This is a genomic window from Aquamicrobium terrae, from assembly GCF_040545735.1.
Classification (GTDB): Bacteria; Pseudomonadota; Alphaproteobacteria; order Rhizobiales; family Rhizobiaceae; genus Mesorhizobium; species Mesorhizobium terrae_A.
In genome coordinates, this window is sequence record NZ_JBEPML010000006.1 from 57,672 (window position 1) to 114,292 (window position 56,621).

At 65.7% G+C, this 56,621-nt stretch carries 49 protein-coding genes, 1 tRNA gene and 2 pseudogenes (1 of these 52 only partly in view); 28 read left to right on the forward strand and 24 right to left on the reverse strand.

Annotation, left to right across the window (positions count from 1 at the left end):
* Positions 1-504: 504 nt before the first annotated feature.
* From ABID37_RS10500 to ABID37_RS10535, 8 genes and pseudogenes are all read left to right on the forward strand, one after another.
* On the forward strand, positions 505-819 hold the full coding sequence (locus ABID37_RS10500) for a hypothetical protein (RefSeq protein WP_354194404.1): 315 nt from the start codon (positions 505-507) through the stop codon (positions 817-819).
* A 346-nt stretch (positions 820-1,165) separates the two neighbouring features.
* Positions 1,166-1,954: a hypothetical protein gene (locus ABID37_RS10505; RefSeq protein ID WP_354194406.1), complete on the forward strand. Its 789-nt coding sequence runs from the start codon at positions 1,166-1,168 to the stop codon at positions 1,952-1,954.
* 76 nt (positions 1,955-2,030) lie between these two features.
* Positions 2,031-2,540 (forward strand): hypothetical protein, encoded by a 510-nt coding sequence (locus tag ABID37_RS10510; protein WP_354194408.1) that lies wholly within the window; start codon positions 2,031-2,033, stop codon positions 2,538-2,540.
* Complete coding sequence (locus tag ABID37_RS10515; protein ID WP_354194410.1) at positions 2,540-4,405, forward strand: AAA family ATPase; 1,866 nt, start codon at positions 2,540-2,542, stop codon at positions 4,403-4,405. The genes ABID37_RS10510 and ABID37_RS10515 overlap by 1 nt, the downstream gene beginning before the upstream one ends.
* 17 nt (positions 4,406-4,422) lie before the next feature.
* The gene (locus ABID37_RS10520) at positions 4,423-4,764 is read left to right on the forward strand and encodes a DUF6634 family protein (RefSeq protein WP_354194412.1); all 342 of its coding nucleotides are present in this window, start codon (positions 4,423-4,425) and stop codon (positions 4,762-4,764) included.
* 14 nt (positions 4,765-4,778) lie between these two features.
* Positions 4,779-5,573: an ATP-dependent metallopeptidase FtsH/Yme1/Tma family protein gene (locus tag ABID37_RS10525; protein ID WP_354194414.1), complete on the forward strand. Its 795-nt coding sequence runs from the start codon at positions 4,779-4,781 to the stop codon at positions 5,571-5,573.
* A 419-nt stretch (positions 5,574-5,992) separates the two neighbouring features.
* A complete protein-coding gene (locus ABID37_RS10530) occupies positions 5,993-6,457 on the forward strand; it encodes a hypothetical protein (protein WP_354194416.1) in 465 nt (154 codons plus the stop codon).
* Positions 6,458-7,075: 618 nt separating this feature from the next.
* A pseudogene (locus ABID37_RS10535) lies at positions 7,076-7,993 on the forward strand (recombinase family protein); the annotation flags it as partial.
* A gap of 592 nt (positions 7,994-8,585) precedes the next feature.
* On the opposite strand, the gene ABID37_RS10540 reads toward ABID37_RS10535, so the two are convergent.
* The 8 genes from ABID37_RS10540 to ABID37_RS10575 all read right to left on the reverse strand — a co-directional run bounded on the left by ABID37_RS10540 (position 8,586) and on the right by ABID37_RS10575 (position 16,168).
* Positions 8,586-8,661, reverse strand: a tRNA-Phe gene (locus ABID37_RS10540).
* A gap of 603 nt (positions 8,662-9,264) precedes the next feature.
* Entirely contained in the window at positions 9,265-10,263 is a 999-nt protein-coding gene (gene gnd / locus ABID37_RS10545) for a phosphogluconate dehydrogenase (NAD(+)-dependent, decarboxylating) (protein WP_354194417.1), read from the reverse strand.
* A gap of 71 nt (positions 10,264-10,334) precedes the next feature.
* Positions 10,335-12,659, reverse strand: a complete 2,325-nt coding sequence (locus ABID37_RS10550; protein ID WP_354194419.1) for a Tex family protein — start codon at positions 12,657-12,659, stop codon at positions 10,335-10,337.
* A 73-nt stretch (positions 12,660-12,732) separates the two neighbouring features.
* Positions 12,733-13,185: a TspO/MBR family protein gene (locus ABID37_RS10555; protein WP_354194421.1), complete on the reverse strand. Its 453-nt coding sequence runs from the start codon at positions 13,183-13,185 to the stop codon at positions 12,733-12,735.
* A 54-nt stretch (positions 13,186-13,239) separates the two neighbouring features.
* Positions 13,240-14,520: an RsmB/NOP family class I SAM-dependent RNA methyltransferase gene (locus tag ABID37_RS10560; protein WP_354194423.1), complete on the reverse strand. Its 1,281-nt coding sequence runs from the start codon at positions 14,518-14,520 to the stop codon at positions 13,240-13,242.
* A gap of 162 nt (positions 14,521-14,682) precedes the next feature.
* Entirely contained in the window at positions 14,683-15,123 is a 441-nt protein-coding gene (locus ABID37_RS10565; RefSeq protein WP_354194425.1) for a pyridoxamine 5'-phosphate oxidase family protein, read from the reverse strand.
* Positions 15,124-15,166: 43 nt separating this feature from the next.
* Positions 15,167-15,616, reverse strand: a complete 450-nt coding sequence (locus ABID37_RS10570; protein ID WP_354194427.1) for a universal stress protein — start codon at positions 15,614-15,616, stop codon at positions 15,167-15,169.
* A gap of 87 nt (positions 15,617-15,703) precedes the next feature.
* Complete coding sequence (locus ABID37_RS10575) at positions 15,704-16,168, reverse strand: DUF6314 family protein (RefSeq protein ID WP_354194429.1); 465 nt, start codon at positions 16,166-16,168, stop codon at positions 15,704-15,706.
* Positions 16,169-16,337: 169 nt separating this feature from the next.
* Here ABID37_RS10575 and ABID37_RS10580 point away from each other — a divergent pair, with 169 nt between their 5' ends.
* Together ABID37_RS10580 and ABID37_RS10585 are read left to right on the forward strand one after the other, a co-directional pair.
* Positions 16,338-17,372 carry a YeiH family protein gene (locus tag ABID37_RS10580; protein ID WP_354194431.1) on the forward strand — a complete coding sequence of 345 codons (1,035 nt, stop codon included), beginning with the start codon at positions 16,338-16,340 and terminating at the stop codon, positions 17,370-17,372.
* Positions 17,373-17,381: 9 nt separating this feature from the next.
* On the forward strand, positions 17,382-18,263 hold the full coding sequence (locus tag ABID37_RS10585) for a LysR family transcriptional regulator (protein WP_354194433.1): 882 nt from the start codon (positions 17,382-17,384) through the stop codon (positions 18,261-18,263).
* Between the two features lie 9 nt (positions 18,264-18,272).
* Here the strand turns inward: ABID37_RS10585 and pmtA are convergent, their stop codons facing one another.
* From pmtA to dnaK, 3 genes are all read right to left on the reverse strand, one after another.
* Positions 18,273-18,878 (reverse strand): phospholipid N-methyltransferase PmtA, encoded by a 606-nt coding sequence (gene pmtA, locus ABID37_RS10590; protein WP_354194435.1) that lies wholly within the window; start codon positions 18,876-18,878, stop codon positions 18,273-18,275.
* A 128-nt stretch (positions 18,879-19,006) separates the two neighbouring features.
* Positions 19,007-20,137, reverse strand: coding sequence for a molecular chaperone DnaJ (dnaJ, locus tag ABID37_RS10595; RefSeq protein WP_354194437.1), 1,131 nt, complete (start codon positions 20,135-20,137; stop codon positions 19,007-19,009).
* A gap of 288 nt (positions 20,138-20,425) precedes the next feature.
* Positions 20,426-22,342, reverse strand: a complete 1,917-nt coding sequence (dnaK, locus tag ABID37_RS10600; protein ID WP_354194439.1) for a molecular chaperone DnaK — start codon at positions 22,340-22,342, stop codon at positions 20,426-20,428.
* 349 nt (positions 22,343-22,691) lie between these two features.
* Here dnaK and ABID37_RS10605 point away from each other — a divergent pair, with 349 nt between their 5' ends.
* Positions 22,692-24,344 carry a lysine--tRNA ligase gene (locus tag ABID37_RS10605; protein WP_354194441.1) on the forward strand — a complete coding sequence of 551 codons (1,653 nt, stop codon included), beginning with the start codon at positions 22,692-22,694 and terminating at the stop codon, positions 24,342-24,344.
* Here ABID37_RS10605 and ABID37_RS10610 read toward each other — a convergent pair.
* From ABID37_RS10610 to ABID37_RS10650, 9 genes are all read right to left on the reverse strand, one after another.
* The gene (locus tag ABID37_RS10610) at positions 24,307-25,170 is read right to left on the reverse strand and encodes a thermonuclease family protein (protein ID WP_354194443.1); all 864 of its coding nucleotides are present in this window, start codon (positions 25,168-25,170) and stop codon (positions 24,307-24,309) included. The two genes, ABID37_RS10605 and ABID37_RS10610, sit on opposite strands and share 38 nt — an antisense overlap.
* Before the next feature lie 2 nt (positions 25,171-25,172).
* Positions 25,173-25,823, reverse strand: a complete 651-nt coding sequence (locus ABID37_RS10615; protein ID WP_354194445.1) for a S24 family peptidase — start codon at positions 25,821-25,823, stop codon at positions 25,173-25,175.
* A gap of 85 nt (positions 25,824-25,908) precedes the next feature.
* Positions 25,909-26,454 (reverse strand): thioesterase family protein, encoded by a 546-nt coding sequence (locus tag ABID37_RS10620; protein ID WP_354194447.1) that lies wholly within the window; start codon positions 26,452-26,454, stop codon positions 25,909-25,911.
* Positions 26,455-26,578: 124 nt separating this feature from the next.
* The gene (locus ABID37_RS10625) at positions 26,579-28,792 is read right to left on the reverse strand and encodes a 3-hydroxyacyl-CoA dehydrogenase NAD-binding domain-containing protein (RefSeq protein WP_354194449.1); all 2,214 of its coding nucleotides are present in this window, start codon (positions 28,790-28,792) and stop codon (positions 26,579-26,581) included.
* 16 nt (positions 28,793-28,808) lie between these two features.
* Complete coding sequence (locus tag ABID37_RS10630; RefSeq protein WP_354194451.1) at positions 28,809-30,017, reverse strand: acetyl-CoA C-acetyltransferase; 1,209 nt, start codon at positions 30,015-30,017, stop codon at positions 28,809-28,811.
* Positions 30,010-30,495 (reverse strand): OsmC family protein, encoded by a 486-nt coding sequence (locus tag ABID37_RS10635; RefSeq protein WP_354194453.1) that lies wholly within the window; start codon positions 30,493-30,495, stop codon positions 30,010-30,012. Before ABID37_RS10635 ends, ABID37_RS10630 begins: the two co-directional genes overlap by 8 nt.
* An 8-nt stretch (positions 30,496-30,503) precedes the next feature.
* Positions 30,504-31,673, reverse strand: coding sequence for an acyl-CoA dehydrogenase family protein (locus ABID37_RS10640; protein WP_354194455.1), 1,170 nt, complete (start codon positions 31,671-31,673; stop codon positions 30,504-30,506).
* A gap of 39 nt (positions 31,674-31,712) precedes the next feature.
* Positions 31,713-33,509: an acyl-CoA dehydrogenase gene (locus ABID37_RS10645; protein ID WP_354194457.1), complete on the reverse strand. Its 1,797-nt coding sequence runs from the start codon at positions 33,507-33,509 to the stop codon at positions 31,713-31,715.
* A gap of 249 nt (positions 33,510-33,758) precedes the next feature.
* Positions 33,759-35,108: a putative bifunctional diguanylate cyclase/phosphodiesterase gene (locus ABID37_RS10650; protein ID WP_354194458.1), complete on the reverse strand. Its 1,350-nt coding sequence runs from the start codon at positions 35,106-35,108 to the stop codon at positions 33,759-33,761.
* 177 nt (positions 35,109-35,285) lie between these two features.
* On the opposite strand from ABID37_RS10650, the gene gshB reads away from it, so the two are divergent.
* The gene (gene gshB / locus ABID37_RS10655; protein WP_354194460.1) at positions 35,286-36,227 is read left to right on the forward strand and encodes a glutathione synthase; all 942 of its coding nucleotides are present in this window, start codon (positions 35,286-35,288) and stop codon (positions 36,225-36,227) included.
* Positions 36,224-36,442, forward strand: coding sequence for a hypothetical protein (locus tag ABID37_RS10660; protein WP_354194462.1), 219 nt, complete (start codon positions 36,224-36,226; stop codon positions 36,440-36,442). Before gshB ends, ABID37_RS10660 begins: the two co-directional genes overlap by 4 nt.
* Before the next feature lie 20 nt (positions 36,443-36,462).
* Here ABID37_RS10660 and ABID37_RS10665 read toward each other — a convergent pair whose 3' ends face one another.
* The 3 genes from ABID37_RS10665 to ABID37_RS10675 form a co-directional block, all read right to left on the reverse strand.
* Complete coding sequence (locus ABID37_RS10665) at positions 36,463-37,230, reverse strand: M48 family metallopeptidase (protein WP_354194463.1); 768 nt, start codon at positions 37,228-37,230, stop codon at positions 36,463-36,465.
* A 107-nt stretch (positions 37,231-37,337) separates the two neighbouring features.
* A complete protein-coding gene (locus ABID37_RS10670) occupies positions 37,338-37,799 on the reverse strand; it encodes a DUF2852 domain-containing protein (RefSeq protein WP_354194464.1) in 462 nt (153 codons plus the stop codon).
* A 165-nt stretch (positions 37,800-37,964) separates the two neighbouring features.
* Positions 37,965-38,747 carry an alpha/beta hydrolase gene (locus tag ABID37_RS10675; RefSeq protein ID WP_354194466.1) on the reverse strand — a complete coding sequence of 261 codons (783 nt, stop codon included), beginning with the start codon at positions 38,745-38,747 and terminating at the stop codon, positions 37,965-37,967.
* A gap of 238 nt (positions 38,748-38,985) precedes the next feature.
* On the opposite strand from ABID37_RS10675, the gene infC reads away from it, so the two are divergent.
* The 7 genes from infC (at position 38,986) to pheT (ending at position 45,586) form a co-directional block, all read left to right on the forward strand.
* Positions 38,986-39,522 carry a translation initiation factor IF-3 gene (gene infC, locus ABID37_RS10680; RefSeq protein WP_354194761.1) on the forward strand — a complete coding sequence of 179 codons (537 nt, stop codon included), beginning with the start codon at positions 38,986-38,988 and terminating at the stop codon, positions 39,520-39,522.
* A 126-nt stretch (positions 39,523-39,648) separates the two neighbouring features.
* Positions 39,649-40,293, forward strand: coding sequence for a methyltransferase family protein (locus ABID37_RS10685; RefSeq protein WP_354194468.1), 645 nt, complete (start codon positions 39,649-39,651; stop codon positions 40,291-40,293).
* A 178-nt stretch (positions 40,294-40,471) separates the two neighbouring features.
* Positions 40,472-40,681 (forward strand): 50S ribosomal protein L35, encoded by a 210-nt coding sequence (gene rpmI, locus ABID37_RS10690; RefSeq protein ID WP_354194470.1) that lies wholly within the window; start codon positions 40,472-40,474, stop codon positions 40,679-40,681.
* Between the two features lie 31 nt (positions 40,682-40,712).
* Positions 40,713-41,114: a 50S ribosomal protein L20 gene (gene rplT / locus ABID37_RS10695; protein ID WP_354194472.1), complete on the forward strand. Its 402-nt coding sequence runs from the start codon at positions 40,713-40,715 to the stop codon at positions 41,112-41,114.
* 92 nt (positions 41,115-41,206) lie between these two features.
* Complete coding sequence (locus ABID37_RS10700) at positions 41,207-42,076, forward strand: BUD32 family EKC/KEOPS complex subunit (RefSeq protein ID WP_354194474.1); 870 nt, start codon at positions 41,207-41,209, stop codon at positions 42,074-42,076.
* Positions 42,073-43,158, forward strand: coding sequence for a phenylalanine--tRNA ligase subunit alpha (gene pheS / locus ABID37_RS10705; protein ID WP_354194476.1), 1,086 nt, complete (start codon positions 42,073-42,075; stop codon positions 43,156-43,158). The genes ABID37_RS10700 and pheS overlap by 4 nt, the downstream gene beginning before the upstream one ends.
* A 22-nt stretch (positions 43,159-43,180) precedes the next feature.
* Complete coding sequence (pheT, locus tag ABID37_RS10710; protein WP_354194478.1) at positions 43,181-45,586, forward strand: phenylalanine--tRNA ligase subunit beta; 2,406 nt, start codon at positions 43,181-43,183, stop codon at positions 45,584-45,586.
* A 57-nt stretch (positions 45,587-45,643) separates the two neighbouring features.
* On the opposite strand, the gene ABID37_RS10715 is transcribed toward pheT, so the two are convergent.
* On the reverse strand, positions 45,644-46,639 hold the full coding sequence (locus ABID37_RS10715; RefSeq protein WP_354194479.1) for an aldo/keto reductase: 996 nt from the start codon (positions 46,637-46,639) through the stop codon (positions 45,644-45,646).
* A 97-nt stretch (positions 46,640-46,736) separates the two neighbouring features.
* Between ABID37_RS10715 and ABID37_RS10720 the strand changes: the two genes are divergently transcribed.
* The 8 genes and pseudogenes from ABID37_RS10720 to ABID37_RS10755 form a co-directional block, all read left to right on the forward strand.
* Positions 46,737-47,627: a LysR family transcriptional regulator gene (locus ABID37_RS10720; RefSeq protein ID WP_354194481.1), complete on the forward strand. Its 891-nt coding sequence runs from the start codon at positions 46,737-46,739 to the stop codon at positions 47,625-47,627.
* 75 nt (positions 47,628-47,702) lie between these two features.
* The gene (locus ABID37_RS10725; protein WP_354194483.1) at positions 47,703-48,689 is read left to right on the forward strand and encodes a Gfo/Idh/MocA family protein; all 987 of its coding nucleotides are present in this window, start codon (positions 47,703-47,705) and stop codon (positions 48,687-48,689) included.
* A 7-nt stretch (positions 48,690-48,696) separates the two neighbouring features.
* On the forward strand, positions 48,697-51,162 hold the full coding sequence (hrpB, locus tag ABID37_RS10730) for an ATP-dependent helicase HrpB (protein ID WP_354194485.1): 2,466 nt from the start codon (positions 48,697-48,699) through the stop codon (positions 51,160-51,162).
* Positions 51,163-51,230: 68 nt separating this feature from the next.
* Entirely contained in the window at positions 51,231-52,181 is a 951-nt protein-coding gene (locus tag ABID37_RS10735) for a LysR substrate-binding domain-containing protein (protein ID WP_354194487.1), read from the forward strand.
* A 357-nt stretch (positions 52,182-52,538) separates the two neighbouring features.
* A complete protein-coding gene (locus ABID37_RS10740; RefSeq protein ID WP_354194489.1) occupies positions 52,539-53,651 on the forward strand; it encodes a quaternary amine ABC transporter ATP-binding protein in 1,113 nt (370 codons plus the stop codon).
* A gap of 2 nt (positions 53,652-53,653) precedes the next feature.
* A complete protein-coding gene (locus tag ABID37_RS10745) occupies positions 53,654-54,559 on the forward strand; it encodes an ABC transporter permease (protein ID WP_354194491.1) in 906 nt (301 codons plus the stop codon).
* Between the two features lie 107 nt (positions 54,560-54,666).
* The gene (proX, locus tag ABID37_RS10750) at positions 54,667-55,701 is read left to right on the forward strand and encodes a glycine betaine/L-proline ABC transporter substrate-binding protein ProX (protein WP_354194493.1); all 1,035 of its coding nucleotides are present in this window, start codon (positions 54,667-54,669) and stop codon (positions 55,699-55,701) included.
* A gap of 475 nt (positions 55,702-56,176) precedes the next feature.
* Positions 56,177-56,621 (forward strand): annotated as a pseudogene (locus ABID37_RS10755) (YifB family Mg chelatase-like AAA ATPase) (its annotated part continues 860 nt past the right edge of the window); the annotation flags it as partial.

A 56,621-nucleotide genomic window follows, 5' to 3' on the forward strand; every position in this document is an offset into this window, starting at 1 on the left:
CACAGGAATGAAATGTTAGATCAGCATACAACGCGAAAACTGGACCGGGACAGTTCTGTCGTCGCCTGAAGGTCCACCGCTTCCAAGCCTTAAGCCGCCGGTCCCTTCACGGCTCACGTTCATGCCCATAGTCGGAAGCGCTAAAGCGGCAGCTTCCGGGAAGCCGCCGCCCGTGATCTTGGAACGACAGAGATGGGGTTGCAGAACGGCAGCCATCCGCGTGACTGCCGCCAAGACCGGACAGTCAGCAGACGGCCCCGAATCGGCCTTCAATCATTCAGCTCGGGTCGCTCCTCATTTGGCGAAACACGACGACGGATGCTGGCAACAACCTCATCGAGACGCTATTTTCGTGACGTACGAAAATGACCTCTAAAACTTTGGCGAGACTCGCTAAGCGCAATGATTGCTAGGGCGGCTCCGCCTCGACAGGCAAGGTCCGACGGTGCCGGACGTCCATGATGATCAAGACGGATTCCGTCGACTGCAGGACGATGTGCAACCATGGCAGAGGATGAACAGAAGCGAAAACGCGGACGTCCGACGATCTACGGCCACGCCATGACGCCGGCCGAGCGCCAGCGGCGTTCGCGCGTCGAACAGAAGCTTCGGTCGCCCAGGCGATTTGTCGAAGATGCGCAGATCGCGGTGGGATCGTTGCGCTGGACGTTCGCACGCCTCGACGATCTCGCCAGGGATGGCGAGATGGACGATGCGACAAGGGATCGCCTGCTTGGCTATTGCAACGACCTGAGACGGACCGAAAAGAAGATCGTCCGGGCATTGAAGCTGGTGCTCAGACCCCCGAACGTAGGATAGTTGGCCAGGCCTTGATTTAACGTGGCGTCTTGGGCCGTTAACCATGCCGGCGCCTGGCGTCTTGAGATCTTTTCCGGATCCCGATCGATTGCGCGTGCTTCGTTGGCGGAGCAGCAGAAATCGGCCTCCGCAGGTGTTTGCACCACCGCACGGAGGCCTGACCCGCAACCTGATTGGAAGGTCTTGGGCTATGACAATTGATAGAAGGCATTTCCCCCGTCCGGAAGGGTACCGGTGGAATTCGGCGGCGAGGCTACGGATTTATCGACGCCTTTTTCAGCAGTCGACGGCACTGCGGTCTCCAACGGTCTCCGACGGCGACACCGACAGGCTGGTGGATGATGCCATGAAGGCGGTGCTCGCCGGGGAAGTCCGCGACGACAGCACCTTCGGCGAGTATGCGTCGCTGTTCGGTTTCTTCCGCTCGGCAGTGATGCAGGAAGGCCGTCTGCTGGAAACGGCCATCGAGCAGGCCACGCAGGAGAACCCGGACCTCAAGCTCCTGCCGACGAAGTCGATGCCGATCGTACCCGCCGCACAGGAAATGCTGAAGCGGACACCGTCCGACGAGATCAAGGGGGTGCGTTTTCCGTCGCGGGTGCACGCGACGGAATCCTACAAGCCGGATCTCTTCGTGGTGAACCGGCAAAGCCACAGCGGGCTGATCCTGGATATAAAGAGGAGCCTTGGTTCCTACCGGCCCCAGGAGGTGGACCGGCTGCGGTTCCGGATGCTGGCGGTGGCGGCGATCGCACCGGAGTGGGTGGCTGAGCATCAGGGGCCGCTGCTGGTGAAGATCGAGACCGCGATCGTCGACGGTGCCGATGAAATCTCCGATCCCGAGCGTGGCGTGTTCCGGCTTTCCGAGATCGATGATCTGCTCGAAACCGACTGTGCCGCCGAATTCGTCAGGGACGTCCGGGATGCGTTCTCCCGGCGGGTAAAGGACGAGCTTGCACGCCGCTGCCGGACGCTGGTGAATCCCGTCGAACCTGACAGGATTCCCGATGCAGAGAATCTTGCGGCGAATGACCATTCGTCGCCCCGCGCCGAGTCGGCCTCGGTCATTCCGTTGCAGACGCCCGTGACGGCGCAGCCTCGTTTCGGCTACGCCCGAAGGCCGAATCTGCACTGACGCCACGGGCGATCCCCACTCTCTATTGCCAAATTTACTGACCGTGGCCCGCCGCGGAACGGAGGAGCATGTCCTCATGAAAAAGCCCGTCATCTTGAAAGAGCCCGTGCGGCTCACGGTTGTGGCCCCGGAAACCCGGAAACAGCGAGAAATGACTCCTGCCGACGCATGCACCGTAACTGGAGCGGCCGCTGCCCGCTTGGAATCCCGATTGGCCGTGCCGGCAATCGGCAAACCGGGGCCGACGATCAGGCCCGGCAAGGCGACCGCATCGCTCCCACTTCTGATGCTCATCGGGCACAGCGAATCCTGCGCGACGCTGAGGCGTGCAGGCGCCATTGCGTCCTGCGACTGCCGGATAAAGCCGATGGAAGACCCCGCCGTCGCGGTGGGGCTGGCGGTTCATTTTGCCCGGATCAGCCTCAGCCAGCGCGTCGCCCTGCCGGATGTCATCATCGAGCTTCTGGCACGGCGCGTCGAAGAAGGCGATGCAGCCTGCATGATGGTCGCGGAGTGGCTGGAGACGGCGGGACTCGTGAACCTCAAACAGGTGTTCCGTTCAGACAAGAAGCGGAGGAACCGGTGATGGACTCCCGTCTCGCGAAGCATCTTTTGCGGCGTCTGCGTCATCAGGCGCAAGCCGACGCAGTCGCCCGTGCGGCCGGCGCCAAACTGCTGACGGAGCGACGCGTTCCCGTGGCCGGGCGATGGGTACACAGCTTCGTGCCGGGACCGCTTTCGGCGGGCAGATCGCAGGCCGAGATCGCCCGCATGCTCGATCGGCTCGGGCGCTCCGGATCGGTCTCGCGTGATGATAGCGCCCCTGAGGGCGAGGACATCGCCGCCGCCTCCGATGCGCCGGAAGCATCAGCCGATCACGGCGACAGCAAGCCCGATGCCGCCAGCCTGCTGCGCGCCGTTCGCCAGTCGGCGGAACCGCTGCGGGCAGCAGACGTCGCCACGATGCTGCTCCTCACTCGCTCGATCACCATGAGCGCGACACCGCTTGGCGAGATCCTGGAGGCGCTTCGCCTTCCCACTCCCATCATCACCCTCACCGGACGGGTGGCGGGATTCGAGGAGGTGTTCCTCGACCTGCTCGAACGGGGTCTCATCCTTCCTGGCAAGGTTGCGACATGCAATGGCAATACGTTCTCGCGGGATTATGGATTCCGCTTCTCCCATGTTCCGGATGCGCACTGGCGCATCGTCGTCTTCGCTGCGACGAATGTCGAGCCCGAAGACCGCGAGAGGATGGCGAGGAAAGTCGCATTCGTGGCGCGAAGCCACTATCCGATCCTTGGCATCTCGGAAGACGAGGACCGGCTTCCAGGCCCGCTGCGGCAGGCCGCCCGCATCAACCTCGTCTGCGGTCCGCTCGACATGGGTATCATCCGCGAGACCATGCGCGCCGTGCTGGGGGAGGTGCCGGAAGGCTGCCTGCCGCACGACCATGCTTCGGCGCTGACGCTTGCCGATCTGGCGCTGGCGATCCGGTCGGGAACGTCAGCCAAGCGGGCGCTCGCCATCCTGGACGGCCTTGCCCGCATGCGGCTGGCATCGGCGGCAGAGGAAGAGAACGACAGCGGCGTGTCGAACAGGAAAGAGTCCGGCCGCAAGGAAACCGGCGGCACGACCGCGACGAAGTCGAAACCCGGGCGCAGTTCTCCCGGGTCGGGCAGCGAGCGGATCGAGCCGACCGCGCCGACGGGGACAGACACCGACCGCTTCATCCCCCGCGTCGAGACGCTGTCGGGCTATGGCGAGGCGACGGCTTGGGCTTTTGATCTGAAGGAAGATATGGCGCTGTGGCGCGCGGGACAGCTTGGTTGGGCGGACATGAGCGCAAAGCTGCTCCTGTCCGGGCCACCCGGCACGGGCAAGACCACATTCGCCAGGGCGCTCTGCAACACGCTCCAGGTCCCGCTGATCGCGACGTCGGTCGCGACCTGGATGGAGCCTGGCTATCTCGGCGATGTGCTGATCCGCATGAATGCCACCTTTGCCGAGGCCGAGGCGGCGAAGCCCGCCATCCTGTTCGTCGACGAGATCGACGGCATCAACATGCGCGGCAGCGCAGGCGAATGGACGACCTATTGGGACCAGATCGTCAACCGCCTGCTCGAACTTCTCGATGGAGCCAGCCGATCCGACGGCGTCGTCGTCATCGGTGCCACCAACAATCCGGATCGGATCGACAAGGCGCTGCTGCGCTCCGGCAGGCTGGAAAGGCACATCGTCATTCCAAAGCCCGACACCGAGGCGCTGATCGGCATCCTGCGCCATCACCTGAAGGACGATCTCGACGCCGTCATCGCCAGCGCACCGAAGCGGGAGACAGGCCGGGCGGGCGCCGGAGCCACCGACGACAGTACCGCGACCGACGCTGCGACTATCGCCGCTGGCGACCCACCCGCAATCGCATCCCGCCGCAACCCGCCAGCAGAATAGTAAGGAGGCTATCCATCATGGTGATGTTTTACCCGCGCAAGGTCGAACAGGGCGCCGGCTTCGACTATCAACTGGCGCGTCTCATTGCCCTTGCCGACGACATGAAGGAAATCCGCGCGGGCGTGCCGCCCGAGCACCTTGTCGTCGACGCGCCGATCCTGGAGCGCTGGATGTTGGCCAACAGGCCCGCCCCGTGTCTCGCCGGGCTGTCGTTCGGGCATCCGCTGCTGCCGGGCGAGGCCCGGCCGGTCGCCACCTCCGACCTTTGCCTGATCGCCGACGACCATAGCTGGGCGCGCACGCTGTCGCGTTGGTACCGCCTCGGCCGCCCGGCCGACAGCCCGCTCGGCGATTCATGACCTGGTGGACGACCATGGAGGAACAGGAGGAACTCATGGCAGTGAGTGAGCAAGGCTGCCAGGCTGGAGCGCCTGGCGATGCCGTCCTGCGCGCCCTGGCGGTAAAAGCGCGCGGCATGAGCGGCGCCGATATCGAGCGGCTGGTCCGCGAGGCGCGCCAGAAGGCACGGCGGGCTCATCGGCAACTGGTCTTCTCCGACGTCTTTGACCTGTTGGCCGCCGCCCGACCTGAGCGATCGCAGGCGTTGCGCTGGTGCATGGCCATCCATGAGGCCGGACATGCGGTCGCCAGGCTGGTCCTCGACCTGGGGCGCATCACCTCGATCGGCATCGACGGTCCGGCCGGCGGCTACACTGAGGGGAAAACGGCAACCACGGAAACCGAGACGGAAGCCGTCTTCGACGGCCTGCTTGCCGTCAGTCTCGCCGGGCGCGCGGCCGAGGAGGAGCTTTTGGGCTCCGTCAGTGCAGGTGCTGGCGGCTCGCCGGACAGCGACATGGGAAAGGCGACCGCACTGGCGCTCGCCATGGAGACGGAACTCGGCTTTGGCGAGACATGGCCGCTGCTCTATCGACATGCCGACAACCAGACCACGATGCTCGCCTACAATCCCCCATTGGCAGAGCAGGTCAATGCCCGGCTTGAAGCCGCCTATGCCCAAGCCCGCGAGCTAATTCGCAGCAACGAGGATGCCGTCCGGTTCCTTGCGAACGCCCTGATGCAGCATGACACGCTTGAAGGGACGGCTCTCGTTATCGTTCTGAAAGAGGTGGGGAAGCGCGTGGCGTCAGCGGATTCCGATCAATGAAGCTGCCGTCGTTCGGAGGTTGGCAAGGCACGAAGCGGCGTCGCGGGGGCAGTACTCGGCTGCAGATTGGCCTAGGGGAATATTTTTTTCGGCGTCTCATCGGACTTTATCCATCACTCACGCATGCAAGGATTCAAGGACACTCCTCGGGCGGCGCCGATCCAGAAGAATTCGACACTGACAAATGCTCGGAAATGTTGGTTCCGTCGAGGTTGTCAACAATTCGGCCAAAGAGGATTCGCGTATAGTTTCCGCGCTTCTCCTAGTTGTACATGTAATGTTGACAATTTCCCAAACGAATCCTTTTGGTATTAGCGGATGGTTTTTAAGAAATCTATTGACTGATGAAAATGGAAATCCTTATTCAATTGGTCCGGATCGCAAAAAAATAGAATGGCGTGGAGGAATAGGAGCGTTGCATGAAAAAGCGCAGGACGAATTTGACCGGTATCGGAGATGCCTTCCTGAACGAACGCGCAGCGCCGTCGCAGCGCACGCCAGCCAGTCCGATCCGGGCGATAACGAAATCCCTCGAGATATTGGCGAACGGACCGGGACCTGAGTTGATCCCGTCGCTGCTCGCTCGCAGCGATGGACCCAGTATCGCTCCCAGGATACTGGCGTTCGCCACCGGTGAAACGGCGAGTTGCTCAGGCGGACGCAGCTGCGCCAGGCTCTACTTGGCGCTCCAGGGGATGGCCGTTCCGCTTCGACACACCACCACGGGCCTCGACCTGACACGTCTCGAATGGTGGCTGCAGGCAATGGCCGAACATGCCACCGGCCGATGGGGAGGCAATGAAGATGGCGTGAACGCCATCGCCGCCGCGCAGCCAGAGATCTGGGAGCAGGCGCAGGCGGCTACCAAGGCTTGGGAACGCTAGCGATGCAGGTCGAGCGAAGGAGGACTTCCAACGGCAGGCGCTTCTTCCTGCCCTGCGGCAGAATCTGAACCGCAGTGAACCCGAAGGTAAGGCGATACCGTGCCCGAAAAAGCAGATCTGGTTGCACCGTGGAGGAGTGCGTGCAGTCGCCGCCGGAAGCCACGTCTCGATCCGCGAAAACGTCGGCAAACACCATCATGGCGCACGAAGCAGGATGCGGGTCTACTTTGCCGATCCTCATATTTTTCGTGCCGTCAATCGCGGATCCTAGAAGCACGTCGCCGGTGGATACAAGAATACTATAGGATAAAGTAGGATGAACGAAGAACACAATTCGTCAAATTACATAGGAATTGCCAATAGATTCGCCGGCAATTTAGGCGAAAGAGACGAATTCATCCGTGTTGTCTACTCCATTATGGAGAATTTTGTAGATCGTGCTTTCGGGGTGGATGCCGTGCAACAGGTTGCCAGTGAACCGGCCCGACCTTCTGTCGCAATCTCCAAGGTATTCAGGCCGCGTGCACATCAGAGGCGTAACCGCAACGATCGCAGAAGAGCACGTATCGGCGGTCGTAGAACGAGCCATAGGCGTACGATCAAAGGTGGAGAAACCAAATGCAGAAAGAGAGCATAATTGTCATCGGCTATGGCCGAGTTTCAGGCAAGAAGCAGGTAAAGGAAGGCGACGGCCTAGGCTCTCAGGAGGCTCGTATTCGAGAGCATGCCGAGCGAAACAGCTATCCGCCGCTCAGTGCCATGTTCACTGATGACCGATCTGGCAAATTCGCTGATCGTCCTGGCTTCAGGGAGATGTTGTCCTTCCTGAAGAAAAATCGTTCGAAGACCTGCATTGTCATTATCGATGACATTACGCGACTTGCCAGAGATGTTACCGTTCACCATAAGCTTAGGCAGGCAATCGCGGCCACCGGCGCGCGACTCGAGTGCCCTTCGTTCGAGTTCGGTGAGAGTTCGGATGAGGTGTTGGTGGAGAATCTTCTCGCCAGCGTATCGCAGCACCAGCGCCAGAAGAATGGCGAGCAGGTCAAGAATCGCATGCGAGGCCGACTCTTAAATGGATATTGGTGCCTCCACGCACCGATAGGATATACTCACGCGCGCGTTTCAGGCCAAACAATTTTGGTCCAGATAGACCCGATCGCCTCCATAGTTAAGGAAGCTCTGGAAGGCTTCGACAGCGGCCGGTTTCAGTCACAGGCGGAAATCCAGCGTTTCCTCGAGAACAGCCCTGACTTCCCCCGCTCGTCAGGGGGCGGCGTGAAATTTGACCGTGTGACCACCATGTTGAAGTGTGTCCTCTATGCCGGATACCTTGAATATCCGGAATGGGACGTCAGCCTGCGGAAAGCTCACCACGAACCGCTGATCTCGTTCGAGGCATACCAGAGGATTCAGGCCCGATTGAACGGTGCTGCCAAGACCCCGGCCCGGGCTGATATCAGCGAGCATTTCCCGCTGAGAGGCTTCATTCGGTGCGCTAGGTGCGGCAACTCGATCAGTGGTGCCTTCTCCAAAGGACGGCCCCGGGAGTACCCCTACTATTTCTGCATAGGCAAAGGATGCGAAGTATACCGCAAATCCCTTGGCAAGGAAACCGTCGAAACACAATTCGAAAGTCTTCTTCATTCGCTTGAGCCGACCACCGATCTCGTCGATCTGGCCGAAAGAATGTTCCGCGACATTTGGAAACAGCGTGGAGCGGGAGTTCAAGAGCGGAAGGCTGCACTACAACGGGAGCTCGACACCATCGAACGCTCGATAAACCAGATCATCGATCGCATTTCTGCTACCACCGAACCGGGACTAATTGCACTCTACGAAAAGCGGGCAAGTGAATTGCAACGCGACAAGGTCGCGCTTTCTGAAAAACTTGTGTCGAAGGACGATTCGCTACCGGATTTCGATAAAACGTTACGAACCGCTTTGCGATTCCTCGCAAGCCCTTGGAAACTATGGGAAACAGGTAAGCTTGAAGACCGCCGAGCGGTGCTGAAGCTGGTATTCTCGAAGCACCTTCGCTATGACGCAAACGAAGGGTTTCGAACCGCCGAAACCACATTGCCTTTCAAAGTCTTAGATACACTTCAAAATGATCCTGGCAATTTGGTGCCCAGGGGCGGAATCGAACCACCGACACTGCGATTTTCAGTCGCATGCTCTACCAACTGAGCTACCTGGGCCTGTCTCGAAGAAGCCGGGAGATTTCCCGGCCCAGCAGGACGCCGGAACGCCTGCGAGAGCGCGTGGGTTATAGCACGTGATTTTTGCCTGTCCAGCCGCCTTGACGGGATTTGCGGCCTCTTTTCTTCGCTTTGTCGCCCGGCACCATGGACCGCCCGCGATGCCTGTGATGCCGGACGGGCCAAGCCGTTGCAACAAAAGCGGAAATTCCCGGGCGGGTGATCCTGCGGCCCTTGAAAAGCCGCGATTGCCGTCCACCTTGCCGGCATGTGCATGGAAACCTTCATAAGGGTCTCGAGGCTCGCCGGCAAAGCACGCCATGCGGCCCGGGGCGAAGCGACTGAAACCTGACGGCCGCGCCCAGATTCGCTCCGGGAGAGACCTGAAAGCGGCTCATTCCGCGATGCCCGGCATCGCCCAGAAGGAGCGTTTCCATGATTTCCGATCCGTCCAGGCATGTCTGCAGGGGCTGCAAGCGCGAGCTGCCGCGCGCCGCGTCGCGCTGCCCGTGGTGCCAGGTGCCGGTGCCGCCCTTTGCCGGCGGTCCGCGCCGCCCGGCGCGGGTTCCGGCCCGGGTCTGAATTCGGCCTGAAGCCTTGCGGTCAGTCCTGCTTGTGGGGCTTTTCGATATGGCCGCCGAAGGCAAGGCGCATGGCCGACAGCAGCTTGTCCGCATAGGTCGAATTGCCCTGCGAGGAAAAACGGCTGTAGAGCGCCGACGACAGCACCGGCGTCGGCACGCCGGTGTCGATGGCGGCCTTTACCGTCCAGCGACCTTCGCCCGAATCCGAAACCCGGCCGCCGAACTGCTCCAGCGCCGGGTCGGCGGCCAGCGCATCGGCGGTGAGGTCGAGCAGCCATGAGCCGATGACGCTGCCGTGGCGCCACACCTCCGCCACTTGCGCCACGTCGATGTCGAACTGGTAGTATTGCGGCTCGGAAAGCGGGGTGGTCTCGGCGTCCGCCGTGCGCTCCTGCTTGCCGGCATTGGCGGCCTTCAGGATGTTGAAGCCCTCCGCATAGGCCGCCATCATGCCGTATTCGATGCCGTTGTGGACCATCTTGACGAAATGGCCGGCACCGCTCGGGCCGCAATGCAGGTAGCCGCGCGCGGCCGTGCCGGGCGCTTTCTTATCGCCGCCGGGGGCCAGCGAGGCGAACACCGGATCCAACTGGCGCACCGCCTCGTCCGGCCCGCCGATCATCAGGCAATAGCCGCGCTCCAGCCCGTGCACGCCGCCGCTGGTGCCGACATCGACGAAATTGACGCCCTTGGCCGAAAGCCGCGCGGCAAGGTCCACGGCGTCGCGATAATTGGAGTTGCCGCCGTCGACGATGGTGTCGCCGGCCTCCATCAGTCCGGCCAGTTGCTCGACCACCGCGCCGGTGATCGCCGCCGGCAGCATCAGCCAGGCGTGACGGGGTTTTGCCAGCTTGCCGACGAACTCTTCCATGGATGCGGTGCCGACGGCCCCTTCCGCCACGAGGGCCGCGACGCTTTTCGGATCGATGTCGTAGACGACGCATTCATGTCCGGCATTCGAGAGACGCCGAACCATGTTGGCGCCCATCCTGCCCAAGCCCATCATTCCGATCTGCATGACCTGATATCCTGTGGTGATGCCGCCGGCGAAACCGTGCCGGGGGTATGGTTGCCTCCCGTCCCCCTTGCTTATTTGCGTCGCAGCGCCTCGGCAAGGGCGGCGCCCAAGGCGCCCTGCTGGGGGGTGCGCTGTTGCGGCCTGTTCTCCTCCTGCGGCTTCTTGAACGGGCGCGAATCACGCCGGCCGGCGCCGTCGTTCTGCGGGCGCCGCTCCTGCTGCGGCGCGCCGCCGTCCTTGCGCATGGAAAGGCCGATGCGCTTGCGCTTCACGTCCACCTCGACCACGCGCACCTTCACCACGTCGCCGGCCTTCACCACCTCATGCGCGTCCTTCACGAAGCGGTCGGCAAGCTGCGAGACATGCACCAGCCCGTCCTGGTGCACGCCGATGTCGACGAAGGCGCCGAAGGCCGCCACATTGGTGACGGTGCCCTCCAGAAGCATGCCGGGCTTGAGATCCTTGATGTCGTCCACGCCCTCGGCGAAGGTCGCGGTGCGGAAGCTCGGGCGCGGATCGCGGCCGGGTTTTTCAAGTTCGGAGATGATGTCGCGCACCGTGGGCAGGCCGAAGCGCTCGTCGGCGAAGACGCGCGGATCAAGCGCCTTCAGCGCCGCACTGTCGCCCATCAGCGCGCGCACGTCGCGGCCGCAGGCGGAAACGATCTTCTTGGCCACCGCATAGGCTTCCGGGTGCACGGCCGAGGCATCGAGCGGTTCGGTGCCGTCGGGGATGCGCAGGAAGCCGGCGCATTGCTCGAAGGCGCGGGGCCCGAGGCGCGACACCTTGAGCAGGTCCTGCCGCGTGGCAAACGGGCCGTTGACGTTGCGGTGCAGCACGATGGCTTCCGCCAGCGAGGTGCCGAGGCCCGACACCCGCGACAGCAGCGGGGCGGAAGCGGTGTTGAGGTCCACGCCGACGGCGTTCACCGCATCCTCCACCACCGCGTCCAGCGCCTTCGCCAGCCGGAACTGGTCGACATCGTGCTGGTACTGGCCGACGCCGATCGACTTCGGCTCGATCTTGACCAGTTCCGCCAGCGGGTCCTGCAAGCGGCGGGCGATGGAGACGGCGCCGCGCAGCGACACGTCGAGGTCCGGGAACTCGGCCGCGGCCGTCGACGAAGCCGAATAGACGGAGGCGCCGGCTTCCGAGACGATGACCTTGGTGGGTTTCGGCGGCTGCATGTCGGACAGCATGTCGGCCACCAGCCTTTCGGTCTCGCGGCTGGCGGTGCCGTTGCCGATGGCGATCAGCTCCACGCCATGCTTGCGGATCAGCGCCGACAGTTCCGCCTGCGCGCCGCGCAGGTCGTTGCGCGGCTGGAACGGATAGACCGTGCTGGTGGCGAGAAGCTTTCCGGTGCCGTCCACCACGGCGACCTTGACGCCGGTGCGAATGCCCGGATCGAGGCCCATGGTCGGGCGCGAGCCGGCGGGAGCGGCAAGCAGCAGGTCCTTCAGGTTGCGGCCGAAGACGTGGATCGCCGCCTCCTCGGCCCGTTCGCGCAGGTCCCGCATCAGGTCGAGCGACAGATGCAGCGACAGCTTCACCCGCCATGTCCAGCCGGCCACCTCGGAAAGCCACACGTCACCGGGAAGGGTGCGGCCGATGGCGTAGGCGTCGCAGATCATCCGCACGGTGGGGCGCATGGGCGAGGTATCGTCGGCATCGACCTCGATGTCGAGGGCGAGCACCTCCTCGTTGCGGCCGCGCAGCATGGCCAGCGCCCGGTGGCTCGGCACTCCGGCCCAGCGCTCGGCATGGTCGAAATAGTCGGAGAATTTTGCGCCTTCCTCCTGCTTGCCGTCCACCACGCGTGCGCGCAGCACGGCGCGCTCATGCATGTAGCAGCGCAGGCGGCCGACGAGATCGGCATTTTCCGAAAACTGTTCGGCGATGATGTCGCGCGCACCTTCCAGCGCCGCCTTCACATCCGCCACCTCGTCGGTGAGATAGGCGGCCGCCAGCTCGGCCGGCACGGCGGCGCGGTCGGACAGGATCGCCTCGGCCAGCGGCCCGAGCCCCCGCTCGCGGGCGATCTCGGCCTTGGTGCGGCGCTTCGGCTTGTAGGGCAGGTAGATGTCCTCAAGCTCGGCCTTGGTGGCGGCGGCGGCGATCCTGGCTTCCAGCTCCGGCGTCAGCTTGCCCTGCTCGCGGATGGAGGACAGGATGGTGTCGCGGCGCGCATCCATCTCGCGCAGATAGGCGAGGCGTTCGGACAGCGTGCGCAATTGCGTGTCGTCCAGCCCGCCGGTCGCCTCCTTGCGATAGCGGGCGACGAACGGCACCGTGGCCCCGTCGTCCAGCAGCGTGATCGCGGCGGCCGCCTGGTCGGGCCGGGCGTTGATCTCGGCGGAAATGATCGCTGCGATGCGCTTGATGTCGGTGCTCATGCCTGTCCCGGATTCGTTGATGGGCAGCGACCATAGAGCAAGACCGGCGAAAGTGGGAACCGGTTTCGGACGGTCAGTTCAGATAAAGGATGGAGGCATTGAGCAGCGTGGCGAACGCGACCCACAGCGCATAGGGCGCGAACATGAGGGCCGAGGGCCTGTCGCTGCTGGCGGTTCGGGCAATGAACCACAGGATCGTCACCAGCAGCAGCAGGATGACGATGAGCGCAGCCGCCGTGGCATGCGCGGCGAAGAAGATCGGCGACCATGCGAAGTTGAGTGCCATCTGGACGAACCAGAGCTTCATGGCGATGCCGGACGGATCGCGCCGCCATGTGCGCCAGCCGACGATGGCGATCAGGATGTAGAGGATCGTCCAGACCGGGGCGAACAGCCAGTTCGGTGGATTGAAAGCCGGCTTGACGAGTCCCGCATACCATTCGCCGGGCGGCGTCGCGATGCCGATCGCCATGCCCGCGCCCACGACGGCCAGCAGAAAGACGCCAAGCGATGCATATCTGTTCAAGGTAGACCCCTGTGGTGGCGGCACCGGTGCAAACTGGGGCGCGAGCCGGACAGGTCAAGTGCGGCGAAGCGCGCAGAAATAGAAGCCGTCGGTGCCCGTGCGTGCGGGCGAAAGGGAAACGCCCATGCCGATGCGCGCGCGGTCCTCGTGGCTCGGGAAATGGTGTTTCCACAGCGCCGCATGGTCTTCCGGTGCGAAGGCGGGGTTGCGTTCGGTGAAGGCTTTCGCCTGACCGTCATTTTCTTCCTGAAACACCGAGCAGGTGACATAGGCGAGCAACCCGCCGGGCTTCACGTAGGCGGCGGCCATATCGAGGATTTGCGCCTGTTCGGCGAGGCGGGCGTCGAGCTGCTGGCGCGTCAGCCGCCATTTGGTGTCGGGACGCCGCCGCCATGTGCCGGAGCCGGTGCAGGGGGCGTCGACCAGCACCACGTCCATGCGGCCTTCCAGCGGGGTGAGGTCGTCCGGTCCGGCGGCCACCTGAATGTTGCGGCTGCCCGCACGTTTGATGCGCTCGACGATCGGCGCGAGGCGGGGCTTCAGCGCGTCATGGGCGAAGATCTGGCCCTGGTTGCGCATCGCGGCCGAAAGCGCCAGCGACTTGCCGCCGGCCCCGGCGCAATAGTCCAGCACCTGCATGCCGGGCTGGACGCCGGCCAGTTCGGAAACGATCTGCGAGCCCTCGTCCTGCACCTCGAACCGACCCTCGGCGAAAGCCTCGCCGGTCTGGACATTGGGATGGCGGCCGCTGCCCTCGATGGGCGCGATGCGGATGCCGTGCGGGGCGATCGCGGTCGCCTGGGCGCCGGTGGCGGCGAGGTCGGCCAGCACCGCATCGCGGCCGCCTTTCAGCAGATTGGCGCGCAGGTCGAGAGGCGGACGGCGGGCGAGCGCGGCCGCCTCGGCCGCCCAGTCCTCGCCGAAGGCGGCCTTGAGCAGCGGCGCGCACCAGTCCGGACAGTCGGCGCGGGCGTCCTCGGGCATCTCCTCAGCAAGACGCTGGCGCACGGCCTGCAATTCGTCGTCGGAAAGCGGCGGCGGGGCGAACCTGTCGTCGGACAGCAGGGCGTTGACGCCATCGGCCGTCTCCTCCCATTCGAGCAGGACCGCGCCGAAGGCGAGTGCTCTCGGGCTGTCGGCGTCGAACAGCCATGCGGCCGAGCGGCGGCGGCGCAGGGCGTCGTAGACGATGTTGCCGATGGCCGCGCGGTCGCCGCCGCCGGCAAAGCGGTGGGCGGCGCCCCAGTCGCGCAGCGCCTCGGCGGCTGGCCGCTGCCGTCCATCGATATCGGCCAGCACTTCCATGGCTGCGGCCAGCCTTCCGCCCATGCGCATGTATTCTATCCGGTTTCAGGTTCAGAAAGGCTCTAAGCCGCCGGCTGCGGCTGCACAACCCCGGCTGCTCAAAGAACATGGCTGCAAAAGAAAAGAGCCGCAGGGAGGGTTCCCCGCGGCCCGGATCGAAAGGCCGGTTGCGGCTTGCGGCTGCGTGAAAGCCTACTCGGCCACGGCGCGGCGGCCGGTCATGGTCTCGATGATGACGCGGTAGAACAGATGCGGCGTCGGGCCTTCCGGCGCCGGCTTCAGCCCGCCCGGCTCCCACCAGTTGGCATGGGTGCTGAGCAGCGACCAGGCATGGTCGCGGGCATGTTTCCAGCCGATCCGGTCCGGCAGTTCCTCGAACGTGCCGTTGACGACGACGCTGCGCCATTCGCCATGCTGGCCGAACTCGTCGGCCTGCACGCACACCAGCGGATTGGCCCGCATCCAGTCGATCTTCTGGCCGGTGAGCGAGAAGCTGTAGAGATGGTTGCCCTCCAGCGCGAAGGTGATCGGCACGACATAGGGCTGGCCGTTCCGGCTGCAGCCCAGTCTGCCGACGCGTTGCGCCGACAGCAGCGCCATGCACTCGACCCGGCTCATTTCGGTGATGATCATGCCGCCTTCTCCCTCGTTGCCAATCCTGAAGACCCGATGCCTTTCAGCGCACCACCAGCACCGGAACCTTGGCGCTGGCCACCACTTCGGCTGTCTGGCTGCCCAGCATAACCCGGTTGATGCCGGTGCGGCCATGGGAAGACATCACGATCAGGCTGCAGCCGCATTCCTGCGCCGCCTCGACCAGCGCGCCGGCCACCAGCCGCCACGGCACGTGCACGGTCTCGATGGGGATACCGAGCGCCTCGGCCTTGCGGCGGATCGGCTCCAGTATGCGCTGGGCGATGCGGGCCTGCGCTTCGTCGAAGGCGGCCACCTCCGTTTCGCTGGGCGACCACAGGTCGGAGGCGAAGGCGAACTGGCCGCCGAGCGGTTCGGTCACCGTCACGGCGGTGACCTTGCTGCCGTGCTTCTTGGCCAGTTCCAGCCCGTGATCGACACCCGCCTGCGCGGCTTCGGACCCGTCGCTGGACACAAGAATATGCTCGTACATCGCCATTCACCCCCAGGGGCTGCATCGCCTCGCACGGCCAGCGAACCATTGCCCGCGCCCGCATACAAGCCGCATCTTGTCGCGGGCTCAGCCGGTGGCGGGAATCCGTTCGTAGCGGGTGAGGCTGGCGTAGCGCTTGCGTGGTCCCGACACCCGCCAGAACTCGATCCAGCAATCGCGGCTGCGGAAGACGAAACGGCCTTCATAGAGGTCGTCGCCGCAGTGATGGCGTACGCTCTGGCTGGCCGACAGGCCAAGCCGCACGAATTCCGAGCCGTTGGGGAACAGGACGTCGACACCGTTGGCGTCCATTGACAGGCGGTAGAGACGCCTCGCCTCCGTCGTGCCATGATCGCTGCGCAACTCGCCGGTTTCGGTGATGGCGTCGGCCTCGATCCGTGCCTGCCCGGCAAAGCGCAGATGGGCGTGGCCGAGATGGTCGACCAGCCGGCGGCGCACCGTCCACAGGCCGATGAAATCGGCCGGGCCCGATGCCAGGGGCGCGGAGATCGAGGTGCGGTCGGAAGCTGACATGGCATGCACAGGCGTCATCCATCCACCATGGCCGGTCGTTTTGCCGCCCGCAAGCGCCGATTGCCGGGTCCGGCGGGATCGAATATCCGCGATCGTTCGGAGAAATCGAACATTACGACATAAATAATGCGTTGGATTGCATATAACGGAAATGGCATTCCCCATTCGACCTGAATTGGAGAATGTCGTGTCTGCAAGTGAAAGCTTCCTGTCGGCGCCGGTTGCCAGCAAGGCGACCGTCAAGCGTGCCGGTGGCGTCTGGCCCGGGCTGGTGCTGGTCGGCGTCATCACCGGCGCGGGCTATTCGCTGCGCGAAATGCCGGGCCTCGTCATCTTCAGCCCGATGATCCTGGCGGTGATCATCGGCATGCTGTTCGCCAACACGGTGGGGGTCGCGGCCAACACCAAGGAAGGCATCCGCTTCAGCCAGAAGACGCTGCTGCGCCTGGCCATCGTCCTGCTCGGCTTCCAGTTGACGGTCGACCAGGCGGCCTCCATCGGCCTCGGCGGCTTCGGCATCATCGCCGTGACGCTGGTGACGACGTTCCTGTTCACCCTGGGCGTCGCCCGCCTGCTCGGCGTCGAGCGGCGGCTTGCGCAACTGATCGCCGCCGGCACGTCGATCTGCGGCGCCTCGGCCATCGTGGCGGCCAATGCCGTCACCAATGCGCGCGACGAGGACGTCGCCTATGCGGTGGCCTCGATCACCCTGTTCGGCACCGTCGCCATGCTGGCCTATCCGCTGCTCGGCGCGCTTGCCGGCCTCGACCAGAACGCCTTCGGCCTGTGGGCCGGCGCCTCCATCCACGAGGTCGCGCAGGTCATCGGCGCCGCCTTCCAGTACGGGGCGCAGGCCGGCGAGGCGGGCACCGTCTCGAAGCTCACCCGCGTCGCCCTCCTCGCGCCGATGGTGTTCGCCATGGGCTTTGCCGCCCGCCGCTCCGGCGGCGGCGAAAGCGGCGCCCGCCCGCCGATGCCGTGGTTCGTGCTGGGCTTTGTCGCTGTCGTGTTGTGGAACAGCTTCGTCGGCCTGCCCGACACGGTGCGCCCGCTGGTCGTCTTCGTCACCACCCTGATGCTGACCATGGGGCTTGCCGCCATGGGGCTGAATGCCAATGTGTCGGAGATCAGGTCGCGCGGCCTGGCGCCGCTTCTGCTTGCGCTTTCCGCGTTTGTGTTTATCGCTGGCTTCAGTCTGCTGTTGGTGAAGCTGTTGGGTTGAACGCGGGAAATGACGCTTGAGCAGTTGCGCATCTTCGTCGCCGTCGCCGAGCGCGAGCATGTGACGCGGGCTGCCGCAGACCTCAATCTTACCCAATCGGCGACGAGCGCGGCAGTGTCCGCGCTCGAGGCGCGTTATGCGACCAAGCTGTTCGACCGGGTCGGGCGGCGCATCGCGCTGACCGACGCCGGCCGCACCTTTCTGGCCGAGGCCAAGGCCGTACTGGCCCGCGCCGCCGGCGCCGAACTGGTGCTGGCCGATCTCGCCGGCCTGAAGGTCGGCTCGCTCAGGCTGGCCGCCAGCCAGACCGTGGGGAACTACTGGCTGCCCGGCTTCGTCCACCGGTTCCGCTCCGCCTATCCCGGTCTTGCTGTGGAACTGACCATGGGCAACACCGAGACGGTGGCGGCGATGGTGCGCAAGGGCGAGGCCAATCTGGGCTTCGTCGAGGGCGATGTCGAGGACCAGGCCCTGAACGTCGCCGCGGTCGCCGACGACGACATGGTGCTGATCGTGGCGCCGGGCCATGCATGGGCCGGCAGCCTCGACGGAGCGGCCCTCGACCTGAGGTCCTCGCCCTGGGTGATGCGCGAGCATGGCTCCGGCACCCGCTCCATCCTGGAGGCGATGCTGAAGGCGCACGGTCACCGCCTGGCGGATGTCGAGATCAGCCTGGAATTCCCCTCCAACGAGGCGGTGCGGGTGGCCGTGGAGGCGGGCGCGGGGGCGACGGTGATGTCGCGGCTCGTGGTCGCCAACGCCCTGAAGGCCGGCCGTCTGGCGGCGGTGAACTATCCGGTGCCGCGCCGCAAGTTCTTCATGCTGCGCCACACCCAGCATCACGAGACGGCAGCCGAACGCGAATTCGTCCGGCTGGTGAGCGAAGGCTGAGTTTCCGCTTCAGTGCGTGCGGCGGCGGTAGATCCACAGCCGCGCCGGCGGGATGTTGCGCAGGATGAAGTCGAAATGCTCGACGGTATAGTCGCCGCGTCCCGGCGGGATGGGCGACATCGGGCCGTAGGTGATCTGCACCACCGGCCTGCCTTCCGGCATGCGTGACAAAAGCCCGTCGAGATATTCGACGCGGCGCGGGACCGGGAAATTGAGCAGCGGCACGCCCGAGATGATCGAATCGAAGGTCAGGTCGGCCGCCTTGCCGAGCGTGGTGTCGAGATTGAAGGCATCGCCCTCGATGACGTTCACGCCGGGGAAATTGGTTCGCAGGTGGCGGGCGAAATCGGCCGAATATTCGACCGCATAGAGGTTCTGCGGCCTCACGCCGTGCCTGAGGATGGCCTTGGTGATGACGCCGGTGCCGGGGCCGAGCTCCAGCACCGGCAGGCCGGAGCCGAGGTCGATGACGGAGGCCATGCGCCGCGCGGTGACCGAACTGGTGGGAACGATGGCGCCGACCGCTTTCGGCTTGTCGATCCAGCCCTTGAAGAATTTGAGCTCGTCGTCGAACTTTGCCGCCAGCGTCTTGCGCAGTCCGGTTCCTCTAGCCATGCAAATCTCCTGCGGCCCCCGTCGTCGTACTTAGCATCTGGCTGGCCCGGTTCAAGGAAAAATCTGGCCTAAGATGCTGATGCCGCGACGGAAGCGGACAGGGCCCCGTCTCGCTGTGCGGCGGCCCCTTACTTCTCGGCAAAGGAATCGAAGAAGTCCTTCATGCGGGTGAAGAAGCCGCTCGATTGCGGCGAGTTCTCCTGGCTGGAGATCTGTTCGAACTCCTCCAGCAATTCGCGCTGGCGCCGGGTCAGGTTCTGCGGCGTCTCGACCGCCGTCTGGATGTAGAGATCGCCGATCTGCGGCTGGCGCAGCACCGGCATGCCCTTGCCCTTGAGGCGGAACTGGCGGCCGTTCTGGGTGCCTTCCGGCACCTTCACGCGGGTCTGGCTGCCGTCCAGCGTCGTCACCTCGAAGGAGCCGCCGAGCGCCGCCGTGGTCATCGAGATCGGCACCTTGCAATAGAGGTCGGCGCCGTCGCGCTGGAAGAATTCGTGCGGCTTCACCGACAGGAAGATGTAGAGGTCGCCGGCAGGCCCGCCGCGCAGGCCCGCCTCGCCCTCGCCGGCCAGCCGGATGCGGGTGCCGTCCTCGATGCCGGCCGGGATGTTGACCGACAGCGAGCGCTCCTCGGTGGTGCGGCCCTGGCCATGGCACTTGCCGCACGGATCCTTGATGGTCTGGCCGCGCCCCTGGCATTGCGGGCAGGTGCGCTCGATGGAGAAGAAGCCCTGGCTGGCGCGCACCTTGCCGTGGCCGCCGCACATGGTGCAGGTGACCGGCTGGGTGCCGGGCTTGGCGCCGGAGCCGGCGCATTCGTCGCAGGAGACCGAGGCCGGCACATGGATCTGTGCCGTCTTGCCGGTGAAGGCTTCCTCCAGCGAAATTTCCATGTTGTAGCGCAGGTCGGCGCCGCGTTCGCGCCCGCCGGAGGAGCGGCGGCGCCCGCCGCCCATCATCTCGCCGAAGATGTCCTCGAAGATGTCGGCGAAGCCGCCGGCGGCAAAGCCGTGGGCGGCGCCGTTCATGCCGCCGTTCTCGAAGGCCGCATGGCCGAAGCGGTCGTAGGCGGCCCGCTTCTGCGGGTCCTTGAGGCACTCATAGGCCTCGTTGATTTCCTTGAACTTGTGCTCGCAGGCGTGGTCGCCCGGATTGCGGTCGGGATGGAACTGCATGGCGAGCTTGCGGAAGGCGCTCTTGAGTTCCTTGTCGTCCGCGCTTTTGCTCACACCGAGCGTTTCGTAGAAATCAGCCTTCATTTAAAGCCCGTCTTGGTTCTGCTGCCCGATGGCTCCAAATCGGCCGAAACGGCCATTCCTTGTCGATCGAAGCGTCTGGAACGATTTTCCGGTTACCGGCCTGTGTGCCGCATTGTCATGCGCCTGAAACGCACGGTTCCCGGAGCGTTCCGCTTTTCTTTCGTGGCCTTCGATTTAGGTGCTGCGCGGTCCCGATGCCAGAGCCGGCAAAGGTCCGGGCGCATTTTTCCGGCCGAAGTTGCAGAAAAGCCCGGCCTGGACCGGGCTTTTCACTGTTCGCGTCGAAGATCAGGCCGACTTCTTCTTGTCGTCGTCCTCGTTGATCTCCTCGAAGTCGGCGTCGACCACGTCGCCGTCCTTGGCGGCATCCGCCTTGGCGTCGGCTTCGGCCGCTTCCTTCTGCGAGGCCTCGTACATGGCCTGGCCGAGCTTCATCGAAACCTCGGCCAGCGTCTGGGTCTTGGCCTCGATGTCGGCCGGGTCGTCGCCCTCGGCGGCGGTCTTCAGCGCCGCAATGGCGTCGGAGATGGCCGTGCGGTCGGCTTCCGAAACCTTGTCGCCATAGTCCTTCAGCGACTTCTCGCTGGAATGGATCAGCGATTCGGCCTGGTTGCGGGCCTCGACCAGCGCCTTGCGCTTCTTGTCGGCCTCGGCATTGGCCTCGGCGTCCTTGACCATCTTCTCGATGTCGGCGTCGGACAGGCCGCCCGAAGCCTGGATGCGGATCTGGTGCTCCTTGCCGGTGCCCTTGTCCTTGGCCGAGACGTTGACGATGCCGTTGGCGTCGATGTCGAAGGTGACCTCGATCTGCGGCACGCCGCGCGGTGCGGGCGGGATGCCGACCAGATCGAACTGGCCGAGCAGCTTGTTGTCGGCCGCCATCTCGCGCTCGCCCTGGAAGACCCGGATCGTCACCGCGTTCTGGTTGTCCTCGGCGGTGGAGAAGGTCTGGCTCTTCTTGGTCGGGATGGTGGTGTTGCGCTCGATGAGGCGAGTGAACACGCCGCCCAGCGTCTCGATGCCCAGCGACAGCGGGGTCACGTCGAGCAAGAGCACGTCCTTGACGTCGCCCTGCAGCACGCCGGCCTGGATCGCCGCGCCCATCGCCACCACCTCGTCGGGGTTGACGCCCTTGTGCGGCTCCTTGCCGAAGAACTGCTTCACCACTTCCTGGATCTTGGGCATGCGGGTCATGCCGCCGACCAGGACTACCTCGTCGATCTCGCCCGCCTTGATGCCGGCATCCTTGAGCGCCGCCTTGCACGGCTCGATGGTGCGCTGGACGAGGTCGTCGACCAGGCTCTCGAACTTGGCGCGGGTCAGCTTCAGCGTCAGGTGCTTCGGCCCGCTGGCGTCGGCGGTGATGAAGGGCAGGTTGATCTCGGTCTGGGTGGTGGACGACAGCTCGATCTTGGCCTTCTCGGCGGCTTCCTTCAGGCGCTGCAGGGCGAGCTTGTCGTTGCGCAGGTCGATGCCCTGGTCCTTCTTGAACTCGTCGGCCAGATACTCGACCAGACGCATGTCGAAGTCCTCGCCGCCGAGGAAGGTGTCGCCATTGGTCGACTTCACCTCGAACACGCCGTCGCCGATCTCCAGCACCGAGATGTCGAAGGTGCCGCCGCCAAGGTCGTAGACGGCGATGGTCTTGCCGTCCTTCTTGTCGAGGCCGTAGGCGAGTGCGGCCGCGGTCGGCTCGTTGATGATGCGCAGCACTTCCAGGCCGGCGATCTTGCCGGCGTCCTTGGTGGCCTGGCGCTGGGCGTCGTTGAAATAGGCGGGAACGGTGATGACGGCCTTCTCGACCTTCTCGCCGAGGTAGGCTTCCGCCGTCTCCTTCATCTTCTGCAGGATCATCGCCGAGATCTGCGAGGGCGACTGCTTCTTAGCCCCGGCCTCGACCCAGGCGTCGCCATTGTCGCCCTTGACGATCTTGTAGGGGACGAGCTTCTTGTCCTTTTCGGTGACCGGATCGTCATAGCGGCGGCCGATGAGGCGCTTGACCGCGAAGACGGTGTTTTCGGGATTGGTGACCGCCTGGCGCTTGGCCGGCTGGCCGACGAGGCGTTCGCCGTCGGAGGTGAAGGCGACGATCGAGGGGGTGGTGCGCGCGCCTTCCGCGTTTTCGATCACTTTCGCGTCCTTGCCGTCCATGACGGCGACGCAGGAATTCGTGGTTCCGAGGTCGATGCCGATTACTTTAGCCATTGGTTCAGTCTCTCCTTCAAGCAGGCTTTCAAGGACCCTGTCAGGCGTTCCGGCGAAAGCCCCTGTTCACAAGAATTTCCGTACGCGCCCGCTTGCATGGAACGGCCGGTACGGATCTGCGGCGTATATAAGAACAGGCTTCGCGGCGTGCAAGCGTTCTGCGCGCTGCTGACATGCTTGCAAGGCCCGGCGCGGCGAATCGGCGCAAAAAAGGCGTGAAATCGCGCTTTTTGGCTGTTTCTGGCCCCCGATCGCGGCTCCCGGGTGGGAAAAATTTGACCTTGGGCGGCGGCCCGCATAGAGCAGGCCGGCCGGCATCGAAGCCGGCTTCACCAACAGGACCAACGACATGGCCGGAAACGACGCCCTCGACCTCAACCCGGAACTTCTCGCCGCCGCCGGCGAGAACAAAGCCTGGCCGTTCGAGGAAGCGAAAAAAATCGTCGCCCGCTATGCAAAGACCGGGTTCCCGGAAACGATCCTGTTCGAGACCGGCTACGGCCCCTCGGGCCTGCCGCATATCGGCACCTTCGGCGAGGTGGCGCGCACCACCATGGTGCGCCATGCCTTCCGCATCCTCACGCAGGACAAGGTCAGGACGCGGCTTCTGGTGTTCTCCGACGACATGGACGGCATGCGCAAGATCCCGGACAACGTGCCCGACCGCGCCGCGCTGGAGCCTTACCTGCATATGCCGCTCACCGTCGTGCCGAACCCGTTCGGCGGCGACTACGCGAGCTTCGGCCATCACAACAACGCCATGCTGCGCCGCTTCCTCGACACCTTCGGCTTCGACTACGAGTTCGCCAGCGCGACCGACTACTACAAGGCGGGGCGCTTCGACGAGGTGCTGCTGCGCGCCGCAGAGCGCTATGACGACATCATGAAGGTGATGCTGCCGACGCTGGGCGAGGAGCGCCAGGCCACCTACAGCCCCTTCCTGCCGATCTCGCCCAAGAGCGGCCGCGTGCTCTACGTGCCGATGAAGCATGTCGACGCCGAGGCCGGCACCATCACCTTCGACGACGAGGACGGCACCGAGACCACGCTGCCGGTCACCGGCGGCGCGGTGAAGCTGCAATGGAAGCCGGATTTCGGCATGCGCTGGGCGGCGCTCGACGTCGATTTCGAGATGTTCGGCAAGGACCACCAGACCAACGCCGCGATCTACGACCGCATCTGCGAGATCCTCGGCGGGCGCGCGCCGGAACATTTCGTCTACGAACTGTTCCTCGACGAGAACGGCCAGAAGATCTCCAAGTCGAAGGGCAATGGCCTGACCATCGACGAGTGGCTGACCTATGCGCCGACCGAGAGCCTGGCGCTCTACATGTTCCAGAAGCCGCGCGTGGCCAAGAAGCTCTATTTCGACGTCATCCCGCGTGCCGTGGACGAATATTACCAGTTCCTGTCGGCCTATCCGAAGCAGGACTGGAAGAACCGTCTCGGCAATCCGGTCTGGCACATCCACAACGGCAATCCGCCTTCCATCGACCTGCCGGTGCCGTTCGCGCTGCTGCTCAATCTGGTCAGCGTCTCCAACGCCCAGAACAAGGATGTGCTGTGGGGCTTCATCTCGCGCTACGCGCCGGGCGTGACGCCTGCGACGCATCCCGAACTGGACAGGTTGACCGTCTATGCGATCCGCTATTTCGACGATTTCGTGAAGCCGTCGAAGGTCTACCGCGCGCCGGACGAGGTGGAGCGCGACGCGCTGGCGAAGCTGTCGCAGGCGCTGGCCGACCTGCCGCAGGGCGCCGACGGCGAGGCGATCCAGAACGCGGCGCTCAATGTGGCGCGCGCCATCGAGCGCTATCAGGACCACGCCAAGAAGAGCCCGGAGGGCGGACCGGGTGTCTCGGTCGCCTTCTTCCAGATGATCTATCAGGTGCTGATCGGTCAGGAGCGCGGTCCGCGCTTCGGCTCCTTCGCCGCGCTCTACGGCATCGCCGAGACCCGGGAGCTTATCGGGAAGGCGCTGGAAGGCCGTCTGGCGGCGTAGCCGGTACAAGTTCGGGAGGGCCGGGCAGCTCGATGATGCTGTCCGGCGCCGCCGGGGCTCCCGATCCCTGCGCCGGTGCCGGCGGCAGGCCCGAAAGGTCCGGCGCGTGGCCATAGATGCCTTTCCTGCCTTTTCGTGCCTTCTCCGCCGCCTGCGCATAGGGGCCGTCCTGCGGGGCGCGTGCCCAGCCGTTTTCCACCAGCCATTCGCCGATGTCCTGCCTGGCCAGCCGGCAGCGGGCGGTGAAATCGCCCTCGCTGTCATTTTCGGGTATGTCGCAGACCACGGCGCGGCCGCGCAGGAAGGCGCGGAAGGCGGTCGTGGCGCGGGTGCCGCACGGCCATTGCCGGCCGCTGTCCGTGCAGGTTTCGTCCGGCGCCACCGGGTCGATGCCGGCGACGGTCACGGTCCGGCCCTGCGCCTTGATGCGCCCGGCGCCGGTGGCGAGCGGGCGAAACAGCGTCGCGCCCTTCCATTCGGCATCGGGCTTCGGCTTGGGCGGAACGGCGAGGGAAAGCTCGCTCAGCGGCTCGCGCGGCGGCAGCCGTTCCAGTTCGGAGGGCTCCAGCGGCGGCGGGGCGATGACGTCCGGCTCGATCGGCCGCGAGGGGAGGGAAGATTGCGGCACGGCTTCGGAGGGCTCGGGTGCGGTGTCCTCCGGTTCCGCCTCCGGGAAGACATCGTTGATTTCCGTGTCGAAGACGATGCCGCTTTCGGATTGCGGTTCCGCATCCGCCCCCGGATTCAGCGCCCTTCCGCCGGCCACGACCAGAACGGTCATGATCAGCAGGCAAAGCGCCGCGAAGCCGGCATGCAGGGGTTTCATCGCTATTGGCTCGCCCACACGATCCGCGCCATCCACTCCACCTCATGGACGGGGAATTCGCGATCCGGATGTTCGGGATTGAGCGAGACCAGCGAGATCGTCCTGGCGCTCTGACGGCTGAGCACCTTGGCCATGACCTCGCCGGACGTGGTCTTGACCACCACGCGGTCGCCCTTGCGCACGCTGGCGCCCGGTTCGACGATCAGCACGTCGCCGTCGCGATAGAGCGGCAGCATGGAATCGCCCTGGACCTTCAGCGCATAGGCGGGGCCGCCGCCCGGTGCCGGCAGTTCGATCAGGTCCCAGCCATGGCCGACGGGGAAGCCGGCATCGTCGAAGAAGCCGCCGGCGCCCGCCTGCGCGAAGCCGACCAGCGGCACGGAGGGGCGCCGCGCCGGCAGGGCGTCGGGCGCGGCGGTGGCCCGGTCCTCGACCAGCGCGATAAATTCGTTCAGCGAGGAGCCGGTCGCCTCGATGATCTTGGCCAGCGATTCGGTCGACGGCCATCGCGGCCGCCCGTCGGCCGACAGCCGCTTGGACTTGTTGAAGGCGGTGGAATCGAGCCCCGCCCGCCGGGCAAGGCCCGATGCGGACAGCGAGTGGCGCTCGGCGAGCGCGTCGATGGCGGCCCATACGCGGTCATGCGAGAGCATGCGCCTGAGGTCTCCGAACAGGAAAAAATACCTTTCGATTTTTATCCCCGCCCGCCCGGCTTGTCCACCCGCGAGGCGGCAACCGTCAGCGCTGCGCCTTGGCGGCGGCGCGCATGGCCGTATGCGAGGCCATGAAGCTGCGTTCGTCGGCATCGAGCGGGCGCGGCGTGGCCTGCTTGCCGAGCGCGATGACGACCTCCTCCATGTCGAGGAAGCGTCGGGCGGCGCGGTCATAGACGCCGGCGGTGGTCATGATCACCGCCGCCGTCTCGCCGCTTTCGAGCACGAAGCGATGCCGGCCGATGGCCTGCGTGCCTTCCCAGGTCTCGATGGAGGAAAGGACGTCGAAGCGCTGCCACAGGCGGATCTCGCGCACGAAGACGGTCTGCAATCCGCCCAGCATCGGCGCCCAGCGATGCTTGCGGGCCGCCTGCCACAACCCGGCGCGCAGGAACACGTCGATGCGGCCGACATCGGCCAGCATCATGTAGCGGGCATTGTTGAGATGAAGGTTGGCGTCGATGTCGGTCGGCAGGCAGCGGAAGCCGAGCCGGCTTTCCTCGCCCATGTGGTAGTCGCCACGGCTTTTCGCCGTCGCCATCATCCGCGCCAGCCGCGCCCACACATACATGTCAGTTCACCTTCACGGGCCCCTCGGCCGTCTTCCACCCGGGGAGAGGGCGGTTTGCGAAGCAGGCCGGGTGGGGGGAAGCAAACACCCGGCCTGCGTTTGTTTGTCCGGCGCGCGCCCCGCGTCAGGCGGCCTTCCGCGCCTCGCCGTAAGGGTCGAAGCGCTGGTAGAAGCTGTCGCCCCTGGCGGCCATGTCGACGAGCAGCTTCGGCGCCTTGAATTCCGCCCCGTATTTCTTCTGCAGCCGCTTGGCGATGCTCACGAAGCGGGCCGCGCCGATGCCGTCGATATAGGAGAGCACGCCGCCGGTATAGGGCGCGAAGCCGAAGGCCAGGATCGAGCCGACATCGGCCTCGCGCGGGTCGGTCACGATCTTTTCCTCCATCACCCGCACCGCTTCCAGCGCAATGACGACGAGGAAGCGCTGCTTCAGCTCCTCGAAGTCGATGTCGTCGGGGTTCTGCTGCGGATAGAGGTCCTTCAGGCCCGGCCACAGATGCTTCTTGGCCGGCTTTGCCGGGTAGTCGTAGAAACCCTTGCCGTTCTTGCGGCCGAGGCGGCCGTGCTTGTCGACCATGGTGTCGACCAGCGCCATCTGTTGGGGGTCGACCGCCTTTTCGCCGAGATCGCGCAGGGTCTGCTTCATGATCTTCTGGGCGAGGTCGATGGCCGTCTCGTCGTTGAGCGCCAGCGGCCCGACCGGCATGCCGGCGGCCTTGGCGGCGTTCTCGATCATCGCTGCCGGCACGCCCTCGATCAGCATCTTGTAGGCCTCGCCGATATAGCGCAGCACGCAGCGGTTGACGAAGAAGCCGCGCGTGTCGTTGACCACGATCGGCGTCTTCTTGATCGCCCGCACATAGTCGATGGCCACGGCCAGCGCCTTGCCGCCGGTCTTCTTGCCGAGGATGATCTCGACCAGCATCATCTTGTCGACCGGGGAGAAGAAGTGGATGCCGACGAAGTTCTTCGGCCTCGCCGAGTTCTTGGCCAGCGAGGTGATCGGAATGGTCGAAGTGTTGGAGGCGAAGATAGCCGTCGACTTCAGCACGGCTTCCGCCTGCTCGGTCGCGGCCTTCTTGACGCCCGAATCCTCGAACACCGCCTCGACCACGAGGTCGCAGCCATTGAGGTCGGCATAGTCGGCGCTCGGCGTGATCAGCGCCAGAAGCTTTTCCTTGTCGGCCTGCGTGGCGCGGCCCTTCTTGATGGCGCCGTCCATCAGGCTTTCGGAATGGGCCTTGCCCTTGTCGGCGGATGCCTGGTCGCGGTCGAGCAGCACCACGGGAATGCCGGCCTTGGCCGTGACATAGGCGATGCCCGCGCCCATGAAGCCTGCGCCGATGACTCCGATCTTTTTGAACTTCGTCTCCGGCACGCCCTCGGGGCGGCGCGCGCCCTTGTTCAGCTCCTGCAACGAAATGAACAGCGAGCGAATCATCGCGGCCGCTTCGGGGCTCTGCATGATCTGGGTGAAATAGCGCTGCTCGATGCGCAGCGCTGTGTCGAACGGCACCAGAAGGCCTTCATAGACGCATTTCAGGATCGCCGCTGCGGCCGGATAGTTGCCGTAGGTCTCGCGGCGCAGGATGGCGATGGCCGGTGGCCACAGATTGGCGCCCGCCGCCGAATAGACCGGCCCGCCGGGCAGCTTGAAACCCTTCTGGTCCCATGGTTGCACGGCCGAAAGCCCGTTCCTGATCAGGGTCTTGGCGGCCTCGATCAGCTTGGCCGGCTCGGCGATCTCGGTGATCAGGCCCATTGACTTGGCCTTCTTCGGCGTCAGCGTCTGGCCGCTGGTCAGCATCTGCAGGGCCTGCTGCTGGTCGGTCAGGCGCGGCACCCGCTGGGTGCCGCCGGCACCTGGGAAGATGCCGATCTTGACCTCGGGCAGCGCCATCTTGACCTTGTCGCTGTCGGCGGCGACGCGGGCGTGGCAGGCGAGCGAAAGCTCGAACGCGCCGCCCATGCAGGTGCCGTTGATGGCCGACACCCACGGCTTGCCGCAGGTTTCCAGCTTGCGGAACAGGCCGGTCATGTAGCCGGCGGTCTCGAACAGCTTCTGCGTGGCCTTGACCGGATCGCTGGCCTTCTCCTCGGCGAAGATCGACAGCATCTTTTGCAGCATGGTGATGTCGGCGCCGCCGGAGAACGTATCCTTGCCGGAGGTGATGACGGCGCCCTTGATGGCCCCGTCGCCGGTCACGCGGTCGACGATGCTGTCCAGTTCGCGCATCGCCTCTTCGGTGAACACGTTCATCGACCGGTCGGGCATGTCCCAGGTGACGAGGGCGATGCCGTCGGCATCGGTTTCGACGGTGAAGTTCTTGTAGGTCATCTGTCCTGCCCTCCGATCAGACGCGTTCGATGATGGTGGCGGTGCCCATGCCCGCACCGATGCACAGCGTCACCAGCGCGGTGTTGAGGTCGCGCCGCTCCAGCTCGTCCAGCACGGTGCCGAGGATCATCGCGCCGGTGGCTCCCAGCGGATGGCCCATGGCGATGGCGCCGCCGGCGACGTTGATCTTGTCGTGCGGAATGTCGAAGGCCTGCATGTAGCGCAGCACGACGCTGGCGAAAGCCTCGTTGAGTTCGAACAGGTCGATGTCCGAGATCTTCATCCTGGCGCGCTTGAGCAGCTTCTCGGTCACGTCCACCGGACCGGTCAGCATCAGCACCGGCTCGGAACCGATGTTGGCGAAGGCGCGGATGCGCGCGCGCGGCTTCGCGCCGAGCGCCTTGCCGGCCTTCTTGGAGCCGAGCAGCACGGCGGCGGCGCCGTCGACGATGCCGGAGGAATTGCCGGCGTGGTGGACGTGGTTGACCGCCTCGACCTCGGGGTGCTTCTGCACCGCCACGGCGTCGAAGCCGCCCATCTCGCCCGGCATGACGAAGGACGGGTTGAGGGAAGCCAGCGCCTGCATGTCGGTGTCGGGTCGCATGTGCTCGTCACGGTCGAGGATGGTCAGGCCGTTCTGGTCCCTGACCGGAATGACCGAGTTCCTGAACCAGCCCTTTTCCCAGGCATGCGCGGCGCGCTTCTGGCTCTCCACCGCATAGGCGTCGACGTCGTCGCGGGAGAAGCCGTATTTGGTGGCGATGAGGTCGGCCGAGATGCCCTGCGGCACGAACCAGCCGGGCAGGCCGACCGAGGGGTCCATGAACCAGGCGCCGCCGGCCGCGCCCATGCCGACGCGGCTCATCGATTCCACGCCGCCGGCGATGACGATGTCGTCGGCGCCCTGGGCGATCTTGGCCGCGCCGAAATTGATGGCGTCGAGGCCGGAGGCGCAGAAGCGCGAGATCTGCATGCCCGGCGCCTTGTCGTCGAAGCCGGCCTCGAAGGCGGCGGCGCGCGGGATCACCGCGCCGGCTTCGCCGACCGGATCGACGCAACCGAAGATGATGTCGTCGACCGTGCCGGTGTCGAGCCCGTTGCGGTCGCGGATCGCTTCCAGCGTCTTCGCAGCCAGCCGCACGGCCGGCACCTCGTGCAGCGATCCGTCCTTCTTGCCGCGCCCGCGCGGGGTGCGCACCGCGTCATAGACATAGGCTTCAGCCATGATGTGCTTCCTTCCCTGAAGATTCGAATACGGGCTCGACGCGAACGTCGCTCCTGACGGAATTGGCGATGAAGCAGACCTCATGCGCCTTGTGATGGAGGTCATCGAGCGTGGCACGGTCGGCGTCGCAGTCGATGCGCGGCCGCAGCGTCACCTTGGTCAGCGCGATGCGGCCCTCGGCGGTCTTTTCCAGGATGCCTTCCGCCGCATCGTGATAGGCGCGCACGATGACGCCGGCGCGGCGCGCAAGGTCGAGGAACGACATCATGTGGCAGGAGGACAGTGCCGCCACCATCAGTTCTTCCGGATCGACGGCCGTCGGGTCGGAATAGGGGCGCGGCACGACGCTCGGCGAGGCCGAGGCCCGCACCGCAAGGCCGTTGTCGAAGCGGATTTCATGCACGCGCGAATAGCGCCCGGCGGGGAAATTCTCTTCCGGATTGGCCTTCCACTCGATTTCCGCGACATAGGTCGACATGGGGTTCCTCAGAGGCTTCGTGCGATCAGCAGTTTCATGATCTCGTTGGTGCCGCCATAGATGCGCTGCACCCGGGCGTCGCGCCACATGCGCGCGATCGGATATTCGTTCATATAGCCATAGCCGCCATGCAGTTGCAGGCACTCGTCCATCACCCTGCCTTGCAGGTCGGAGAGCCAGTACTTGGCCATGGAGGCGGTGGCGGGGTCGAGCCCGCCCTCGATGTGGCGCTTCACGCAATCATTGTAGAAGACGCGGCCGATGGTGATTTCGGTCTTCAGTTCCGCCAGCTTGAACTGGGTGTTCTGGAAGGAAAGGATCGGCTGGCCGAAGGCCTTGCGCTCCTTGACATAGTCGATGGTCAGCGCCAGCGCCCGCTCGGCCATGGCGATCGCCGTGGTGCCGATCATCAGCCGCTCCTGCGGAAGCTGCTGCATGAGCTGGACGAAGCCCTGGCCTTCCTCCGCGCCCAGCAGGTTCGCGGTGGGCACCCGCAGGTCGTTGAAGAACAGCTCGGACGTGTCGTTGGCCTTGAGGCCGATCTTGTCGAGGTTGCGGCCGCGCTCGAAGCCTTCGGCGCCGTCCGTCTCGACCACGATCAGCGAGGTGCCCTTGGCGCCCTTGTCCGGGTCGGTCTTGGCCACGATGATGATCAGGTTGGCGTTCTGGCCGTTGGTGATGAAGGTCTTCGAGCCGTTGATGCGGTAATGGTTGCCGTCCCTGTCGGCGCGGGTGCGTATGCCCTGCAGGTCGGAGCCGGCGCCCGGCTCGGTCATGGCGATGGCGCCGATCAGCTCGCCGCTGGCCAGCTTCGGCAGCCATTTCTTCTTCTGTTCCTCCGAGCCGTAGTGGAGGATGTACGGGGCGACGATAGCGTTGTGCAGGCCGATGCCGAAGCCGTCGACGCCGACATGGCTGATGGCCTCGATGATGGCACTCTCATGGGCGAAGCTGCCGCCCGCGCCGCCATATTCCTCCGGCATGGAAGGGCAGAGCAGGCCTGCTGCGCCCGCCTTTTCCCAGGCGGAGCGGTCGACGATCTCGTTCTTCTCGTAGGCCTCGTAATGCGGCGCGACCTCCTCCGAAAGAAAGCGGTGCGCCATGTCGTAGAGCATGCCGACATCTTCGCTCGCCCATTCAGGCTTCGGCACGGAGAGCACTTCGGCGGGGCTGGTCATGGTTTTTCTCCGATGCCTCCCTCGTTGGACCCGCTTACCCTAGAACGCCTCCGCCGGCAGCGCCATCATGGTGTCGGCGCCGGTGGAGATGCGGGCCAGATGCGCCGCGGTCTCCGGCATCACGCGCTCCATGAAGTAGCGGGCGGTGACGATCTTGTGCTCGTGGAAGGCGGCCGTGTCGCCGGCGCCCTCGGCAAGCTTCTCCTGCGAGACCTTGGCCATGCGGCCCCACAGATAGCCCAGCACCACGAGGCCGAAGAGATGCATGTAGTCGGTCGAGGCCGCGCCGGCATTGTCGGGCTTGGCCATGGCGTTCTGCATCAGCCACATGGTCGCCGCCTGGAGGTCGTTGAGGCCCTTCTTGATGGACTTGGTGAAGGGCGCCATGGTCTCGTCGGCGCGGTTTTCCTCGCAGAATTCGCCGACCTCCTTGAAGAAGGCCTGCACGGCGCGGCCGCCGTTCAGCGCCAGCTTGCGGCCGACGAGATCGAGCGCCTGGATGCCGTTGGCGCCTTCGTAGATCATGGCGATGCGGGCATCGCGCACGAACTGGCTCATGCCGTGCTCCTCGATGTAGCCGTGGCCGCCGAACACCTGCTGCGCCATCACCGCATGCTCGAAGCCCTTGTCGGTGAGCACGCCCTTGAGCACCGGGGTCATCAGGCCGAGCAGGTCGTCGGCGGCCTGCCGCTCCGCCTCGTCGGCGGAACGGTGGGCGATGTCGGAGTTGAGCGCGGTCCACAGCACCAGCGCGCGGCCGGCCTCGTTGAAGGCGCGCATGGTCATCAGCGCGCGGCGGATGTCGGGGTGGACGATGATCGGATCGGCCTTGCCCTGCGGGTTCTTCGGCCCGGAGAGCGAACGGCCCTGAAGCCGCTCGCGGGCATAGGCGACGGCGTTCTGGTAGGCGACCTCGGACAGCGACAGGCCCTGCAGGCCGACGCCGAGGCGGGCCTCGTTCATCATCACGAACATGGCCTTGAGGCCGCCGTTCTCGGCGCCGAGCAGCGTGCCCTCGGCCTCGTCATAGTTCATGACGCAGGTGGCGTTGCCATGGATGCCCATCTTCTCCTCGATGGAGCCGCAGGACACGCCGTTGCGCTCGCCCGGATTGCCGTCGGCGTCGAGCTTGAACTTCGGCACGATGAACAGCGAGATGCCCTTCACGCCCTCCGGCGCGCCCTCGATGCGGGCCAGGACCAGATGCACGATGTTGTCGCTCATGTCGTGCTCGCCGGCCGAGATGAAGATCTTCTGGCCGGAGATGCGGTAGGTGCCGTCGCCGTTGGGCACGGCCTTGGTGCGCAACAGGCCGAGATCGGTGCCGCAATGCGGCTCGGTCAGGTTCATGGTGCCGGTCCAGCCGCCGTCGATCATCTTCGGCAGGAAGGTCTGCTTCTGTGCCTCGCTGCCATGGGCGACGATCGCCGCGATCGCGCCCTGCGTCAGGCCCGGATACATCATCAGCGCCATGTTGGCCGAGGACAGATATTCGCCGACGGCGGCGTGCACCGCATAGGGCAGGCCCTGGCCGCCATATTCGGCGGGCGCGGCCAGCCCCATCCAGCCGCCTTCGCGATATTGCTGATAGGCCTGGCCGAAGCCCTTGGGCGTGGTCACGGAGCCGTCGTCGTTGCGGGTGCAGCCTTCCGTGTCGCCGATGCGGTTGAGCGGCAGCATGACGTTCTCGGCGAGCTTCGCGCCCTCGGCCAGAATGGCCTCCAGCACGTCCGGCGAGGCGTCGGCGAAGCCGGGCAGGTTGGCATGGTTGGGATAGCCCAGCACCTCGTTGAGGAGATAGAGCGTGTCCTGGACCGGTGACTGGTAAATGGGCATGCGGTTCCTCCACCCGTGGGACTGATGCGGGCGCTCGCGGCGCACTGAATCCGATGATGGCACAGATATAGCAAATATTGACGTTTGCGTAAACGTCAATCTTGCAGGAGGCGCATGCCGCTGCGGAAATCGCCGCCGTGCCGGGCCAAGCCATGGCGTGACCGGCGGGAGGTGGCGGGCAGGCAGGTAAGGGAGCTGTCGCAAGGAAGGCAAGAAAGAGCCGCCGATCGTCGGGCGGCCGGGGCCGGATCAGCTTACGGCGACCAGCGGCGGGCGGCGCATCAGGCTGCGCAGCAGGGCCAGCGTCGCGTCGGCATTGGCCGCCCTGCCGAACAGGAAGCCCTGTCCGGCCAGGCAACCGAAATCGAGCAGGCATTGCGCCTGCGCCTCTTCCTCGATGCCCTCGGCCACGACGTCGATGCCGAGCCCCTCGCACATCGACAGTATGGCCCGGATGATGTGCTGCGAGGGCAGGTCGTCGAGCAGGGACGAGACGAAGGCACGGTCGATCTTGAGCTTGTCGAAGGGGAATTCGCGCAGCCGGCCGAGCGAGGACTGGCCGGTGCCGAAATCGTCGAGGGCGACGTGGATGCCATGGCGGCGCAGGTCGTCGATGATCTTGGCGACCGAGGCCGGGTCGCTCATCAGGCCGGTTTCGGTGATCTCGACCTCCAGCCGGCATGGGTCGAGGCCGGTGCGCTCCAGCGTCGCGAGGATGTGGCGGCCGGTGTTCTGGTCGACGAGCTGCGAGGGGGAAAGGTTGAAGGACAGGAACAGGTCCTGTGGCCAGGCGCTCGCCGTTTCCGCCGCCTTGTGCAGCATGAGCTGCGACAGCGGCCCGATGATGCCGCGCTCCTCGGCGATGGGGATGAACACCGCCGGCGACATCGGCCCCAGGTCCCTGTCGGTCCACCGCGCCAGCGTCTCGAAGCCGATGATGCGCCGCGTCGCGAGATTCACGATCGGCTGGAAATGCGGTTCCACCTCGCCGACCGAGACCGCGCGGCGCAATGCCTGTTCGATATGGGTCACGCGCCGGGCCGCTTCCTCCATCTCGCGCGTGTAGACCATCACCTGCCCGCGCCCCGAGCGCTTGGCGTGGTAGAGGGCGGTTTCGGCCTTGTTCAGCAGGATCTCGGTGGTCTCGTCCTGCGAGTAGAACAGCGAGCAGCCGGCCGAGGCCGACAGCCGGGCCGTGCGTTCGCCGACGTCGTAGGGGGCGGACAGGATCTCGATCAGCGTGCGCGCCCGCTCCGACACCGCCTCTTCGCTGAACACCATGGGGCACAGGAAGGCGAACTCGTCGGCCCCGATGCGGCAGACCGAGGAGTGGCTGTCCATGGACGCGCGCAGCCGCATGGCGATCTGGGCCAGGATGTGGTCGCCGGCCTGGTAGCCGAACAGATCGTTGATCGGCTTGAAGCCGTCGAGGTCGAGTATGCCGATGGCGAAGGGGGCGGGATCGTCGGCCCGGTCGCGGATCAGGCGCTCGACGCGGTCGCAGAAGCGCCGGTGATTGCCCAACCCGGTCAAGGCGTCGGTCGAAGCCAGCTCGTTGCCGTCCCTGCTGATCTGCCGGCTGCCAAACGGCGTATGCATTGCGCTTCCTGGAAAGGGTAAAAAGAGGCTCGTGGCGGACCTTGGCAGCAAAGCCTTTAGGAAAAGTATCCGGCGAAATCATATTTCACGATTGCGAAATTCTTCGCCGGCCGCCGCATTGGCAGGGCCCGCCAACTTCCTTATATCTCACGCCTCGTACCCCTCGGAGACTCCCCCATGCCGCTCAAGATCGCGGTCCAGATGGACCATATCTCCACCGTGTCGATAGAAGGCGACACCTCTTTCGCGCTGTCGCTGGAAGCGCAGCGGCGTGGCCATGTTCTCTACCACTATACGCCCGACCGCCTGTCGCTGCTCGACGGCAAGGTGTTCGCCCGCATCGAGGAAATGACGGTGCGCGACGAGAAGGGCAATCATTTCACGCTGGGCGAGCCGGTGCGCACCGATCTCTCGGAAATGGACGTCATCCTGCTGCGCCAGGATCCGCCGTTCGACATGAACTACATCACCACCACGCACATACTGGAGCGCATCCATCCGGCCACGCTGGTGGTCAACGATCCGGCGTGGGTGCGCAACAGTCCGGAGAAGATCTTCGTCACCGAATTCGCCGACCTGATGCCGCAGACGCTGATCACCAAGGACCCCGGCGAGGTCGCCGCCTTCCGCCGCCAGTTCGGCGACATCATCATCAAGCCGCTCTACGGCAATGGCGGCGCCGGCATCTTCCATCTGCGCGACGACGACCAGAACCTGTCGTCGCTGCTCGAAATGTTCTCGCAGATGTTCCGCGAGCCGTTCATCGTCCAGCGCTACCTCAAGGACGTGCGCAAGGGCGACAAGCGCATCATCCTCATCGACGGCGAGCCCGTCGGGGCCATCAACCGGGTGCCGGCCGACCATGAATCGCGCTCCAACATGCATGTCGGCGGCCGTGCCGAGAAGACGGAGCTGACAAGCCGCGAACGCGAGATCTGCGAGGCGATCGGCCCCGCGCTGCGGGATCGCGGTTTCATTCTGGTCGGCATCGACGTGATCGGCGACTATATGACAGAGATCAACGTTACCTCGCCGACCGGCATCCGCGAGGTCAGGCGTTTCGGCGGCGCCGACATCGCCGCCCTGTTCTGGGATTGCGTGGAGGCGAAACGAAGATGACCGGCGACAGCACAAGGGAAGCCAGGGAAAAGCTGGCGCAGGCCCGCGAGGTCATCGCCTATCTGCTGGAGCGTGCCGGGATGGACGGCGCGGAAGGCCAGCGGGCGCTTGCCTATTTCGACGGCGACGGCTTCGACCGGGACTTTCTGCCGTGGCCGCGCCATGAGGGGGAATCGCTGCATCCGGACGAACTCAACGCCACCAATGACGATTGAGGACGGGGACGACTGAGCGCTTACTGGAAGGCGATCGCCTGGAGCGCCGAGCCGTTGCGTTTCAGCCACGCCTTGCAGCGTGGCGTATCCGGGCACAATTCCTCGCACAGCTTCCAGAATTTCGGGCCGTGGTTCATTTCGCGCAGATGCGCGACCTCGTGCGCCACCAGATAATTGATGACCGGGCGCGGCGCCATCATGATGCGCCATGAGAAGGACAGCGTGCCGTCGGCCGTGCAGGAGCCCCAGCGGCTCGACGTGTCCTTGAAGCGCACCGCCTTGGCCTTGCGGCCGACCGCGGCCGTGTGCTTGTCCACCAGCGCGCCGATCTCGCGGCGGGCCTCGCGCTTGAGGAAATCCGCCACGCGGCGCGGCAGGTGGACGCGCTCGCCATGGACGACGAGCACAGGGCCGGTCTCGTCCGCGCCGATGGCAACCGTGCCGCGCCTGCCCGGCTCGTGCACGATCAGGTGCGGCACGCCGTAGAGCGGCAGCTTGACGCCGGGCCGCACCTGCGGCCGGTCCGGCACCTTGGCCAGCTTTTCCTCCAGCCAGCCCTGATGGCGGTTGAGGAAATTGTCGACCTCGCCGACCCGCAGTCCCGGCGGCACGGTGATGCGCAGGCCCTGGCCGCCGGCATCGATGCGCAGGGTCAGACGGCGCGCGCGCCCGTTCTCGACGATCCGCAGCGGCAGCGTGCGCCCGCCAACCGTGTGCTCGCGCAGCTCCACCGGTTGCGGCGCGGGCTTCGCGGTCCTGTTGAGATTGCGAAAGAAGCCGAAGGACATGGCGCTACCATAGGCGATTCGCCGGCGGGATGGATGGGGGATGAAAGGGTCTAAGCGAACGGCGCCGCCGAAGCGACGCCGCCTGCAAATGCCGTGGGCCGGCAAGATCAGTCGTCGAGCAGATTGTCGTCCGGCTTGCCGCGCTTCTTCGGAGCCTGCGTTGTGGGCGCGGTCGCGCGGTTGCGCTGGGCCATGAAGCGGTCGAACTCTTCCTGGTCCTTGGCGCGGCGCAGTTCACGCGCATATTCGTCGAACTCGTTCAGCATCTCGTCGAGCTTGCGGCGCTCTTCGTCGAGACGGGCCAGTTCCTTCTCGCGCCAGTCGTCGAAGGCGACGTTGCCGGTGCGGGTGTGGCCCCAGCGCTGTGCCTTGTCGGCGCCCCGGCGGCAGCCGGCGAAGATGCCGTCGGTCGCGCGGTTGACGTCCTTCTTGAAGCCTTCGAGCCGGTCGCCCCAGATGATGTAGGCGAGCATGGCAAGGCCGAGCGGCCAGAACACCATGAAGCCGATCACCATCAGCGTGATGGTCGCCGGCGTCCAGGCCGGGCGGATCAGTGCAGTCGTGTTCATTTTCTTCGCGTTCCTTCAGTTGGAGCCAGCCGTTCCGGCTGCCTGAAAACGAGATGGGAAGGCGAAAAAGGCGATTCAAGACAAAATCCGCGTCACCCGTATATGCGGTTGATGCCGTTGTCTTTTTTCGCGGGTCGGGCAGGTGGTGGAAATGCGCCTGCCTGCCTATGCCTCCGGCTGGCTGGCGCGGGCCGTCATCTCGCGCACCGCCCCGATCAGAAGCTCGATGTCCTGGGGCCGCGACAGGCGGTGGTCGCCGTCGGGCACGAGCGACAGCGTCACGTCATCCGCCGGCAGCAGGCTGACCAGCTTGAGCGCATGGCCGTGCGGCACGGAATCGTCCAGCATGCCCTGCAGGATATGGACCGGGCAGTGGGTGTCGATCGGGCCGCCCATCATGAGGTTGTCGCGACCGTCCTCGATCAGCGCGCGCGTGTAGATATAGGGCTCGTCCGCATAGTCGGACGGTATCTGGAAGTAGCCCTGCTCGGCCAGGTCGCGGCGCTGGTCGCCGGTCATGGCCGGCTCCACCAGCTCGGCGGTGAAGTCTGGCGCCGGCGCGATCAGCACCAGTCCCCTGACGCGGCTTTCGCCGGCCTTGAGCAGTTCCTGCACCATGCGCAGCGCGACCCAGCCGCCCATTGACGAGCCGACCAGAACCTGCGGGCCGCGGGTGTAGCGGGCGAACACCGCGAGGCTCTCGCGCAGCCATTTCGAGATCGTGCCGTCCTCGAACGCGCCGCCGGATTCGCCATGGCCGGAATAGTCGTGGCGCACGAAGGCCCGGCCCTGTCCGGCGGCCCACTCGGCCAGCGCCTCGGCCTTGGTGCCCAGCATGTCGGACTTGTATCCGCCCAGCCAGACCACGCCGGGCACATCGCCCTCCTGACGGCGCACGGCGATGGATGTGCCGTCGACATCCAGGAATTCGACTTGCGATGCGATCATGACAGGCTTCCTTCCGCTTGCCCTTGTTCCTCCGGCCGGACCGCGCCGCCAGCGATCGGCGGTCCGGGAAACCTTCCCGCGATTTCTTCGTCCCATGCCGACAGATGCAATTCCGATGCAGGCACTTGCAATGGAGTATGGTGATTTTTGCTGTTCGCTGTGCTATTGACACCGCGCACGCGCTCCCCACATAGGCGCGTCCGTATGCGCAGATCAACAGTTCGAGGAGAATACGACCATTCGCAGACCTTTCAAAGCAGCAGCGCCCGTCAAGGAAGGGCCGCGCGCTAACCGGGACATCAGGGTCCCCCGCGTCCAGCTTATCGATGCCGACGGCAACAACCGCGGCGAACTTGCCACCAGCGAAGCCCTCATGCTGGCCGAAGAGGTCGGGCTGGACCTCGTCGAGATTTCCCCCAATGCCAATCCGCCGGTCGTCAAGATCCTCGACCTCGGCAAGCTGAAATACGCCACCCAGAAGAAGGCGGCGGAAGCCCGCAAGAATCAGAAGGTCATCGAGATCAAGGAGATCAAGATGCGCCCGAACATCGACGACCACGATTACGAGGTGAAGATGCGCGCGGCGCGCCGGTTCTTCGAGGACGGCGACAAGGTCAAGGTCACGCTTCGCTTCCGCGGCCGCGAGATGGCGCATATGGAACTTGGCATGCAGCTCCTCAACAAGGTGCGCGAGGAGACCGCGACCATCGCCAAGGTCGAGGCCGAGCCCAAGCTCGAAGGCCGCCAGATGATGATGGTGCTGGCGCCGCGCTGACCGTCACCCGCAGGCGCGCCGCTTTCTCTCCCCCGCCGGCCCGAGGCCGGATCAGGGGGAGGGCGCCTCTTTCCTGCCTCAAGGCCGTGTTCATGCGATCGAGGAAGCGCGATCCGGGGTGAGGTCATGGGCGAAGGCATCGTCAAGCAGCAGGCCGAAAGGCCGAACCTGAGCGGTTACCAGCGCGCCCGCCGCCGTATCCTCGCGGTCCTGGTCGTGCTGTTGTGCGCCCTGCTGCTGGTCGGCCAGTCCATCTATCCGCCCGAATCCGTCGTCCACGAAACCATCGAGATGTTCGGCATATTGCTGATCTTCCTCGGCATCGTCGGGCGGCTGTGGTCGACGCTCTATATCGGCGGCCGCAAGTCGGCCGAGGTGGTGACCGGCGGCCCCTATTCGATCACCCGCAATCCGCTCTATGTGTTCTCGACTCTGGCCGCCGCCGGTGTCGGCGCGCAGATGGGCTCGCTGACCGCCATGTTCGGCTTCGCGCTTTTGTGCGCCTTCGCCTTCCATTTTGTGATCCTGCGCGAGGAACGCTTCCTGAAGGAGGTGCTGGGCGCGCCCTACGAGGCCTATCTGGCCCGCGTCCCGCGCTTCATTCCCGACCTGTCGCTCTATGACGAGGGCGACACGGGTTCGTTCCAGCCGCGCCTGCTCAAGACCACGCTGCTCGACGGGCTGGTGTTCCTGCTGGCCATGCCGGTTTTCGAATCCATCGACGGCGCCCAGATGGCCGGCATCCTGCCGGTGCTGTTCACCGTGCCGTAAGGGGCGGTTTCGTCGCGCAGGCAAGGTGTTGCGCTTGCGCCCGCTTTGCCGTATAGACCCGCCGTTCAGGAAAGCCGCCCGGCAGGGCATGCCGTGGCGGTTTCTTATGCTTTCCAGGCTTTGGTCGGCCTGGAACGCCTAGCCTCGATTGTGAGGCATTCAGAAAAGGACAAGCAAAATGCCCAAGATGAAGACCAAATCGTCCGCCAAGAAGCGGTTCAAGATCACCGGCACCGGCAAGGTGCTTTCGGCTGCCGCCGGCAAGCGCCACGGCATGATCAAGCGTACCAACAAGTTCATCCGCGATGCCCGCGGCACCATGGTTCTCGCCGAGCCGGATGCCAAGAAGGTCATCAAGAATTTTCTGCCGAACGGCGGCGGCCTCTGAGCCGGTTGGAACGATTTAAGGAGATCATGACATGGCACGTGTAAAAAGGGGCGTTACCGCCCACGCCAAGCACAAGAAGGTCCTGAAGGCCGCTTCCGGTTTCTACGGCCGTCGCAAGAACACCATCCGCATCGCCAAGCAGGCGGTCGAGAAGTCGCTGCAGTACGCCTATCGCGACCGCAAGAACCGCAAGCGCAATTTCCGCGCCCTGTGGATCCAGCGCATCAACGCCGCGGTGCGCGAGCACGGCCTGACCTACGGCCGTTTCATCGACGGCCTCAACAAGGCTGGCATCGAGATCGACCGCAAGGTTCTATCGGACATGGCCATTCATGAGCCGCAGGCTTTCGCCGCGCTGGTGGCGAAGTCGAAGACCGCGCTGGAATACCTCAAGGACACCACGCCGAACGCTTTTGAGAGCGCTGTAGCTTAAGCCAGCGTTTTCCCGAAGCTTCTGCAACAACACGATTTGGGAAACCCGCGCTGGCAGGGCTGGCGCGGGTTTTCTTATGGAATGCGATGAGCATGCACGCAAAAGACAACACAGGGGCGCTCTCCGCCGAAGGTCTGGCAAGCCTGCCGGGCCTTGTCGCGGCGTATGCGCATCTGCGCGTGGCGTGCGTCGAGGTCGAGGGCCGGCGCCTCTGGATCAAGCGCTACGATGTCGAGCGCATGCCCTTCGGCAAGGTGCTGCATGCGCTGGTCTCGCCGCTGCTTCCGGTCTTCCTGCGCTCGTCGGCGCGCGCGGGGGGGCAATCCGGGCTGGAGCGCGAGCGGCGCAAGATGGAACGCTTCCGCGCTGCCGGCTTCCCGGGCGCCGATATTCTGTCCAGCGGACCATCGGTGCTGGTGCTTTCCGATGTGGGCGAAAGCGCCCAGAAGCGCCTCGGCGAACTGCGCTCCATGGATGCCGCCGCCCATGACGACTTGCTCGTCAGGCTTGCGCAGGGGCTGGGCGAGGCGCATCGCGCCGGGCTGTGCCACGGCAGGCCGCACCCACGCGACATGTTCCTGGCACAGGGCCGCGTCGGCTTCCTCGACTTCGAGGAGGAGCCCGAGGCGGTCATGTCGCTGCCGATGGCGCAGGCCCGCGACCTGTGGCTGCTGTTCCTGCAAATATCGTCGCGCGCCGCCCTGCCGGGCGCGCAGATGCGCGCCTTTTCCGCCTGGCGCGCCGCCGCGCCCGCCGCCGTGGTGCCGGCGCTGGCGCAGCTCGTCGGCTTCTTCCACCGCTGGATGGCGCCGCTGCGGCTGCTGCCCGAAAGCCTGCTCGGCAAGGACGCGCTCTATGCGGTGCAGGCCACGTCTTTCCTGAAAAGCGCGCTCGATGCCGCCGCGGCACCCGCGTCTTCCCTTCAAGCCACCGGCCGCGAGCGGCCAAGAGGACAATCATGACGGATATCGACCAACTCGAACGAACGCTGTCGGATGCGATTGCCGGCGCCGGCGACGAAGCCGCATTGGAAGCGGTTCGCGTCTCGGCGCTGGGCAAGAAGGGCTCGGTCTCGGAACTGCTGAAGACGCTGGGCGCGATGAGCCCGGAGGAGCGGCAGGTGAAGGGCCCGGCGATCAACGGCCTCAAGAACCGCGTCACCGAGTCCCTCTCCGCGCGCCGCGCCGAACTGCGCGACGTGGCCATCGCGGCGCGGCTGGAGGCCGAGAAGGTCGACGTGACGCTACCCGTGCGCGCCTCGCCGGCCGAGCGCGGCCGCATCCATCCGATCAGCCAGGTGATCGACGAGATCGCCGCCATCTTCGGCGACCTCGGCTTCGCCATCGCGGAAGGGCCGGACATCGAGACCGACTACTACAATTTCACCGCGCTGAACTTCCCCGAAGGCCACCCGGCGCGCGAGATGCACGACACCTTCTTCTTCCAGCCGGACGAGAAGGGCGAGCGCAAGGTGCTGCGCACCCACACCTCGCCGGTGCAGATCCGCACCATGGAGGCGCAGAAGCCGCCGATCCGCATCGTCATCCCCGGCAAGACCTACCGTCAGGATTCGGATGCCACCCACTCGCCCATGTTCCATCAGGTCGAGGGGCTGGTCATCGACAAGACCGCCAACGTCGCCAACATGAAGTGGGTGCTGGAGGAGTTCTGCAAGGCCTTCTTCGAGGTGCCGCAGGTGAAGATGCGCTTCCGCCCGAGCTTCTTCCCCTTCACCGAGCCGTCGCTGGAAGTGGACATCCAGTGCGACCGCTCGCGGCCGGGCGAGGTGCGCTTCGGCGAGGGCAGCGACTGGATGGAAATCCTCGGCTGCGGCATAGTCCACCCCAATGTGCTGCGCGCCGGTGGGCTCGATCCGGACGAGTATCAGGGCTTCGCCTGGGGCATGGGCATCGACCGCATCGCCATGCTGAAATACGGCATGCCGGACCTGCGCGCGTTCTTCGACGCCGATGTGCGCTGGCTGCAGCATTACGGCTTCCGCCCGCTCGACATGCCGACCCTGTTCGGCGGACTGAGCAACTGATCGAGCGGCAAGGGACAGAAAAATGAAGTTCACCCTCTCCTGGCTGAAAGACCACCTCGAAACCGAAGCCACGCTCGACGAGATCGTCGAGCGGCTGACCGCCATCGGGCTCGAGGTCGAAAATGTCGATGACAAGGCCGCCCTCAAGCCCTTCGTCATCGCGAAGGTCCTCACCGCCGAAAAGCACCCCGACGCCGACAAGCTGCGCGTTCTGTCGGTGGATACCGGATCGGGCGCGCCCGTTCAGGTCGTGTGCGGCGCGCCCAATGCGCGGGCCGGCCTGGTCGGCGCCTTCGCCGCGCCCGGCACCTATGTGCCCGGCATCGACGTGACGCTCTCGGTCGGCAAGATCCGCGGCGTCGAGAGCCACGGCATGATGTGCTCGGAACGCGAATTGCAGCTTTCCGACGAGCATGACGGCATCATCGACCTGCCGGCCGATGCGCCGGTTGGCACCGCCTATGCGAGCTGGGCGGGGCTGGACGATCCGGTCATCGAGATCAACCTGACCCCCAACCGTCCCGACGCGACGAGCGTCCAAGGCATCGCCCGCGATCTCGCCGCCTCCGGCCTCGGCAAGCTCAGGGAGGCTCCGGTCGAACCCGTCGCCGGCAAGGGCGAATGCCCGGTGAAGCTGACCATCGAGGCGCCCGACCTGTGTCCCGGCTTCGCGCTGCGCCTCGTGCGCGGGGTGAAGAACGGTCCCTCGCCGAAGTGGATGCAGCAGCGGCTGCTGGCCATCGGCCTGCGGCCGATCAACGCGCTGGTCGACATCACCAACTACGTCACCTTCGACCGTGGCCGGCCGCTGCATGTTTTCGACGCCGCCAAGGTCGCCGGCAATATCACCGTGCGCCATGGCCGCGAGGGCGACAAGGTGCTGGCGCTGGACGGGCGCGAATACGAGCTGACGGCGGACATGTGCGTCATCGCCGACGACAATGGTGTCGAATCCATCGCCGGCATCATGGGCGGCGAGCATTCCGGCTGCGACGAGAACACCACCGACGTGCTGATCGAATCGGCGCTGTGGAATGCCCTCAACGTCGCCCGCACCGGCCGCACGCTGGGCATCATCACCGATGCGCGCTATCGCTTCGAGCGCGGGGTCGATCCCGAATTCATGGTGCCGGGGCTGGAACTGGCCACCCGCATGGTGCTGGACCTGTGCGGCGGCGAGCCGACCGAGACGCAGGTCGTCGGCTATGCCGGCCACACGCCGAAAATCGTCTCCTTCCCGCTGTCGGAAGTGAAGCGGCTCACCGGCCTCGACGTGCCGGGGGACGAGAGCCTGTCGATCCTCACCCGGCTTGGCTTCAGGCCGCTCGGCCATGGCGACGTGGTCGATGTCGAGGTGCCGTCCTGGCGGCCGGATGTCGACGGCAAGGCCGATCTGGTGGAGGAGGTGATGCGCATCCACGGCGTCGACGAGATCGCGCCGCGCCCGCTGTCCAGCCATGATGCGGTCAACGGCAAGATCCTCACCACCTTGCAGGTCCGCAGCCGCTTCGCCCGGCGCGCGCTGGCCGTGCGCGGCATGCTGGAGGCGGTCACCTGGTCGTTCATTCCGGCAAGGCACGCCGAACTGTTCGGCGGCGGGCAGGAGGCGCTGAAGCTCGCCAATCCGATCGCATCGGATATGTCCGACATGCGCCCGTCGCTGCTGCCCGGCCTGATCGCCGCCGCCCAGCGCAACGCGGATCGCGGCATGGGCGACGTCGCCCTGTTCGAGGTGTCCGGCACCTATGAGGGCGACACGCCCGAAAAGCAGCGCCGCGTCGCCGCCGGCATCCGTCGCGGCACGGCGAAGCTGGACGGCTCCGGCCGCCACTGGAACGGCAACGCCGCCCCCGTCGGCGTCTACGACGCCAAGGCCGATGCCATCGCCGTTCTGGAAGCCTGCGGCGCACCGGTGGACCGCTTGCAGATCGAAGCCGCCGCCCCCGGCTGGTATCATCCGGGCCGTTCGGGCGTCATCAAGCTCGGCCCCAAGGTGGTGCTCGGCCATTTCGGCGAGTTCCATCCGAAGACGCTGGAAGCGCTCGACGCCAGCGGGCCGCTCGCCGGCTTCGAGGTGTTCGTGGACGCCATCCCCGAGCCCAAGGCCAAGCCGACCCGCACCAAGCCGAAGCTGGAACTGTCCGCGTTCCAGGCGGTGAAGCGCGACTTCGCCTTCGTCGTCGACAGGACGGTGGAGGCCGGCGCGCTGGTGAAGGCGGCGTTGGCCGCCGACAAGAAGCTGGTCACCGATGTCGGCGTGTTCGACATTTTCGAGGGCGCAGCGCTTGGCGAGGGCAAGAAATCCATCGCCATCGAAGTCACCATCCAGCCGGTCGAGAAGACCCTCACGGACGAGGATTTCGAAGCGCTGGCCGGCCGCATCGTCGAGAATGTGAAGAAGCAGACCGGCGGCGCGCTGCGGGCCTGATCTGCCTGAAGAACGAAGAAGCGGGCAGGCGGATCGCTCCGCCTGCCCGCAATCGTTTCAGCCGTTGGTGAGCGCGAGCGCTTCTTCGGTGTAGCGCTTGCCGGCCACCTTTTCGGGCGAAAGTGCGTCGCCGATATTGGCGACCTCGGTGTCGCTCAGCCGTATCTCCGCTGCCGCGACATTCTGTTCGAGGTGGGCGATGCGGCGCGCGCCGGGGATCGGCACGATGAAATCGCCCTGATGCAGCACCCAGGCAAGCGCCAACTGCGCCGGCGTCACGCCCTTGCCCTCTGCCATCTGTTCCAGCAGCGCCACCAGTCTCGAATTCGCTTCCATCGCCTGTGCCTGGAAACGCGGCAGGGTGCGGCGCCAGTCATCTTCGCCGAGGACTTCCGCCTTGCGGATCGTGCCGGTGAGCAGGCCGCGCCCAAGCGGGCTGTACGGCACGAAGCCGATGCCGAGGTCGCGGCAGACGGCGAAGATCTCGCCTTCCGGCTCGCGGCTCCACAGCGAATATTCGCTCTGCACGGCGGCAATCGGGTGAACGGCATGGGCGCGCCGCAAGGTCTGCGCGCTCACCTCCGAAAGGCCGAGCGCGCGCACCTTGCCCTCCCGCACCAGATCGGCCATCGCGCCCACCGTGTCCTCGATCGGCACCGAGGGATCGACGCGGTGCTGATAGTAAAGATCGATGACGTCGATGCCGAGGCGCTTCAGCGACGCTTCCGCTACCGCCTTGACGTGCTCGGGGCGGCTGTCCACGCCCACCATGCGCTCGGCCCCGGTGCCTTCATCGCTGATCCTGAAGCCGAACTTGGTGGCGATGGTGACCTTGTCGCGCCTGCCCTTCAACGCCTTGCCGACGAGGCGTTCGTTCTCGAACGGGCCGTAGACCTCGGCCGTGTCGAAGAAATCGACGCCGATCTCGACGGCCCGGTGCAATGTGGCGATGGACTCCTTTTCCTCCTGCCCGCCATAGGCGAAGCTCATGCCCATGCAGCCGAGGCCGACGGGATTGACGGTGAGTTCCGGTCCAAGTTTGCGTGGTTGCATCTGCAAGCCTCCTTTGTGGGATGCGGCAGAGATAGGAGCCAAGCCGCCGTTCGATAATCCGTTTGTTTGAGCACTGGCTGTTCTGTATTTTAGATTAATGTCGCGTCATGAGCTTTCCCATCTCCCGGTCTTCGCGGCGGTCGCCCGGAACGGCAGCTTCCGGGCCGCCGCACGGGAACTGGGCATTGCCCCGTCGGCCGTCAGCCATGCCGTTTCGGCGCTGGAGGCGCGGCTGGGCGTACGGCTTCTGGCGCGCACGACGCGCAGCGTCGCGCTTACCGAGGAGGGGGCGGTCCTGCTGGAGCGGCTGCGGCCGGCGCTGTCGGAGATCGACCTTGCGCTGACGCAGGCGGTGGAAGCGCGTGACCGGCCGGCGGGAAACCTGCGCCTGAACGTTCCGCGCACAGCCGCCGAGCTTGCGCTGGCGCCGCGCCTTGGCGCCTTCGCGGCCGCCTATCCGGATATCAGGCTCGAGATCGTCAACGAGGACCGCTTCACCGATGTCGTGGAAGGCGGCTTCGATGCCGGCGTGCGGCTTGGCGAAAGCCTGCAACGCGACATGATCGCCGTGCGCATCGGGCCGCAACTGCGCAGCGCGGTCGTCGCGGCGCCCTCCTATATCGAGAGCAGGGCGCTGCCGCGTCATCCGCGCGACCTTGCCGGCCACCGCTGCATCCGCTTCCGCTTTTCCAGCGGCGTCATCTATCGCTGGGAGTTCGAAAAGGCCGGCGAGGAGGTCGTCATGGACGTGGACGGCCCGCTGATCCTCGGTGAGGACAGGGGGATCGTGCAGGCCGCGCTCGACGGCGCCGGCATTGCTTTCCTCTTCGAGGATTATGTGCGCCAGCCATTGGCCGAGGGCCGGCTGGTGCGCCTGCTGGAAGACTGGTGCCCGCCCTTTGACGGGTTCTTCGTCTACTATCCCAGCCGCAAGCAGATGCGCCCGGCGCTTCGCGCCTTCGTGGATTTCTTTCGCTGGCGCGACTAAAACCTGTTGTGGCGACCGCTTGGCATTTCCGCCCCTTTGGGGCAAATCCGGGCCGGCAATTCTGGAGGCAGTAGCATGTTCCGCTGGGGTATCCTTTCGACGGCGAAGATCGCCCGCGACCATCTGTTGCCGGCCATCGCCGCTTCGGAAAACGGCGTGGTGGCAGCCATCGCCAGCCGCGACCCGGCCCGCGCCCGGCAACTGGCGGACCGGTGGAATGCCCCGCACGCCTTCGGCTCCTATGAGGAGCTGCTGGCCTCTGCGGAGGTGGATGGCGTCTACATTCCCCTGCCGACCTCGCAGCATGTCGAATGGGCGGCGAAGGCCATCGAGGCCGGCAAGCATGTGCTGGTGGAAAAGCCGCTGGCGCTGAAGGCCGCCGACATCGCCCCGCTGATCGCGCTGCGCGATCGGCACAAGGTGCTGGTCAGCGAGGCCTTCATGGTCGTTCACCATCCGCAATGGCTCAAGGTGCGCGCGCTGATCGCGGAAGGGGCCGTCGGCCGGCTGCGCCATGTGCAGGGCGCCTTTTCCTACTTCAATGTCGATCCGCACAACATGCGCAACCAGCTCGATCTCGGCGGCGGCGCGCTGCCGGACATCGGCGTCTATCCGGTCGTGACGACGCGCTTCACGACGGGCGGCGAGCCTGTGCGGGTGCAGGCGGCCATCGAGCGCGACGCGACGTTCGGCACCGACATCTATTCCTCGGTGCGCGCCGATTTCGGCGGTTTCGAACTGTCCTTCTATCTCTCGACGCAGATGGCCGCCCGCCAGATCATGGTGTTCCACGGCGACAAGGGCTTCATAGAAATTGCCTCCCCCTTCAACGCCGGGCTCTATGACGACCAGCGGGTGACGCTGCACAACCAGGACCACGATGCGGCGCAGCTGTTCCGCTTTCCCGGGGCACAGCAATATCGCCTGCAGGTCGAGGCTTTCGTCCGCGCGGCCGCCGGCGGCAGGGACCGTGTCTTCACGCTGGAGGACTCGGTGGCGAACCAGAAGGTCATCGACGCCATCTTCCGGGCCGGCACGCATGACGGCTGGGAGCCGGTCTGAGCCCTCCATGAGCGCCGTTTCGCTGCCGGAGCTTCCGGTCACCGCCGCTCTGGCCGATCTCGCCGCAGCGCTCGACAAGGGCAACAAGGCGGTGCTGGTCGCGCCTCCGGGTGCCGGCAAGACGACGCTGGTGCCGCTGGCCCTGCTCGAGGCCGGCTGGCGTAACAGTGGCACCATCGTGCTTCTGGAGCCACGCCGGCTGGCCGCGCGCGCCGCCGCGAGGCGCATGGCGTCCCTGCTCGGCGAGGAGCCGGGTGGTGTGGTCGGGTATGCCATGCGCATGGAAAAGCGCGTGTCGGAGCGCACCCGCATCCTTGTCGCCACCGAGGGCGTGCTGGCACGCATGATCCTCGACGATCCCGAACTGCCGGGCGTCAGGGCGGTGATCTTCGACGAGTTCCACGAACGCTCGCTGGATGGCGATTTCGGTCTCGCGCTGGCGCTCGACGTGCAGGGTGCGCTGCGTCCCGATCTGCGGCTGCTGGTCATGTCGGCGACGCTGGACGGCGCGCGCGTGGCAAAACTGCTGGACGGCGCGCCGGTGATCGAGAGCGAGGGCCGGTCGTTCCCGATAGACATCCGTTATCAGGAGCGCCCCGCCGGCACCCCGGTCGAGGACGCCATGGCCGCCGCCACTCGCGCGGCCCTTGCCGAGGAGACCGGCAGCGTGCTCGCCTTCCTGCCCGGCCAGCGCGAGATCGAGCGCACCGCCGAACGGCTGGAAGGCCGCGTCGGGGTCGATACCGATATCGTGCCCCTTTACGGCATGATGGACGCCAAGGCGCAGGACGCCGCCATCCGCCCGCCGCCGCCCGGCCGGCGCAAGGTGGTGCTGGCCACCGCCATCGCCGAGACATCGATCACCATCGACGGCGTGCGCGTCGTCATCGACAGCGGGCTGGCGCGGCTGCCGCACTACGAGCCGGCCAGCGGGCTGACGCGGCTGGAGACGGTGCGGGTGTCGCGCGCCTCCGCCGACCAGCGCGCCGGCCGCGCCGGCCGCACCGAACCCGGCGTGGCGATCCGCCTGTGGCGGGCCGAGCAGACGGCAGCGCTGCCCGCCTTCACGCCGCCGGAAATCCTCGCCGCCGATCTGTCAGGGCTGGTGCTTGATTGCGCGGCCTTCGGCGTTGCCGATCCCGCCAGCCTCGCCTTCCTCGATCCGCCTCCCGGCCCGGCGCTCAACGAGGCCCGCAACCTGCTGCGCACGCTGGGCGCCGTCGATGCGGACGGCCGCCTCACCGAAGCCGGACAGGCGATGCGCCGCCTCGCCCTGCCGGTGCGGCTTGCGCATATGGTGGCCGAGGCGGCCCGAAGCGGCGATGAGCGGGATGCCGCCGTGCTCGCCGTGCTCCTGACCGAGCGCGGACTGGGCGGCGACAGCGTCGATCTGGAGCGGCGGCTGATGCGCCTTGCCGGCGAACGCTCGCCGCGCGCCAATGCGGCGCGGCAATTGGCCGAGCGGCTGGCGCGCAGCGCCGGCAAGGGTTACAGGGGTGGGGACCCTTCCACCCCCGGCGCCCTGCTGCTCCATGCATGGCCGGATCGCGTCGCCAAGGCGCGCGGCGAGCGCGGGCGCTTCGTCCTCGCCAATGGCTCGGGCGCCATGCTCGATGCGTCCGATCCGCTGGCCGGAGAGCCTTTCCTCGTCGTCGCGGACTCGCAGGGCAAGGCGCAGAACGCGCGCATCACCGCAGCGGCCGCCGTCGGCGAGGACGATATCCGCGCCTTGCTCGGCCACGACATCGAAAGCCGCCGCGAGACGCTGTTCGATCTGGAGCGCCGCAGCGTGCGGGTGCGCGAGCAGAGCCGGCTCGGTGCCATCGTGCTTTCCGAGCGCATGCTGCCCGCCCCGAAGGGTGACGAGGCGAATGAAGCCGTGCTCGATGCGGTGCGCGCCCACGGGCTCTCCATCCTGCCATGGGACAGGCAAGCGACGACGCTGCGCCAGCGCCTGTCCTGGCTGCACAAGGGGCTGGGCGAGCCCTGGCCGGACATGGCGGACGAGGCGCTCGTTGCCCGGCTGGAGGAATGGCTTTTGCCCTTCCTGAACGGCGCGGCTTCGCTTTCCTCCATCGGCGGCGGCGCGCTTGCAGACGGCCTCACCGCATTGGTGCCGCATGATTTGCAGCGGCGTATCAATGCGCTGGCCCCCACCCATTTCGACGCGCCGTCGGGCAGTCGCGTGCCGATCCGCTACGATGGCGAGCAGCCGGTTCTGGCCATCCGCGTGCAGGAATTGTTCGGACTCAGCAAGCATCCCGCCATCGCCGGCGGCACCGTGCCGCTGACGCTGGAGCTGCTGTCGCCTGCGCACCGGCCGATCCAGACGACCCGCGACCTGCCCGGCTTCTGGCGGGGCTCGTGGGCCGATGTTCGCTCCGACATGCGCGGGCGCTATCCCAAGCATGTCTGGCCGGAGAACCCGCTGCTGGCTGAGGCCACCAGCCGCGCCAAGCCGAGGGGCACGTGAGCGCGACAGGAGGCTTGCCGGATGCCGGCTTCCGGACCATCATGCGGTTTCAAGCATAAGGCAGGCTCATGTCTGGTTTTCGCCGTCAGCTTCCCTCGATGACGTCGCTGGTGGTGTTCGAAGCCGCCGCGCGGCAGTTGAGCTTCACCCGCGCCGCGGCCGAACTCGGCATCACCCAGGCGGCGGTGAGCCGTCAGGTGCAGGCTTTGGAGCAGAACCTGGGCTTCCAGCTTTTCCGCCGCCTGCACCGCTCGATCGAACTGACCGAGCGCGGCCAGACCTTGTCGAAGTCCATGTCCGAGGCGCTGGGCACCATCACCCGCACCGTGCAGTCTCTGACCGCCGAAACCAGCGCCGGCGAACTGGTCATCTCGGCGTCGGTGGCCTTCTCGCATTTCTGGCTGCTGCCGAAGATTTCCGACTTCCGCCGCCGGCACCCCGAGATCCGGCTGAAGGTGATCAGCCAGGACGCCAATGTGAACCTGCTGCGCGAGGACGTCGACATCGCTATCCGCTACGGCGAGGGCAACTGGCCCGACGGGCGGGCGATCATATTGTTCAATGACGATGTTTTCCCGGTGTGCAGCCCCGACTATCTGGCCGCCCACGGCTCGCCCGACTGTGTGGCCGATCTCACCCGCCACAGCCTGATCGTCAGCGATTCTCCCGATCCGAGCTGGATCGGCTGGGACCGCTGGCTCAACGCCTTCGGCCACGGTGCCGCGCCCCGCAATGTGACGTTGAGCTGCAGCTTCTACACCGACGCCATCCATGCCGCGATGCGCGGCGAAGGCATCGCGCTCGGCTGGCACAGGCTGGTCCACGATCTTCTGTTGCAGAACCGGCTGGTGCGCGTCTCCGCCGAGTCGCTGCGCACGCGCGAATCCTACTTCGTGGTGCTGCGCAACGGCCAGCCAGTCAAGCCGCAGGTGGATGCCTTCCTGCGCTGGATCCGTGCGGAGCGCGCCCAGCCGGACATCGTCCAGCCGGAAGCCGTTGCAGCCTTCTCCGAGGCGTAGGGTCCCGGTTTCTTTCATTACGGGTTGCATTACATGGTGTAATGCCTATCATTCGGGGCCTTGGGGTTTACAACCCTGGGGTAAGCTTGAAATCATGACCCTCAAAATAGAAAGCCGACCGGCTGGGAACCCGGGACGAGCATTGGGGGCAGGAACGATGAGGAGACGAGTCATCCCAGTATCGAAATCAGGCTTTTCCGCTCGTGGGAAAGCCGACTGCCAGGCAACGCCCGGCGCCTTCCACATCTTCCCGGATGGGAACCGCGCCGAAATCTTCACTTTCCGCACTCCGGCATATGAATGCGCCACCACCGGCGCCCCGGCAATCGCTCCCGTTTCACCGGGAGGCCGCCCTTGATGCACGGAACGCAGACCCCGGAACCTCCGACCAGTTCGCAATCGGCCAGACGCATCGAGGTGCGCGGCGTCAGCAAGGCCTTCGGCACCAATGCCGGCGAAGCGCTCGAACTGGCGCGCCAGGGCGTTTCCAAGGGCGACATCCTCAAGCGCACCGGCGCGGTGCTCGCCATCAACAACGTCTCCTTCTCGGTCGAGGCCGGCGAGATCTTCGTGGTCATGGGCCTGTCCGGCTCGGGCAAGTCCACGCTGGTGCGCTGCCTCAACCGGCTGCACGATCCGTCCGTCGGCTCCATCGAGATCGACGGCGAGGACATCGTCAACGTCTCCGAGGATCGCCTGCGCGAATTGCGGCTCGGCAAGATCACCATGGTGTTCCAGCATTTCGCGCTGCTGCCGCACCGCACCGTGGCCGAGAATGTCGAATACGGGCTCAAGATGCGCGGCATGGCCAAGGCCGAGCGGCGCGAGAAGGCGCTGAAGGCGCTGGAGAATGTCGGCCTTGCCGGCTGGGGGGACCGTTACCCCTCCAACCTCAGCGGCGGCATGCAGCAGCGCGTCGGCCTTGCCCGGGCGCTGGCGCTCGATCCCGAGATCCTGCTCATGGACGAGCCGTTCAGCGCGCTCGATCCGCTGATCCGGCGCGACATGCAGGGCGAGCTGATGGAATTACAGCGCCGCTACCGCACCACCATCATCTTCATCACCCATGACCTCAACGAGGCGCTGACGCTCGGCGACCATGTCGCGGTGATGAAGGACGGCCGCCTGGCGCAGGTCGGCAGGCCGGCCGAGATCGTGCTCAACCCGGCCGACGACTATGTCGCCGCCTTCACCCGCGACATCGACCGCGGCCGGGTGCTGCCGGTGCGCACGGCGATCCGCAGCACCGACGATCCTGCCGCGCTGCAGGAACTGGTCGAGAAGGGCGCCGTCACCATCGAGGGCAGCCGCCCCTTGCATGAGGCCTTCAGCCTCGCGTCCGAAGGCGGCCCGATCGTGGTGCTGGGCGCCGAGGGCCGGCCCGAAGGCCGGGTCGATGCGGCCGACATCGCCTCGGTGCTCGCCGGCGACCAGGCCGAGCAGGATCCATCCAGGCAGGGGAGGCAGTGACCATGTCCGACACGATGAACACGCTTCGCGCCGCCACCGACTTCGCCCGCCCGTCCCGCTACGGGGAACTGCCGCTCGACGACTGGATCCAGATGGTGGTCAAGGATTGGCTGGTGCCGATGCTGCGGCCCTTCTTCCGCCTCGTGCAGATGCCGATCCAGATGCTCATGGACAACCTCCAGGCGCTGCTGCTCGCCATCCCCTTTGCCGTGTTGCTGGTTCTGGTCGTGCTGGGCGCCTGGCGCGCGGCGGGCAGGGGTGTGGCCCTCTTCACGCTGGTGTCGCTGCTGCTGCTCGAATGGATCGGCATATGGCGCGAGACCATGGTCACGCTGGCCATGATCATCACCGCCGTGGTGTTCTGCATCATCGTCGGCATTCCGGCCGGCATTCTGGCGGCGCGCAGCGACAGGGCCGCGGCCATCATCCGGCCGATCCTGGACGTGATGCAGACCATCCCGTCCTTCGTCTATCTGGTGCCGATCGTCATGCTGTTCGGCGTCGGCATGGTGCCGGCCGTCATCGCCACCATCATCTTCGCCCTGCCGCCGCTGGTGCGCCTCACCAATCTCGGCATCCGCCAGGTGCAGGAGGAACTGGTGGAGGCCGGCCGCGCCTTCGGCTCGACCTCGCGCCAGATCCTGTGGGAGATCCAGCTTCCGCTGGCGCTGCGCACCATCATGACCGGCGTCAACCAGACGCTGATGCTGGCGCTGTCCATGGCCGTGATCGGCGCGCTGATCGGCGCCGGCGGCCTCGGCCTCATCGTCAACACCGGCCTCGGCCGGCTCGATGTCGGCTATGCCAGCGTCGGTGGCCTCGGCATCGTGCTGATGGCGATCATCCTCGACCGGGTGACGCAGGCGCTGGGCGAAACCGGAAACGAGGGCAAAGGCAGGGGAGGCTGACGGTCTCCCGCCGCATGCCCCTTAGCAATGCATGGAGAACTCGCAAGACATATCGACGGACGACCAAGTCCCAATTCACCCAACGCCAGAACAGGGAGAAACATGAAATGGCCGGAAACAGGATTCTTTACGGTATCGGCGCGGCACTGACGGCACTGACGCTCAGCGTCTCGCCGCTGGCTGCGCAATCGCTGCCGGGCGAAGGCACGACCGTGCGCATGGGCCAGCCCACCTGGGACACCGAGTGGTTCCAGGCCCAGGTTTACAAGAAGGCGATGGAAGCGCTGGGCTATACGGTCCAGGGTCCGACGGCGCTCGACAATCCGCCCTTCTACCAGGCGCTCGGTCAGGGTGACATGGACTTCTGGGCCAGCGGCTGGTTCCCGCTGCACAACACCTATCTGGACGAGATCAAGGGCAAGGCCAGCACTGTCGGCTATGTCGCCAAGGGCGGCGCGTTGCAGGGCTATCTGATCGACAAGAAGACGGCCGAGGAGCACAACATCCGCACCGTCGACGACTTCAAGAAGCCCGAGGTCGCCAAGCTTTTCGACGACAATGGCGACGGCAAGGCCGATCTGGTCGCCTGCCCGCCGGGCTGGGGCTGCGAACTGACCATCACCCACCAGATGGAAGCCTACGGGCTGGGCGACACGGTCGAGCCGATCAAGGCCGCCTATTCCGCCTCCATGGCCGATGCCATCAGCCGCTACGAGCAGGGCAAGCCGATCTTCTTCTACACCTGGACCCCGAACTGGACGGTCGGCATGCTGAAGCCGGACGAGGACGTGGTGTGGCTCGAAGTGTCGAAGCCGTCGCTGCCGGAAGACCAGAAGGAAATGGAGTCGCAGACCTCCATTCCCGACGTGAAGGGCTGCGCCAGCAACCCCTGCCAGATGGGCTGGCCGGCCAACGACATCCAGGTCGTCGCCAATGACGAGTTCCTGGAGAAGAACCCGGCCGCCAGGAAGCTGTTCGAGGAGATGAGCATCCCGCTGGAGGACATCTTCGCCCAGAACGCCCAGATGTATCAGGGTGCGGACAAGCCTGCCGATCTGGAGCGTCAGGCCGACGAATGGATCAAGGCCAACCAGCAGACCTTCGACGGCTGGATCGAGGCCGCCAAGGCCGCCGCCCAGTAAGCGGAGATCGCGATCAGGGCTGCTCTGCGGAGTCGGCCCCCTCATCGTTGCAAAAGCCGGCGGTACATTCCGCCGGCTTTTTTGCACATGGCCGCTTGGCGGAACAGGCGTTCTCATTTCTCAATCGGCTGCAACCGGATTGCAATTTTTACGCAAGTCTGTTCCCGCGATGTTCCTCGAAGGGGTATCAAGATGCATTTCTCCCGCATCCGGCGGCGCGATGAGCCGGCTTCGGAAAAGCGGAATTTGTTGTCCGGGCAACAACCTTCCGCACCCGGCAGGCAGACTTGACGCCTCCCCACCGGAACAGGCGTTCTCTTTTTTCAATCCGGTACAACCAGAATGCACTTTTACCACGATTTTGTTCCCTTAATGTTCTTGAAGAGGGCGGCAATTCGTGCTTCTCTTCTGCAACCGTCCGGTGTGGGGACGATCGCAGGCGGTGAGCCGGCCAATCGCTTGGTGATTGGCAGCAGGCAGCCACTACGACCTGCCGATCGCGCTCGGCCTGATGGCGGCGCTGGGCGTGGTGCCCGGCGATGCGCTGGCGGCCTATGTGGTGCTCGGCGAATTGTCGCTCGACGGCACCATCGCCCCGGTGGCCGGCGCGCTGCCGGCGGCCATTGCCGCCAATGCCGGGGGCAGGGGCCTGATCTGCCCGCATGAATGCGGCCCGGAAGCCGCCTGGGCCGGCAGCGAGATCGACATCCTTGCGCCCCGCAGCCTGATCGCGCTGGCCAATCATTTCAAAGGCACGCAGGTGTTGTCGCGTCCGGAGCCGGGAATACGCGCCGGCGGCACCGATCTGCCGGATCTTGCCGACATCAAGGGCCAGGAAAGCGCCCGCCGTGCGCTGGAAGTGGCTGCCGCCGGCGGCCACAATCTCCTGATGGTCGGGCCGCCCGGCTCCGGCAAGTCGA

What these genes read in the sequence shown, in the direction of transcription:
- ABID37_RS10500 (WP_354194404.1), top strand. Translation starts at nt 505, where the DNA reads ATGGCAGAGGATGAACAGAAGCGAAAACGCGGACGTCCGACGATCTAC.
- ABID37_RS10505 (WP_354194406.1), top strand. Translation starts at nt 1,166, where the DNA reads ATGAAGGCGGTGCTCGCCGGGGAAGTCCGCGACGACAGCACCTTCGGC.
- ABID37_RS10510 (WP_354194408.1), top strand. Translation starts at nt 2,031, where the DNA reads ATGAAAAAGCCCGTCATCTTGAAAGAGCCCGTGCGGCTCACGGTTGTG.
- ABID37_RS10515 (WP_354194410.1), top strand. Translation starts at nt 2,540, where the DNA reads ATGGACTCCCGTCTCGCGAAGCATCTTTTGCGGCGTCTGCGTCATCAG.
- ABID37_RS10520 (WP_354194412.1), top strand. Translation starts at nt 4,423, where the DNA reads ATGGTGATGTTTTACCCGCGCAAGGTCGAACAGGGCGCCGGCTTCGAC.
- ABID37_RS10525 (WP_354194414.1), top strand. Translation starts at nt 4,779, where the DNA reads ATGGAGGAACAGGAGGAACTCATGGCAGTGAGTGAGCAAGGCTGCCAG.
- ABID37_RS10530 (WP_354194416.1), top strand. Translation starts at nt 5,993, where the DNA reads ATGAAAAAGCGCAGGACGAATTTGACCGGTATCGGAGATGCCTTCCTG.
- gnd (WP_354194417.1), bottom strand. Translation starts at nt 10,263, where the DNA reads ATGCAGATCGGAATGATGGGCTTGGGCAGGATGGGCGCCAACATGGTT.
- ABID37_RS10550 (WP_354194419.1), bottom strand. Translation starts at nt 12,659, where the DNA reads ATGAGCACCGACATCAAGCGCATCGCAGCGATCATTTCCGCCGAGATC.
- ABID37_RS10560 (WP_354194423.1), bottom strand. Translation starts at nt 14,520, where the DNA reads ATGCGCATGGGCGGAAGGCTGGCCGCAGCCATGGAAGTGCTGGCCGAT.
- ABID37_RS10565 (WP_354194425.1), bottom strand. Translation starts at nt 15,123, where the DNA reads ATGATCATCACCGAAATGAGCCGGGTCGAGTGCATGGCGCTGCTGTCG.
- ABID37_RS10570 (WP_354194427.1), bottom strand. Translation starts at nt 15,616, where the DNA reads ATGTACGAGCATATTCTTGTGTCCAGCGACGGGTCCGAAGCCGCGCAG.
- ABID37_RS10575 (WP_354194429.1), bottom strand. Translation starts at nt 16,168, where the DNA reads ATGACGCCTGTGCATGCCATGTCAGCTTCCGACCGCACCTCGATCTCC.
- ABID37_RS10585 (WP_354194433.1), top strand. Translation starts at nt 17,382, where the DNA reads ATGACGCTTGAGCAGTTGCGCATCTTCGTCGCCGTCGCCGAGCGCGAG.
- pmtA (WP_354194435.1), bottom strand. Translation starts at nt 18,878, where the DNA reads ATGGCTAGAGGAACCGGACTGCGCAAGACGCTGGCGGCAAAGTTCGAC.
- dnaJ (WP_354194437.1), bottom strand. Translation starts at nt 20,137, where the DNA reads ATGAAGGCTGATTTCTACGAAACGCTCGGTGTGAGCAAAAGCGCGGAC.
- dnaK (WP_354194439.1), bottom strand. Translation starts at nt 22,342, where the DNA reads ATGGCTAAAGTAATCGGCATCGACCTCGGAACCACGAATTCCTGCGTC.
- ABID37_RS10605 (WP_354194441.1), top strand. Translation starts at nt 22,692, where the DNA reads ATGGCCGGAAACGACGCCCTCGACCTCAACCCGGAACTTCTCGCCGCC.
- ABID37_RS10610 (WP_354194443.1), bottom strand. Translation starts at nt 25,170, where the DNA reads ATGAAACCCCTGCATGCCGGCTTCGCGGCGCTTTGCCTGCTGATCATG.
- ABID37_RS10615 (WP_354194445.1), bottom strand. Translation starts at nt 25,823, where the DNA reads ATGCTCTCGCATGACCGCGTATGGGCCGCCATCGACGCGCTCGCCGAG.
- ABID37_RS10620 (WP_354194447.1), bottom strand. Translation starts at nt 26,454, where the DNA reads ATGTATGTGTGGGCGCGGCTGGCGCGGATGATGGCGACGGCGAAAAGC.
- ABID37_RS10625 (WP_354194449.1), bottom strand. Translation starts at nt 28,792, where the DNA reads ATGACCTACAAGAACTTCACCGTCGAAACCGATGCCGACGGCATCGCC.
- ABID37_RS10630 (WP_354194451.1), bottom strand. Translation starts at nt 30,017, where the DNA reads ATGGCTGAAGCCTATGTCTATGACGCGGTGCGCACCCCGCGCGGGCGC.
- ABID37_RS10635 (WP_354194453.1), bottom strand. Translation starts at nt 30,495, where the DNA reads ATGTCGACCTATGTCGCGGAAATCGAGTGGAAGGCCAATCCGGAAGAG.
- ABID37_RS10640 (WP_354194455.1), bottom strand. Translation starts at nt 31,673, where the DNA reads ATGACCAGCCCCGCCGAAGTGCTCTCCGTGCCGAAGCCTGAATGGGCG.
- ABID37_RS10645 (WP_354194457.1), bottom strand. Translation starts at nt 33,509, where the DNA reads ATGCCCATTTACCAGTCACCGGTCCAGGACACGCTCTATCTCCTCAAC.
- ABID37_RS10650 (WP_354194458.1), bottom strand. Translation starts at nt 35,108, where the DNA reads ATGCATACGCCGTTTGGCAGCCGGCAGATCAGCAGGGACGGCAACGAG.
- gshB (WP_354194460.1), top strand. Translation starts at nt 35,286, where the DNA reads ATGCCGCTCAAGATCGCGGTCCAGATGGACCATATCTCCACCGTGTCG.
- ABID37_RS10660 (WP_354194462.1), top strand. Translation starts at nt 36,224, where the DNA reads ATGACCGGCGACAGCACAAGGGAAGCCAGGGAAAAGCTGGCGCAGGCC.
- ABID37_RS10665 (WP_354194463.1), bottom strand. Translation starts at nt 37,230, where the DNA reads ATGTCCTTCGGCTTCTTTCGCAATCTCAACAGGACCGCGAAGCCCGCG.
- ABID37_RS10670 (WP_354194464.1), bottom strand. Translation starts at nt 37,799, where the DNA reads ATGAACACGACTGCACTGATCCGCCCGGCCTGGACGCCGGCGACCATC.
- ABID37_RS10675 (WP_354194466.1), bottom strand. Translation starts at nt 38,747, where the DNA reads ATGATCGCATCGCAAGTCGAATTCCTGGATGTCGACGGCACATCCATC.
- ABID37_RS10685 (WP_354194468.1), top strand. Translation starts at nt 39,649, where the DNA reads ATGGGCGAAGGCATCGTCAAGCAGCAGGCCGAAAGGCCGAACCTGAGC.
- rpmI (WP_354194470.1), top strand. Translation starts at nt 40,472, where the DNA reads ATGCCCAAGATGAAGACCAAATCGTCCGCCAAGAAGCGGTTCAAGATC.
- rplT (WP_354194472.1), top strand. Translation starts at nt 40,713, where the DNA reads ATGGCACGTGTAAAAAGGGGCGTTACCGCCCACGCCAAGCACAAGAAG.
- ABID37_RS10700 (WP_354194474.1), top strand. Translation starts at nt 41,207, where the DNA reads ATGCACGCAAAAGACAACACAGGGGCGCTCTCCGCCGAAGGTCTGGCA.
- pheS (WP_354194476.1), top strand. Translation starts at nt 42,073, where the DNA reads ATGACGGATATCGACCAACTCGAACGAACGCTGTCGGATGCGATTGCC.
- pheT (WP_354194478.1), top strand. Translation starts at nt 43,181, where the DNA reads ATGAAGTTCACCCTCTCCTGGCTGAAAGACCACCTCGAAACCGAAGCC.
- ABID37_RS10715 (WP_354194479.1), bottom strand. Translation starts at nt 46,639, where the DNA reads ATGCAACCACGCAAACTTGGACCGGAACTCACCGTCAATCCCGTCGGC.
- ABID37_RS10720 (WP_354194481.1), top strand. Translation starts at nt 46,737, where the DNA reads ATGTCGCGTCATGAGCTTTCCCATCTCCCGGTCTTCGCGGCGGTCGCC.
- ABID37_RS10725 (WP_354194483.1), top strand. Translation starts at nt 47,703, where the DNA reads ATGTTCCGCTGGGGTATCCTTTCGACGGCGAAGATCGCCCGCGACCAT.
- hrpB (WP_354194485.1), top strand. Translation starts at nt 48,697, where the DNA reads ATGAGCGCCGTTTCGCTGCCGGAGCTTCCGGTCACCGCCGCTCTGGCC.
- ABID37_RS10735 (WP_354194487.1), top strand. Translation starts at nt 51,231, where the DNA reads ATGTCTGGTTTTCGCCGTCAGCTTCCCTCGATGACGTCGCTGGTGGTG.
- ABID37_RS10740 (WP_354194489.1), top strand. Translation starts at nt 52,539, where the DNA reads ATGCACGGAACGCAGACCCCGGAACCTCCGACCAGTTCGCAATCGGCC.
- ABID37_RS10745 (WP_354194491.1), top strand. Translation starts at nt 53,654, where the DNA reads ATGTCCGACACGATGAACACGCTTCGCGCCGCCACCGACTTCGCCCGC.
- proX (WP_354194493.1), top strand. Translation starts at nt 54,667, where the DNA reads ATGGCCGGAAACAGGATTCTTTACGGTATCGGCGCGGCACTGACGGCA.